This is a genomic window from Bradyrhizobium guangdongense (genome assembly GCF_006483445.1).
Classification (GTDB): domain Bacteria; phylum Pseudomonadota; class Alphaproteobacteria; order Rhizobiales; family Xanthobacteraceae; genus Bradyrhizobium; species Bradyrhizobium guangdongense_A.
This window is the reverse complement of sequence record NZ_PPPT01000003.1, coordinates 1-47,290: the sequence shown is the minus strand read 5'-3', so window position 1 is coordinate 47,290 and position 47,290 is coordinate 1. Positions and strand designations below refer to the sequence as shown.

Sequence of the window (47,290 nt, the reverse complement as noted above, 5' to 3'; positions counted from 1 at the left end):
CCCGCCAGCGGCGGGTCAATATGCGTGATCTCCTGCAGTTTCCCTGGATCAAGCCGCCTCATTCGACGCGGGCGCACCGCAGGCTCGACTCGCTCTTTGTCTCGAACGACCTGCCGCCGCCGAAAAGCGTGCTCGAGAGCGGATCGGTCGCGCTCCAGTTCAACGTTCTCAGACAATCGGACGCCCTGGCCACGACGGTTTCAAAGACGCTCGAGACGCCCGAAGGCGACGGCCTCGTCATGCTGAACGTTCCGGAACTCGCGCTGTCGCGCGATGCCGGCGTCATCACCCGCAAGGGCAGCTGGGTTTCGCCCGCCGCGGCCGAGATCATTGGCGGGCTCAAGATCATCTGCGCCGAGGAGGCCCCGGGTCGCAGGAGAAAGGCATAGCTTTTAGCTATACCTTTGGCATCTGAATCTCTTTGTAAGAATACCAGAATCCTGTTTTGCTCCTGATGCCAAAGAGCCGAAAGCGGCCGAAGCGGGCGGGAGGATGATATGCCGGGACGAAACGGGAGGCGCGGTCTGACGCGCCGTCAGGTCGTTGGTGCAGGTGGCGCGGCAGCGCTCGGGCTGGTCACGCCCTGGCGTTATGCGGTGGCCGCGAAGGTCGCGCCGATGACCATCGTGATCAACCAATCGCCCTGGTTCGACAGCTTCCGCAAGACGGTCGAGCTCTACGAGAAGGAAACCGGCAACCAGGTCGAGCTCGACGTCAATCCGTTCGCGGGGTCGCTGGAGAAGCAGCGCAACTCCGTGCGCGCCGCGAAGGGGCAGTACGATCTCCTGATCATGAACGGCGGTTGGGTCGCCGAAATGTATTTTGGCGGCTTCGTCGAGCCGATCGCGGAGATCGATCCGGCCTTCAAGCTCGATCCCGACGTCTACACGCTCGACAACACCGTCTATTTCGATGCAGCAAAGAAGGCGATGTCGGCGGGCGGCAAGCTGATGTCGGTTCCGATCTCTCCGCTCATTCCCCTGCTCTATTATCGCGGCGATCTCTACAAGGAGGCCGGGCTGAAGGCGCCCGAGACCTTTGCCGAACTCGAGGCGAACGCGAAGAAACTGCACAAGCCGCCCGGCCGCTACGGCATCGTCCAGCGCGGCGCGCGCGGACCCGCATCCGTCAGCTACGACTTCTACCCTTACCTCTACGGCTTCGGCGGTGGGATCTTCAAGAACCAGTCGGCAGGCGACTATACGGTTACGCTCAACAACGAGGCTGGCCGCACTGCGCTCGACTACTACCTGCGGATCGCCAAGGAGGCCGGCCATCCGCAGACCGCTTCCCTCGACCAGGCCGAGGTCATCCAGAACATGCTGACCGGCAAGGCCGCCCATATCATGGTCGTGATATCGGCGTGGTCGCAGGTCGATGATCCCGACAAATCAGCAGTGATTGACAAGGTGGAGTTTGCGGTCCCGCCCCATGCGCAGGGCTTCTCCACCGCTCCCGGTCTTGGCCACTGGCTCGGTGGCATTGCGCGCAACGTGCCCGATGATCGCAAGCGGAGCGCGCTCGAATTCCTGCGCTGGTTCCAGACCAAGGAGGCACAACTCGCCTACGCCAAGAACGGCGGCATTCCGGTCAGCGCGGCGAGCTATCGCGACCCGATCGCGCAGGAGCGCAGATTCCGCTGGATGAAGCCGCTCGGCGATGCCTTGCCGCACGCAGTCAACATCTACCAATTCCCGGAGGCAAGCGAGGTGATCTCGATCCTCGAGCTCGGCCTCAACCAGGCTGTCGCCGGCAGCACCACTTCGGTGCAGGCCCTCAACGGCATGGCCGAGCAGATCTTTGGCGTGATGTCGAAGCGCAACTACAACACCGGCAAACTGCCCGCATTGCCTTGAGGCCGATGATGAAGCCGATCGCGAGCGCTGCCGCTCACGTCGCCGCGGTGGAGGCAGAGCCCTCCGCGACCGTGAGCCAGCCGACCGCAGCCGATTTCGCGCGCGGCCTCGACGAGCGGCTGTGGCGCTGGCTGACGCTGTCTCCCGCCCTGCTCCTGCTGCTCGCGCTCAGCGTGCTGCCGCTGCTCAATCTGTTCGCGACGAGCTTTTTCACCGTGAGCTGGAGCGGCGGGCATTCGAGTTTCACGGCCGCAGGCCTGAACAACTATCGCGAACTCGCCGGCGACACGTTGTTCCGCGCCGGCATCCTCAACACCGTTCTGTTTGCACTGTTTGCCGTCGGCGGCCAAATGCTGTGCGGCTTCGTGCTCGCTTTGCTCTGCACCGGTGTCGCGCGCGGCCGCCTGCTCTATCGCACCATCTTCATCCTGCCGATCCTGGTGCCCGGTATCGTCGTCGGCGCGATCTGGAAGCTATTGCTCAATTACGACTTCGGGCTGGTCAATCAGGCCACCGCCCTGATCGGTTTCGATGCCGTCAACTGGCTCGGCTCGGCCAACACGGCACTCGCCTCGGTGATCTTCGTCGACATCTGGCACTGGACACCGTTCTGCTTCCTGCTGTTCCTCGCCGGCCTGCAATCGCTGCCGCAGGACGTCTATGAAGCCGCCAAGATCGACGGCGCCAGCGGCTGGCAGGAACTCGCCTATGTCACACTGCCGATGATGTTGCCGACCATCATGGTCACCTTCGCCTTCCGCTTGGTGCTCGCCTTCAAGGTCTTTGACGAAGTCTACCTGCTCACCGGAGGCGGCCCGGGGACGGCGACCCAGGTCATGAGCTTTACGCTCTATCAGCGCTTCTTCCGTGAGGACCAGACTGGGTACGGTTCGGCGATGTCGGTCGCGATCATCTTCATGACCTGCCTCCTGCTATCGGCGGCATTCGCGGCGCGCGGACGGATGGGAGCGGCGCGATGAACGGTCCGACAGCGTCGAGAACGCGGCTTCTGGCCACGCATATCCTGCTGATCGCGGCGGCCCTGCTTGTCCTCGTCCCCGTCGTGTGGGTGGTGGCTGCGGGATTCCGTACCCAGATCTCGCTGCTCTCGGGCGCCTTCTGGTTCACACCGGTCCTGAAGAATTTTAACGAAGTACTGTTCTCCAAGACCTCGGACTTCCTCGTCAACTACCGCAATTCTCTGATCGTTGGCTTGCTCAGCACCTTGATCTGTCTCGTCGCCGCTACGCTCGCGGCGTGGTCGCTCAACCGGATGTCATGGCCGCGCTGGTTTGTGCACATCTTCCTGGGTTGGGCGCTGGTGTTTCACATGTTCCCGCCGCTGGCGCTGGCAAGCGCCTGGTTCACCATCATGCGCACCGTCGGCCTCGACAACACGTTGACCGCCGTCGTGCTCGCGCACACCGTGCTCAATCTGCCGATGGCGCTGTGGTTGATGGGCGTCTTCGTCCGCGACGTCCCGATCGAGCTGGAGGAAGCGGCGCGGCTGGACGGCGCCACGACTCCGGTTTTGTTGTGGCGCATTGTCTTGCCGATCATCGCGCCCGGGCTCGCCGCGACCGCGATCCTGACCTTCGTGTTCAGTTGGAACGATTTTGGCGTCGCGCTGACGCTGACCATGAAGCAGACGGCGACCGTGCCGGTCGCGATCGCAAAATTCGCCCAGGATTATGAAATTCTCTACACGCAGATGGCGGCTGCCGCCGCGCTCTCTATCCTGCCGGCGCTCGTGCTGCTCATCATCGGCCAGCGCTACATCGTGGCGGGGCTGACGCAAGGCGCCGTGAAATAAGCCGCGCAGAAAGCGGCCAACGAAGGAAATGCCATGAAGACGGTCTTCGTTCTGTTCGATTCCCTCAACCGCCATCTGCTCGGCGCTTACGGCGGCAGCCGGATTCCGACACCGAATTTCGATCGCCTTGCCGCGAAGACCCTGACCTTCGACCGTCACTATGTCGGCAGCCTGCCCTGCATGCCGGCGCGGCGCGACCTGCTGACCGGCCGCCTCAGCTTCCTGCATCGGAGTTGGGGCCCACTCGAACCCTTCGACAATGCCATGCCGGAACTTCTGCATCACGCCGGCATCTACAGCCACCTCATCACCGATCATTTTCACTATTGGGAGGACGGCGGCGCGACCTATCACAATCGCTACGACAGTTATGAATTCGTGCGCGGCCAGGAGGGCGATCCCTGGAAGGCCATGGTGCAGCCGCACTGGGAGCGGCTGCGCGAGATGTATCATGCCCGCCAGTTCGCTACGGACCGACGCAAGTATCACTCGCAAAACATCATCAACCGAGAGTTCATCAAGGAGGAAAAGGACTTCCCGTCCGTACAGTGCTTTGCGCATGCCTTTGATTTCCTCGACCGCAACCGCGACGCCGACAACTGGCTGCTCCAGCTCGAGACGTTTGATCCGCACGAGCCCTTCCACGCGCCGGCGCGCTTCAAGGCGCCGTTCGACAGCGGCTGGAACGGGCCGATCCGCGACTGGCCACGCTATGGCCGCGTCGACGAATTGCCGGCCGAGTGCGAGGAACTGCGCGCGAACTACTATGCGGTGGTGTCGATGTGCGATTTCCTGCTCGGGCAGTTGCTCGACGATTTCGACCGGCACGACATGTGGAAGGATACGGCTCTCGTCGTCACGACGGATCACGGCTTCCTGCTCGGCGAGCACGATTTCTGGGCCAAGAACCGCATGAACCTGTACGAGGAGATCGTGCACATTCCGCTGTTCGTGCACGATCCGAGGCGTCCACAACCGGGCGGCCGCAGCGCGGTCCTTACCCAGTCGATCGACCTCGCGCCGACATTCCTCGACCTCTTCGGCGTCGCGCCCCCGCGCGAGATGGAGGGACACTCCATCCTGAAGGCCGCGCGCGCAGCCAAACCGCTACGCGACGCGGCGTTGTTTGGATATTTCGGCGGCGCCGTGAACATCACGGACGGCCACTACACCTATCATCGCTTTCCCGCCGACCTGAAGTCGCAGGAGATCTATCAATACACGGTGATGCCGACCCATATTCGGTCGCCCTTCCTCCCCGAGGAGCTCGCCGGCGCCTCGCTCTCGGATGGCTTCCCCTTCACCAAGGGCGCAAAAGTGCTGAAGGTGCCCGTCATCGAGCGATCGCCGATGTATCTCAATTACGGCCCCGGCGCGTTGCTCGAGAACGACACGCGCCTCTACGACCTCGCGCGCGATCCGGGTCAACAGCAGCCGGTGAGCGACCCCGTGCAGGAGGCGCGCCTCACAGCGTTGATGGCCCGCCTGATGGCTGCCAATGAAGCGCCGCCCGAGGCGTTCCAGCGGCTCGATCTACCCGCAACCAGAGTCGGGATGTCGTCGTGACTGAGGAGTTGCGGGCCAAGGTCGGCGACCTCAGGCAGTTCGCCAGCGTTCGTCGCATCATCCTTGACGATGGCGTCGAGCGCGGGGTGCTGTCGCTCGCATTCTCCAATGGCGGCGGCCTCGATTTCTGGGCGCTCGCCGACCGGTCGCTCGACATCGGACCGCTCTGGTGGAAGGGCACGCCCGTCGCCTGGCAGAGCATGGCCGGATTTCGCAGTCCGCATCTCCACCATCCCGAGGAGGACGATGGGCGCGGCTATAGCCGAACCAATTCCGGCTTCCTCGTCACCTGCGGGCTCGATCACTTCCGTCAGCCCGTTCCGGGGCACCCGATGCACGGGCGGCTTCCGTTCACGCCAGCGCGCGTCACGGCCCATGGCGAGGACTGGACGCGTGGAGAGCCCGTGCTGTTCTGCGAGGGCGAAGTGATGCAGTTCCGCTTCGGTGGCGAGGCGCTGCGGCTGCGGCGCCGGATCGAGGTTCCGATCGGCGGCAATACCTTGCGGATACGCGACGTGGTCACGAACCTCGCCAACGATGAGGTACCGCAGGCAAGCCTCTACCATATCAATTTCGGCTATCCGGCTCTCGCGCCGGGATCATCGGTGATGCTGGGCGCTCAAAAGCTCGTCGAGGTGGCGGTGCTGCCCGACCCGACATCAATCTCGGAATCGATCAGCTATCCTGCCGGCACCGGCGGTGAGCCCGCGATCTGCAAGCTCACCACGCCGATGGACGACGGAACGACGCTCGAGATTGCCGTCAGCTTCGACACCGGCACGCTTCCTCACCTTCAGCTCTGGCACGATCTGCGCCCGCATGCCTGCGTGCTCGCGATCGAGCCGTGCACCAGCGCCAAGGTGAATGGAGTCGAGAGACCGTTGGCCCCGGGCCAAAGCCGCAACTACGCGATCGACATCAGATTCGATCGCAGATAGGCGCAACACCTGCTTGAAAGATGTGCGCGGCTCGACACCGCGCGTTCTGTCACTGCTTCGGCGTCGGCGCCATCGCCGGGCCCTTCTTCGGCGCGGCCGGCGGCTTCACTGCGGCGGCCTGCGCGGGCAGATATTTCGCGACGATGGCGGGATCGACCTGCGCGATGTTGGTGTCAGGCAGCCGGTTCCAGGTCTCGTCCTTGCCGAGCAGGGAGATGCCGAGATAGCCGCGCAAGGTCAGCGTCTGGCCGTCCGGGCTGACCTTCATGTTGGCCTTCCAGATCTGGCCGTCGCGCGGGTTGAGCACGTTGCCGCCTTCGTACTTCAAGCCTTCACGCTTCATGTCGCGGACGAAGGAGATTCCGAGCACCGGCGCGTTCTTGCGATCGTCGGTGCACTTGGTGCAGGCCTCGTTGGGGTCGTCGCCCGGCCGCGGAAAGGTCTTTGCGATCACACCTTCGAACACGCCGCCGCGGTCGATGAAGAGGAACCAGCCGACCGGCCTGCCGTCCTCGACCTTCTGCCAGAGTCCCGCGGCCGTCGGCTGCTGTTGAGCGGCCATCTGCTGTTGGGCGGCCGCACCCTGGAGCATCGCGAGCGACAGCGCCGCGAATGTTACGACGGAGAGCAGTCGGAAGCTGGAAAAGATATTCCGCATTATGATCACCTTGCTAACCCACGACTGGAATGGCCGCAGACTAAGGCTATTTCGCGAAGGGTTCCAGCGCCACAAACAGGGGGTATGCGGCCCTCTGTCAGTTGACTCCGAGCTTCTTTTGCAGGCTCGACGACGAGGTCGTGTACTGGAACACAAGCCGCTTGTCCGGATAGACGTAGCGGTGTGCTTTTTGCGACATCAGCGCGCCCTCGTGGAAGCCGCACAGGATCAGTTTGATCTTGCCGGGATAGGTGTTGATGTCGCCGATCGCAAAGATGCCAGGCACGTTGGTCTCGAATGCGCTGGTCTCGACCGGAATGAGATTGTTCTCCAGCGCGATGCCCCAGTTCGCGACGGGGCCGAGCTTCATGGTCAGGCCGAAGAACGGCAGCATCGCGTCGCACGCAATCTCGGAGATGCTGTTGTCATTGCCCTTGACCGTCGCGCCCGAGAGCTGGCCGCTCGCACCTGCTAGCGCGGTGACCTGCCCGAGCCGCAGATCCATCTTGCCGTCGGCGACCAGCGCCCGCATCTGCTCGACGCTGTGGGGCGCGGCGCGAAAATCGTCGCGACGATGCAACAGCGTGATGCGCTTGGCGACCGGATGCAGGTTGAGCGTCCAGTCGAGCGCGGAATCGCCGCCGCCGACGATCAGCACGTTCTTGTCGCGGAATGTTTCCATTTTCCGCACGGCGTAATGCACCGAGGTGCCCTCATAGGCCTCGATGCCCGGCACCGGCGGACGCTTGGGCTGGAACGAGCCGCCACCGGCCGCGATCACCACCACCTTGCACTCGAACACCTTGCCGGCATCGGTGGTGCAGCGAAACAGGGGATCGCCGATCTTCTCCACCGTCTCGATCATCTCGCCGAGATGGAAGGTCGGGTGGAACGGCTTGATCTGCTCCATCAGCGCCTCGGTGAGGCCCTGGCCCGAGACCTGCGGAATGCCGGGAATGTCGTAGATCGGCTTTTCCGGATAGAGCTCGGCGCACTGGCCGCCGACCTTGTCGAGGATGTCGACGAAATGCGCCTTCATGTCGAGAAGGCCGAGCTCGAAGGCGGCGAACAGTCCGCAGGGGCCGGCGCCAATAATCAACACATCGGTTTTGATCGCGTCGCTCATGTCGTCTCTTTATCGCTCTTTATCGGTTTGACGGCGCCCGGCGGGCAGAGAAGGCCCCATCTGTCTAGCCAACGGGAACGGATCAGGGAAGGCAGAAAAGCGGTGGCCGCCTTCCCCGCCGCCCACTTGTCGGACCGGACTAACTGGGCTGTAACGGGTCGAGCAATGAGGGAGATCAATCGGTGAATGCACCAAGCCGTCCGGACACCACGCCGCGCCTGGAGGATTTTCCGTACCGGCTGAGCGACAATGTCCGCTTCGGCGATCTCGATCCCAATCAGCACGTCAACAACGCGATCTACGCCACCTATTTCGAGACCGGCCGCGTCACGCTGATGAAGAGTCCGGAATATGGACTGACGCCGCCGGGGCTGGCGTGGATCATGGTGCGGCTCGACATCCATTTTCGCGCCGAGCTGCATTGGCCGGGAAAGATCGAGCTCGGCCTCGGCGTCGTGAAGTTGGGGCGGACCTCGGTCACCTTCGAGCAGGTGGTGTTTTCCGAAGGCAAATGCGTCGCGTCGGCGATATCGGTCGGTGTGATGATCGACGAGGCGACGCGGCTGCCGACGCCGCTCACGGCTGAGGTCGTGGAGAAACTGAAACCCTGGCACAAGCGCGGCATCGAAGTCGCGCCGCCGAGGGACTGAGCTGCGAAACTTAAGCCTGACGTTCCGGCGTCGACACCACGAGCCCGTCGAGCTCGTCGGACACCTTGATCTGGCAGGACAGGCGCGAGCTCGGGCGCACGTCGAAGCCGAAATCGAGCATGTCTTCTTCCATCGGCGTCGGGCTGCCGACCTTCTCGCGCCAGGCTTCGTCGACATAGACGTGGCAGGTCGCGCAAGCGCAGGCGCCGCCGCATTCAGCCTCGATCCCGGGAATGGCGTTGCGAATAGCGGCTTCCATCACGGTCGCGCCGTTCTCGACTTCTACCGTGCGGGTTTCGCCCTTGTGGTCGACAAAGTGGATTTTGGCCATGTGTGCTCGTGCTGCCGGAAGCTGAGGAATGAAGGAGGGTCCGGCTGTCCTATAACGGGTCGCTCGGCGCGGCGCCATAGCGTTTTCACGCGAAATGGACGCCGGTTCACGCCAAGAAAACCCGTCAAAACAAACGGGTAGGCCGGAATCGGTCGCGGGCCTCAGGTCCGGCGCAGAATCGTCTCGATCGCGCTCTGCGCCTCGGCCACCGCCTCCTTCAGCTCCGCGAAGGCGCGGGACGGATGATCGCCGGTCCGGAGCGAACATTCGAGCTGGGCAGCGGCATCGGCCACCGCAAAGGCGCCGATCCCGCGGGCCGAGCCCTTCAGCTTGTGGGCGAGCGCGGACGCATCCCCCGGTAGCGCCGACATCGCCGCGATCAGCCGGGTCGACTGCTCGGCGAACATGGCGAGCACCTCGTGTTCCAATTCGGCATCGCCGAGCGTCATGCGCGCGAGATGGTCGAGATCGAGGGGATGGTCGAGCGGAGCGAGCGGCGGCGACGGCATCCAGTCCATCCGTTGCAGTTCAGGCATCATCACGCGGGCCCCCCGGCATCGCATCTCGTACCGCCCGGTCCGGCGGAGAGCTTTGGGTCACCCAACCATGGAAATGGTTAATGGAACGTTAGGCCTGTTTTGCCCAATTCCGCCCGCATATTGACGAAAAGTTGCCGCAATCTGGCGAGTCCGGTGGAGAATTTCATTTGATGCTAAGGCGTTACGACGCACTCCTGTTAACGATGATTAAGATTGTCTTAATCGCAGGCATTTCATTCGCGTCGCTTCGCCAATAGGATGTTTGCGGAAATTGGCGGACAAGCCGTCCGGGTGGGGGCGGCTCGCAGATCCGCTCAAGCGGCATGCACCGGTCTGTGGGCTTGCGACGGGGCAAGGCTCGCGGGGGACGTGTATTAGTAACGAGGGCTCAGACTGAACATGGCGAACACTCCCAAAAAGGTCAAAGATCCCACGGAAGTTGCGCTTTCTGCGATCCAGGAAGCCCTGAACATCAGCGATACCGCCGCGGATACCAGCCGCGCGGCCTCGCGTAACGAGGCTTCGGTGGCGCCGCCCGCCCCGCCGGTATTCGATGAACCGACCTTCGAGACGCGCCCTGCCGCGAACGAACGTCCGGTGTTCGAGCCGATCGAGGAGCCGCGCACGTCGCGCCGCGCCGCCAATGACGACCGCGAGACCATCGGCCAGATCCTGCAGGCGCTGCAGAAGGGCCGCCCTGCCCGCAGCGTCTATACGTTCGCAACCGTGTTCGCCGGCATTTGGCTTGCGGCCTGCGCCGCGCTGACCGTCGGCTTCCTGCCCTCGATCCAGTCGGCGATGGGCCAGAGCGGCGGCGTGCTGGTGCTCGCCGGCCTCGTCGCATTGTTCTTCGCGCCCGTGATGCTGTTCTACTTCCTGGCAAGCCTGGTCTGGCGCGGCCAGGAAATGCGCATGATCGCGCAGGCGATGTCGCAGGTTGCGATCCGCTTCTCCGAGCCGGAAGGCTCGGCCGCCGATTCCATGGTCACCGTCGGCCAGGCGATCCGCCGCGAGGTCGCGGCGATGGGCGACGGCATCGAGCGCGCGATCGCGCGCGCCGGCGAGCTCGAAACCCTGGTCGCCAACGAGGTCGCAGCCCTCGAGCGCGCCTATAGCGACAATGAAGTGCGCATCCGCGCACTCCTTCAGGACATCGCGCATCAGCGCGACAATCTGGTCGGCCAGGCCGAGCAGGTCCGCAGCGCCATCTCCGGCGTGCAGATCGATCTCCGTCACGACATCGCGCTGATCTCCGACGCCATCGCCTCGCGCGTCGACGAGGTCGCAAAATCCATCACCGGCGCGCTGGAAGAGCGTGGCGCCCACATCACCGGCGCACTTAGCAATGCCGGCGACAACATGATCCTCGCGCTCGGCGAGCGCGGCGGCGACCTGCTCGACCGCCTCGAGGAAGCCAGCGCCGAGACCACGCGCGCCGTGCTCGACGCCAGCGAGCGGCTGACCACCAGCCTCAACTTCAAGACCGGCCACGTCCACGACGAGTTCGTCGACCTCGCCGACCGCGTCCACGAGATGCTGAACGAGCGCATCGACCGCATCACCGGCGAGTTCGAGCAGCGCTCGTCCGCGATCGTCGACGGCATCTCCGAGCGCACCGAGCAGGTCCACGACAGCCTGAAGAATTCGTCGGACTCGCTGCTGCTCGAGCTCGAGCTGCGCTCCAACGACCTCTCCAGCAAGATCGACGACGCCGGCAACCGCCTGGCGAACCACATCATGACGAGCGGCGACAAGGCGAGCGAAGCGCTCGACGCTACCGTCAACACCCTGGTCGCCAAGGTCGTGAGCCAGACCGAGACCGCGCACGACTCGCTGTCGCTGCAGATGAGCGCGTTCGACGAGCTGGTGAAGAACCAGGGCTCCGAGCTCGTGGAGAAGTTCGCCCGCGACTCCGGCACCCTCGGCGCGCTGATCACCCGCCACATCTCCGAGTTCGACCGCACCGTGAAGACCTTCGGCGGCGAGATCGTCGATCGCATGGGCCAGCGCACCCAGGACATCGCCGAGACGCTGAAGACCTATGTCGACACCTTCGACACCCGCATCACCTCGAACGGCGGCCAGATCACGGCCTCGCTCGACCAGCGCCTGGTGCAGTTCGAGACCACGCTCGGCGAGCGCGTCACCAATCTCGACTCCTCGCTCGACACCAAGATCGCGACGCTCGACTCCGCGGTCGAAGGCCGCATCAAGACCTTCGACGAACAGTTCGGCGGCCGCGTCGCCGCGCTCGAGCAGTCGTTCGACACCCGCGCCAAGTCGGTGACGGAGACCATCGACGGCCGCCTCAACACGCTGGCGACCTCGCTCACCGACGGTGCGTCGCAGGCGATCCAGTCGATCGACTCCCGCCTCACCCACCTCACGACGACGTTGACCGGCGGCGCGGCGCAGGCGATCCACTCGATCGACACCCGCCTCACCCAGCTCTCGACCACGCTCAACGACGGCGCCACCCAGGCGTTGCAGTCGATCGACTCGCGTCTCGGCCTTCTGACCACGACGCTGACCGACGGCACCGCGCAGGCGATCGAGGCTGTCGACCGCCGCATCACCAGCGTCACCGAGACGATCGACACCCGCAGCACGCATCTGGCCGACACGGTCACGGCGCGCTTCCAGGACATCCACCAGGCCATCGAGACCAAGGTCGGCTCGGTTGCCAGCGACATCGACGTGCGCGTCGCCCAGTTCGAGGACCTGCTCGGCTCGCGTGTCGAGGCGGTTGCCGGCCGCATCGAGAGCAGCGGCCGCCAGGCCAGCGACGATTTGATGTCGCGCGCCGAGATCATCTCCACGACGATCCGCTCGCATGTCGAGGATGCCGAGCGTTCGCTCACCAACCTCGTCGTCAACACCAGCGAGACCATCCAGACCGGTGCGCGCACCGCGCAGCAGTCGCTGATGACGGTCTCCTCCGACGTCAATGCGCAGCTCAAGATGACCTCCGCGGAAGTCGAGCGCGCGCTGACCGCGGTCGGTACGGGCGCCGCGAACTCGATCCTGACCAGCGCCCGCGAGGCGCAGTCGACCCTGGTCTCCGCCTCCGGCGAGACCTCCAACCAGATCAAGGCGCTGTCGGCCGACGTCGAACGCACGCTGTCGGCGGCAGGCTCGGCGACCGCGGCCTCGATCCTGGCCGGCGCCCGCGAGGTGCAGACCACGCTGGTCACCGCCTCTTCGGATGCGGCCAACCACGTCAAGGCGCTCACCTCCGATGTGCAGCGCTCGCTCTCGATGGCGGGCACCACGACCGCCGAGGCGATCACCACCGGCGCCCGCGACGCCCAGACCGCGCTGATTGCGGCCTCGACCGAAAGCGCCAACCAGATCAAGGCGCTGTCGGCCGACATGCAGCGTTCGCTGTCGATGGCCGGCACGGCAACCGCCGAGTCGATCACCGCCGGCGCCCGCGAGGCGCAGAACACTCTCGTCAATGCGTCGACCGAAGCGGCAACGCAGGTGAAGTCGCTCGCCGTCGAGGTGCAGCGTTCGCTCTCGACCGCCGGCACCGCCACCGCCGAGACCATCACCGCCGGCGCCCGCGAGGCACACAACACCCTCGCCACCGCGTCCAGCGATGCGGCCGCGCAGGTCAAGTCGCTCACAGCCGAGGTACAACGCACGCTGTCGCAGGCTGGCCTCACGACCGCCGAGACCATCACCACCAGCGCGCGCGATGCGCAGAGCACCCTGCTCGCCGTCTCGGCCGACTCGACCACCCAGGTCAAGTCGCTGGCGGCGGAGATGCAGCGTGCCCTGTCGTCGGCCAGCGGCGCGACGATCGAGAGCATCACTGCAGGCGTCCGCGACGCCCACGGTTCGCTGATCACCGCGTCGTCGGAAGCCGTCAACCACGTCAAGTCGCTCGCGTCAGATATCGAGCGTACCCTGACGGCGGTCGGCGCCGATACCGCATCTGCGATCCTCAACAGCGCGCGCGAGGCCCAGACCTCGCTGACCTCGACCTCCGCCGACACCGCAAGCCAGATCCGCGCGATCTCGGCCGACATCGAGCGCGCGCTCGGCTCCGCGACGACGAACGCGACCAACGACATCCAGACCAGCGCGCTCAATGCGCAGAACGCGCTGATCAACGCCTCGAACGAGGCGAGCTCGCGGGTCAAATCGAGCTCGGCGGACGTCGAACGCTCGGTGCTCGCAGCAAGCGGCAGCTTCGGCACCGCCATGACGGCGAAGACCGACGAGATCGTCACCTACGTCCAGCAGCAGACCGACCGTCTGTCGAACATGATCGACGCCAAGCGCGGCGCGCTCGTCGACTCCATCGGTTCGAAGACCAGCCAGCTCACGATCGACATCGATCGCGTCACCTCCGACGCGCTCAAGGCGATCGAGACGCGCGGCCAGGCGTTCGCACAGTCGATGATGGGCAACGGCAACGACGTCGCCCGCACCATCAATTCGGCGAGTGAGATGGCGACCGGCGCCGTCAACAAGTCGCTCAAGGACCTCGAGCAGGCCTCGCGCGCGGCAATCGACCAGTCGCGCCAGGTCTCGATCGCGGCCGTCACCGAGATGCAGGAGACCAGCAAGATCCTGCGCACCGACACGGTCGCCCTGTTCGAGCGTCTGCGCGAAGGCAACATCCTCCTCCAGGAGGTGCTGACCGGCGCGCACGACAACCTCAACTCGCTCGAGCGTGCGCTCGTCACCCGCGTCGCCGACTTCGTCTCGGCCATGAACGACGTCACCTCGCGCAACGGCGCCGCGACGCAGACGCTGGAAGACCAGCTCAACGTCTTCAACGCCAAGACCACCCGCGCGCTGGAGGATCTCGGCCAGCTCTCGACCCAGTTCGACGCGCACGGCAAGGCGCTCGTCGACGCAGCCCAGGTCGTGGAGCAGAGCAACAAGAACACCACCGCCTCGCTCGCCGAGCGCAAGCAGGCGCTGGAATCGCTCGTCACCACGATCGACCTGCGCACCGCCGATCTCGACCAGCGTCTGTCGCGCTTCACCGGACTGCTCGATGAATCGCTGGCAGCCGCCGAGGAGCGTGCCCGCGACATCGCGCGCGTGGTCGCCGAGACCGCCGGCGCGGGATCTGCCGCCATCACCCGCCAGTTCGAGGCGGTGCGTGCGGCCTCGGAAGAGGAGCACCGGCAGACCCTTGACGCCATGCACGACATCTACCGCCAGACCACCGACGAGGCGGATGCGATGTTCAAGCAGTCGACCGAGAAGTTCGCCAACCTCGTCTCCAGCATGAAGCAGATGGCCTTCGAGATGCACAACGAGCTCGAAGCCACCCGCAACGAGCTGCGCCGCGGCGTGCTCGAGATGCCGCAGGAGGCCGCCGAAAGCACTGCGCAGATGCGCAAGGTGATCGTCGACCAGATCGAGGCCCTCGCCGAGCTCAACCGCATCGTGGCCCAGCACGGCCGTGGCCTCGACGTCACGACCACGGGCCGCGCCTCGGTCGCCCGCCAGGAAGAGCCGATGCTGGCGACCGCCGGCGGCCGTACCGAGACGCGCATGCGCGACACCGGCAGCGCCTCGACCCTGCCGCCGCCGGACCTCGGCATGCCCGCCTCGCGCCGGACGGAAGCCCCGCCGGTTGCGCCCGCGGGCAACGACCAGGGCCGTGACGGCTGGCTGTCGGACCTCCTGAGCCGCACCGACGCAGGCCAGACCCCGCCGACCGCACCGCGCGGCCGCGCACCGCAACCGCAGGCCCCGCAGACCGGTGGCAATCCGCTGGAGTCGCTGTCGCTCGACATCGGCCGGCTGATGGACCGCAACCTCGCCGCCGAGATGTGGGATCGCTATCAGCGCGGCGAGAACAAGGCCTTCACCAAGCGCCTCTACACGCCCGCCGGCCAGAAGGCCTTTGACGAGGTCGCCCGCAAGTATCGCGCCGACCGCAACTTCAAGCAGACCGTCGACCGCTACGTCGCGGAGTTCGAACGCCTGCTCGACGAAGTCGCCCGCGACGGCCGTGGCCCGCAGGAGCTGCGCAGCCACCTCACCTCGGAGACGGGGCTGGTGTACACCCTGCTCGCTCACAGCGCGGGTCGCCTGGGGTAAACGGCGGACAGCAACACCAAATACGGAACGGAGGCCTCGCGGCCTCCGTTTTCGTTTATGCCTCCGGTCATAACGCACTCCTCTTGCACCCGCGTCATTTCTGGATATATTACAGGATATATCCGAGAGGGCTTCGCCATGAAGAACACGGCGCAAAAGCGGGCGCTTCGCAACTATCGAGCACGACTGTCCAAGCGCGGTATGGCCCGTTTCGAAGTCCTTGGCCTCGACGCCGACCGCGACCTGATCCGCTCTCTGGCCAAGCGGTTGGCTGAGGACGATGCCGAGGCCGGCCGTATCAGGACGGTCGTCAGTCAGACGATGGGCGGCGAACCGCCGAGCAAGGGCGGCATCGTTGCAGCCTTGCTGCGCTCGCCATTGGTGGACGCTGATCTCGACCTGACCCGTGCGCGCGACGCCGGCCGGAAAGTCGATCTGTGACGCGCTATCTGCTCGACACCAACATCATCAGCAACGTCACCAGACCGGTTCGGTCGCCGTCCCTCATCGCTTGGCTGACGGAACAGATCGACACCGATCTCTACATATCCACGCTGACTCTCGGAGAAATCCAGCGCGGCATTCTGGAGAAGCCGGCCGGAAAGAAGCGCAACGAGCTTGAAGCTTGGTTTGCCGGGCCGGAGGGACCGCAGGCACTGTTTGCCGGACGCGTGCTTGCCTTCGACGAGCGCGCAAGTCTGATCTGGGCACGCCTCATGGCCGACGGGAAATCAAGCGGGAAGCCACGTAGTGCGTTCGATATGATCATCGCCGCAGTGGCCGAAGCCAATGGCTGCGTTGTCGTCACCGACAACGAGAAGGACTTTGCAGGGCTAGGCTTCATCAATCCATTGAGACAGCCAAGGTCGGATTAGCAATCCTACTGCCGCCGACCACTCGCCGCCGGCGCTGCTGCCGGCTTCGGCGGCTCGGCCGGCGGTGCCGCCTGCTGCTGGCTGTTGCTGGCGCCGAACAGCACGCGGGTGGGGTTGCGGTCGAAATTGTTCACGGCGCGGCTGATGTCGCCGAGGGTGCGGCGGCCGTCGGCCATCAGCGCGCCCGAGCGCTTGTCAAAATCGTCGGCGAGCTCGCGGATCGACTTCACCGCCAGGAACAGCTCGCCACCGTCCTTGCCGCCGGCGAGCGTATTGAGGCCGAGCATGAGGTTGTCGGCCTTGAGCATCACGCCGTCGACCTTGGCCATGACAGCATCGATGCGCTCGGAATTGCGCGCCAGCGAGGTCGTGAAGGTCTCGAGGTTCTTCAGCGAGTTGCTGACCGACTGCTGATTGTCGGCGACGAGCTTGTTGATGTTCTGCAGCGTGCCGCGGATCGCCTCGGTGACGTCCTGGAGCTTGGTCGGATCGGCCATCAGGATCGGGATGCCGTCCTCGTCCAGCGGCGGCGGGGGTGCCGCCTCCTCGCCGCCTTTGAGCGAGATCGCGGCGACGCCGGTCAGCCCCTGGAATTCGAGGCCGACCAGGGTGTCTTTCCGGATCGGCGCCTTGTTCTCGATCATGGCGAGTGCGACAACCCGACGCGGGTTGTCCAGCTTCACCGAGACCACTTCACCTACCCGGATACCGTTGAAATTGACGCTGCCGCCGTTGCGCAGGCCCGCCGCCGGTCCCTCGAACACGACCCGCAGGGGGCTCCTCTGCTTGGTGGTGTGGAGCGACTGAAACCACAGCACGAAGCCGATCGCCGCCGCGATCACCGCCAGCGTGAAGGACCCGATCAGCACGTAGTTCGCCCGCGTTTCCATTGGATACTCCGGCTACATCAGCTCATGACCGCGCGGGCGCGCTTGCCATGGAAATACTGCCTCAACCAGGGATGTTGCGAGGCCTGCATGTCGGCGATCGACCCTGCAGCAATGATCTTACCGTTCCCTAAAACGGCGATGCGGTCGCAAGCTGTATAAAGGCTGTCGAGGTCGTGGGTTACCATGAAAACCGTCAGGCCCAAAGTGCGCTGGAGCGTCCTGACCAGCTCGTCGAAGTCGCCGGCGCCGATCGGATCGAGGCCCGAGGTCGGCTCATCCAGGAAGACGAGATCGGGATCGAGCGCGAGCGCGCGCGCCAGCGCCACGCGCTTGATCATGCCGCCCGAGAGCTCCGAGGGAAATCGCTCGGCCACCTCAGGCTTGAGGCCGACCATCGCGAGCTTGGCCATCGTGATCTCGTCCATCAGGCGCTGTGTGACGTTGAGATATTCACGCATCGGGAACTGGATGTTCTGCCGCACCGTGAGCGAGGAGAACAGCGCGCCCTGCTGAAACAGCACGCCCCAGCGCCGCTCGACGCCACGGCGCTGCGCGGTGTTCGATGCATCGAGGTCGACGCCGAACACCTCGATGCGGCCGGCAACCTTTGGCACGAGCCCGATGATGGTGCGCGTCAGCACGGATTTTCCCGCACCGGACGGGCCGACGAAGCCGAGGATCTCGCCGCGCTTGACGTCGAGATTGAGGCCGTCGAGCACGCGCGTCGCGCCGAATTGCACGGTGATGTCGCGGACGCGAATGATGGGGTTTTGGATCTCGGGCGCGGCCATCGTCACATTCCGATCGACGCGAAGAAGATCGCGAACACGCCATCCATGACGATGACGAAGAAGATGCCCTTCACGACCGAAGACGTCGTGTGCTGGCCAAGCGACTCGGCGCTGCCCTGCACGGCCAGGCCCTCGACGCAGGCAACGATGCCGATCACGGCCGCCATGACCGGGGCTTTGACGATGCCGACGATAAAATGGTCGATCGAGATCGCGTCGCGCAGGCGCAACAAAAAGGCTTCCGGATCGACGCCGCCATAGAGCCAGGCGACGAGCCCGCCGCCATAGAGCGCGGCCATCGCACCGAGGAAGGCGAGGATCGGCAGCGCCAGCACCAGCGCCAGCATGCGCGGCAGCACCAAAACCTCGATCGGGTCAAAGCCCATGGTGCGCAGCGCGTCGATCTCCTCGCGCATCTTCATCGAGCCGAGCTCGGCGGTATAGGCGCTGCCCGAGCGGCCCGCGACCATGATCGCGACCAGCAGCACGCCGATCTCGCGCAGCACCAGCACGCCGAGCATGTCGACCACAAAGATATCGGCGCCGAATTTGCGGAAGTGAAAGATGCCCTGCTGCGAGATGATGCAGCCGATCAGGAAAGTGATGAGCACGATGATCGGCACCGCGCGCCAGCAGACCTGCTCGAGATGATGCACCGTCGAGGTCAGGCGGAACGAGCGCGGATGGATCAGCACGCGTCCGCCGGCCGCCAGCACCGCACCGAGCATGTCGACCAGGCTCGCGATGGTACCGACGACACCCGCAACCGCGCGGCCGATCTGCTCCAGCATGCCTGATATGGTGACAGCGCTGCCGTCGATGACAGGATTGGCTTTCACCCGCCGGACCTCGTCCACGAGGCTCGCATAGTTTGCCGAGAGACCGGCGATCTGCGCCTCGACAGCGCCTTGCGTCAGGCTGCGGCGCAGCCGCTCGATCAGCCAGGCGCCAAACGTATCGAGCTTGGAGACCTCGGAGACGTCGATAAAGATGTTCTGCCGGCTGCCGGCGAGCTTTTCGGCGTCAGCCACGATGCGCTCGAGGCTGGGCGCAAAGCTTGCGGTCCAGGTCCCGGTTGCGCACAACGCAAGCGCATTGCCCTTGGCGATCCGTTCCAGCTTCGGATCGCCGCTCAAGATGCCCGCCCCCCTGAAGAGGCATAAGCAGCGGAAAAGTGATGGTTGCGCACGCGCCCTTACCTTGAAGAAGGTATCCCCAACCCGTCATAGTTAGTTGCAGCAGGCAACTTACCGGTTCGAAATTGCCAGAGTTTTAAATGACTTCGCCCAAACTTCCAACGTTGCTTGCGCGAATCGAGCGCTTCCCGATCGCGGGCAGCTTTACCATCAGCCGGGGCGCCAAGACCGAGGCCGTGACCGTTGTGGCCGAGATCAGCCGCGGCGGGCTCACCGGCCGCGGCGAATGCGTGCCCTATCCGCGCTATGGCGAGACCCCGGAGGCGACGCTAGCAGCGATTCAGGCCATGCAGGAGGCAATAGTGAGCGGACTGGACCGGCAGGCCCTTCAGGCGGCCATGCCGCCGGGCGCGGCCCGTAACGCCCTGGACTGCGCCCTGATCGATCTGGAAGCCAAGCAGGCTGGGTTGCGGGTCTGGAACCTGCTCGACCGCCCCGTGCCGGGCGAGCGGACCACGGCCTACACGATTTCGTTAGGCAGCCCCGAGGCGATGGCGGCAGCCACCGCCAAGGCGTCGCGGCGGCCGCTCCTCAAGATCAAGCTCGGCGGCGACGGCGACGCCGAACGGATCGCAGCCGTACGCGAGGCCGCCCCCGAATCCGAGCTGATCGTCGATGCCAACGAGGCCTGGACCGATGCCAACCTCGAACACAATTTGCACGCCTGCGCCGAGGTCGGTGTCACCCTGGTCGAGCAGCCGCTGCCGGCGGGCCGGGACCAGCGGCTTGCCCGCATCAAGCGCCCGCTCGCCGTCTGTGCCGATGAGAGCGTGCACGACCGCAATTCGCTCGCGCCCTTGCGCGACCGCTACGACGCCGTGAACATCAAGCTCGACAAGACCGGCGGCCTCACCGAGGCGCTCGCCATGGCGGATGCGGCGCAGACGCTCGGCTTCGAGATCATGGTCGGCTGCATGGTGGCGACCTCGCTGTCGATGGCGCCTGCAATGCTGCTGACGCCGCAGGCCCGCTTCGTCGATCTCGACGGCCCGCTGCTGCTGGCGCGCGATCGCGACAATGGCCTTCGTTATGACGACAGTCTCGTCTATCCGCCCGAGGCTACGCTCTGGGGCTGATTAGTTCTTTGTTTGCGCATGATCTCCGCGCAAACGCGTTTCGCGTTTGTCGCGAGGGAAAACCGCTTCGCACTTTTCCGGATCATGCTTGAGCCGGTGCCGCATCGACCACATCACGGCCGCGCCGATGCCGGCCATCGCGGCCATCATGTAGTAGAGCCCCTCGCCATAGCGGGCGTAGATCGCTCCTGAAATGATCGACGTCGTCGAACTCAACAGGCCGGCGGTCGCCGCGTAATAGCCCTGCCCGCGCGCCATCTGATGCGAGGGAACGTGTTGCACCAGGAGACTCATGACGCCGACCTGCGTCAGCCCGAAGGTGAGGCCGTGCCCGACCTGAACGATCGCAAGGATAACAAGCTGCGGCTCATTCGCCGTGACCGACCACCGCACGACCGCACTGACACCGCCGATCACCACAAGCAGCCACGGATGCAGCGACAGCCGTGGCGATACCGCGAACACGATGATCTCGGCGAATACGCCGAGCGACCATAGTATCGCGATCGTCAGCCCACTGACGCCATGCGTCTGCCAGTTGATCGAGGCGAAGGTGTAATAGGCGACGTGGCTGCTTTGGATCAGTGCCGCCGAAACGATGATCGCAACAAAGTTTGCATCGCGCAGCAGGCGCTTGCCGCCCTGCGCGACCACGGTCTTTCGACCGATATCGTCGAGCGGCCGCAGCAGGAGACCGGTGAACGCCGACAGCGTCGCGAGCGATGCAATCACCCAGATCAGTTCGCGCGCCGCGATCACGTCGATCGCGAGCCCGCAGGCGAGCGCGCAGACGATAAAGGCAACCGATCCCCACAGCCGCAGCGGGCCGTAGCTGAGGCCGTAGCTGATGACGCCGCGCAGCGCATAGGCATCCGTCAGCGGCATCAGCGGCGTCCAGAAGCCGCAGGTGACGACATAGAGCAGCAGTACGGCTATCGGCCGATGCTGCGTGCCGAGTAGCGTGAAGCCGATTGCTGCGGCAAAGGCGGAGATGATCATGGCTGCGCGCAGGGCGTGGCGGCGTTCTGCCGTCGCGGTCACGAAGGGCAGCGAGGTGAATCGCGTCACCGCGGGCACGGCGCAGATGATCCCGATCCAGCCGGAATCGATGCCGACGGCCTTCAGCCAGACCGGGAAGAACGGCAGATGGGTACCGAGAAGACCGAACGACGTCGAGTAGAACAGCGCCAGCCGAATCGCGAATCGCCGGCCTTGCGACGCAGATGCTGTGGGGATTTGTGATTCGTTCGGCATCAATTCAATTGCGATTCGGTCGATATCGTGGTGATCGTTACAGTAACGCGCACTGATTTGCGCGACGAGATTGCCATGGCCAATGAAGCATTCGCCCTCTCGCCGATGTCCGCCCGTGCGGCCGAGCCGAACGAGCAGGATTACGACGCGATCCGCGAAGCCTTTATGGAGACCGCGCGCGGCCGCTGGTTCCTCGGCGAATACGCCAAGCGCAACCGCAACGCCGACACGCGCATGGTGCTCGATGCCGTTGCCAAAATCGAGGAAACCCTTGCGGCGCAGCGTCAACCTGTCGTCGAGGATCGCGTGCCCGAGGTGCTGGCCGCGATCCGCCGCGCCGTTCGCGAGGCCGAGACCCTGGCGGTCGCAGCGTTCGATCCCGGCATGATCGAGGCGAGCCTCAGCCCGATCCACCGCGGCGTGCGCATCATCAAGGAGATCTCCTGGCGCTGGCGCGAGATCGGCGCCGACGGGCGAATCTGCGACCTGATTGATTCGCAGCTCACGGCCATCGAGGGCGCCTGCGGCCAGATGGCGACCATCGACCCGCGCACCGAGCTCCGGGTCGCCTTCGACCTGCTCAAGGACCAGATCGAGCAGGCCGGCGGCGGCGCCACGGCCAGGCAGGCCGAGGCAGCACCTCCTCCTCCCGCACCGGCGCAGCAAGCGCCCGAAGTTGCGGAAGCGCCGACTGCCGACATCGCCATGGAGATGGCGGTGAGCGAGCCGCCGGCAGACGTCGCGGAGATGCAGCAAGAGGTCGCCACGGCCCCCGAGCCGGAGCTTGCCGCAGCTACAACTGACATCGCCGAGACGATGGAAGCCGCGGCCGCCGAGCCGATCGGTGAAATCCAGATCGCCGAAGTCCAAATCGCAGAGATCGTGGAGAGCCCGATCGTTAGCGAGCTGGATGTCGCTGAACCCGCCGCACTCGCGGAGGTCATCGACGAGCCGCAGCTCGATGCGGCGGCGGAGGCCGAGGACGAAGCCGTCCTTGCGGCGATCGCGATGGAGATGGCTGCGCCGGATCCGGAGTTCGACGAGATCATCGGCGAGTTCAGCGAGATTGCGGCGGAGGTTCATGCACCGGTTGTGGAAGAGCTCGTTGCTGCGGAGCCGGTCGCGAAAGAACCAGCCGCTGCGGAGCCGATCGCCGCAGAGCCATTCGCGGCGGAGCCTGTCGTCGAAGAGCCCGTTGTCGCAGAGGCCGTGTCGGCCGGGATGGCCGAAACGATCGCGCAACTGCGCGAGGCCATCGCCGAAGCCGCCACTGCGGTGATGGAGCGCCCCGAGCCCGTGGTCGCACAAGCGACGTCGCTTCCGATGCCCTCACCGGTCGCGATGTCGTCATCCGCGCCGATGTCCTCGCCGGCGGCGGAGGCCTCGCTCGGCGCGACCATCCTCGCCAGCGGCATGCTCAAGACGCCGCGCACGGCCGCCAACGATCCCCTGGCCCCGATCCGCCGCATGACCCAGGCCGAGAAGATCGCGTTCTTCTCGTAGCGCAAACTCTCTCAACGCCGTCATTGCGAGCGCCTCCTACTCTCGTGTCCCGGACGCGCCGCAACGACATAAGCGTTGCGGCGCTGAGCCGGGACCCAGACGGCGACGAACTCATCTGTGGCATGGGCCCCGGCTCTGCAGCGCATCGTCGAAGAGACGTTGCGCTGCGTCCGGGGCACGAGGACGCGATCTTGCGCGCGCCTAGATCCCGATCACACCCTTGCGCAGCAGGAAGCAGCCGTAGCCCCTGCTGTCCCCGACCTGCACGACGCCAAAGCTCGACGCAGCCGCGCGATAGAAATCGTTGCGCGAGAGCTTGCCGCATTGCACGGGGCCGCCGGCGGAGCGCTCGATTTCCGCCAGCACCGCGCGCTGCACGTCCGGCACGCGGTCGGGATCGTCGACCGGCGCCATCACGCGCACGGGATCGGGCTCGAAATCGTCGAGCGGATAGAGCGTCATGATCGCGCGGACGGCGGTCTCCATGCTGATGCCGGTCAGATGCACCAGGCGCTGCGACGACGTCGAGCGCGCGATGCGTGCCGCCGGGTGATTGGCATCGACGACCGCGAGGTCGTCGCCATGGCCCATGGAGGCGAGAAGCCAGAGCAGGTCCGGCGTCAGGATCGGATCGATCGATTTCAGCATGTGTCGGACTGCCCCCTTAAGCTCGCAGGCGATGCTGCCCAAAACGCGCCCGTTCGGCAATCGATCGGGGCCCGACCACTTGAAAATTGATCCAAATCATAGCGTCAATCGCACCGGACCTGTTGGCTCGCCGCGCCCCTCATCGATGAGCCCTGCGACCATGCCGACCGCGTCCACCAGCGAAGCCCCGACGACGACGACAACCCCGTACGACCTCATCGGCGGCGAGGCCGCGGTGCGGCGGCTGGCCGACCGCTTCTACGAGATCATGGACACGAACCCCGGCGCGCACCGCATCCGCGCCATGCACGGCGCGGATCTGGCCCCGATCCGCCAGCTTCTGTTCGAGTTCCTGAGCGGCTGGCTCGGCGGGCCGCCGCTTTATTTCAACCGGCCGGAGCACCGCTGCATCATGTCGGCACACCGTCCCTACGCCATCGGCGAGGCCGAGCGCGACGAATGGATGTCATGCATGCGCGCCGCAATGGACGATTGCGCATTGCCGGCCGAGGTGCGCGCTTTGCTGGACCAGGGCTTCTCACGCATGGCTAACGCCGTCCGCAGCCGGTGAATTCGGCTCCCGTGCGTGACCCAGGTCACGCACGGTACGATGGTGACCGGCATCACGTCCCAAAACTCGAACGCGTTCTAGCGTGCAGGGCACCAATCTCGCATCGAGACCAGTGCCAAAGGAGCACGCCATGTTCCGCCTAAAATCCCTTCTGTTGACCGCCAGCGTCCTGGGAAGCCTGTACGGCGTCGCCTGCGACCCGGCTTTCGCGCAGGTCGCCCCCGCGCAAGCCGCCCCCGTCGCACCGGCCCTCCCGGCCGCGCAGCAGAGCCCCGAGCAACGCGTGGCGCTGGTGATCGGCAATTCCAACTACCAGAACGCGCCGCAGCTCGCGAACCCCGACAACGACGCCGAGTCGATGGCAAAATTCCTCAACTCCGCCGGCTTCGAGGTGATCTCCGCGACCGACCTCACCCAGAGCGACATGCTCAAGGTAGTGCAGGACTTCTCCGCCAAGGTCGCCTCGCGCGGCACCAACACGGTGGCGATGGTCTACTATGCCGGTCACGGCGTGCAGCTCGCCGGCGAGAACTATCTCGTGCCTGTCGATGCGAAGGTCGGCAGCCCCGACGAGCTCGTCAGCAGATCGATTCGTCTCGTCGACGTGATGTCGACGCTGGAGACGATTCCGAGCCGCATGCGCATCGTCATTCTCGATGCCTGCCGCAACAACCCCTTCCCGAGCGTCAACGACGCCGGCCGTGGCCTAGCGATCGTCGATGCGCCGAACGGCTCGATCGTCGGTTACTCCACCGCGCCGGGCTCGGAAGCGCAGGATGGTCAGGGCGGCCACAGCCCCTATACGCAGGCCTTCCTCAACATCGCGCGTGAGCCGAACCTGCCGATCGAGCAGCTCTTCAAGCGCGTCCGCCTGGAAGTGAACCAGACCACCGACGGCGCGCAGGTGCCGTGGGAGAGCTCCTCGCTGACCTCCGATTTCACCTTCTTCGGTGACACCGCCGTTGCCGCCAACCGCGCGCCGGTCAAGGCCCCGGTCGTGCAGATGGCGTCGAACCTGCCGAGCCGTTCGGCTCGCCAGGCTTATGACTACGTGCTCTCGGAAGGCCAGCCGCAGTACTATCAGGAGTTCATCCAGATGTACCCGCACGACCCGCTGTGCGACCGCATCCGCTGGCTGCTCGCCAACCTCCTGATCGCGAATGCCTGGCACAAGACCGTGCTTGCCAACTCGCCGGTCGCCTACAAGACCTTCTACGACAGCTACTCCAACAGCCCGTATGCGCAGTCGGCCCTGAAGCTGCAGTTGCAGCCGAAGGAGATCCCGCTGATGCAGGCGACCCACTTCCTGGCGCCGCAGAACATCGCGCCGCTCAAGGTCACCAATCTCGGCCCGAACAAGTACCTGCCGATCGTTGCGCAGGGTGGCGGGCTCGGCAATGGCAACCTGCCTGTCGGCCAGAACAATGGCGGCCAGAACAAGCCGATCCCGATCGACAGCAATGTCATCGGCAAGCTCGGCAATAACGGTCAGAATGGTGGTCAGGTCACGACGCTGCCGGCCGGCAACAATTTGCCGAAGCAGCCAATCGAGACGCCCGCCCAGGTTCCTGGCAAGGTCGTCACGCTGCCGGCGCCGACCAACACCAATACTGGTACGCCGTCCAACACCGGTGTCGTCGGCAAGATCGTGACGCTGCCCGCGGGCAACACCACGACCGGCAACACTGGCATCAACCCGGGCAAGATCGTGACCCTGCCGGCCACGAATGTCGGCAAGGACGGACCGAAGGTCGACGTCAAGAACATCGACGTGAAGACCTCTGGCCCCGCAACCACCGGTCAGAACCAGCCGCCGGTCCGCGTGACCACCGGCAATACCGGTATTGTGAAGCAACTGAACAACAACCCGTCGAACTCGGTGCAGGTCAACAACCGTCCGCAGCTCAATACCACGCCGAACCGGATCAACAACGTCACCGTGAACAACAACTTCAAGCAGTCGATGAACCAGGCGCCGCAGAACAATGGCGGCAATAATGGTGGCATGAACCGCCGCGGCGGGTTCATGCACTGATCACGGCTTCAAGACACGACAAAGGGGCGGAGCAGCAATGCTCCGCCCCTTCGCTGTTGGTCTATTCGGCCTTTAGGCCACGAGCTCCGCAAACAGGTCGGCATCGACATTGCCGCCGGAGAGCACGATGACGACGTTCTTGCCGGCGACGTCGAGACGGCCGGCGAGCAGTGCAGCGAGGCCGACGGCACCGCCGGGCTCGACCACCAGCTTCAGCTCGCGATAGGCAAACGCCACGGCCGCGCCGACCTCCTTGTCGGATGCAGTCACGCCGCGGGACAGTAGCTTGCTGTTGATCGCAAACGTCATCTCGCCCGGGATCAGCGCCATCAGCGCGTCGCAGATGGTCCGACCCGCCGGCGCGTGCGGCTCGCGATGGCCCATAGCGAGCGAGAGGGTGTGATCGTCAAACGCCTCGGGCTCGGCGACGATGATCTGTGCCTGCGGGTAGCGCGCCTTCACTGCGGTCGCGACGCCCGCGATCAGGCCGCCGCCGGAGGCCGGCGCCACCACGATGTCGGGAACAATGCCGCGGGCGGCCATATCTTCCGCGATCTCGCGCCCCGCGGTACCCTGCCCTGCGATGACGAAGGGATCGTCATAGGGCCGAACCAGCGTCGCGCCGCGCTTCTCGGCGATGCCGCGGGAGATCGCTTCGCGATCGTCTCGGTCGCGATCGTAAAGAACGACATCGGCGCCGTAGGATTTCGTGCGCTCGCGCTTGGTCAGCGGCGCATCCGACGGCATCACGATGGTCGCGTGCATGTCGAGCAGCTTTGCCGCCGCGGCCACGCCCTGGGCATGGTTGCCCGAGGAGAACGCGACCACGCCGCCGGCGCGCTTATCCTGCGGGATCGAGGCCACCTTGTTGAAGGCGCCGCGGAACTTGAAGGAGCCGGTGCGCTGAAGCATCTCCGGCTTCAGGAACACCTTTGCGCCGACGCGCTCGTCGAGCACCGGGAATGACAACAGCGGCGTGCGGATGGCGAAGGGCGCAATCACGCGCGCTGCGGCATCAATGTCGGCGGGGCCGATCGGGAGAGCTGGTTCCGTCATGCACAATGTGTACCGCGCCGGCTGACGGCTGGAAAGACACCCAAGCGTGACAGGCTTGGATATCAGGCTTGGATATCAGGCCACGAAACGCGGCTGTTCCACCCCGCCCGCACGGGGCAGCACCGCGCCCGCACGGGGCAGCACCGCGCCGACGGCCAAAATCCGGTCGATAAAGGCGCGCGCTGACGCCTCCCAGGTATGAGAGGCGGCGAATTCGACGCAGTCCTGACGGGAAATGTCGAGCGCTGCCAAGCAGGCGCCGCGCAGATCCTCGTCCAGCACGCCGACAGGCGCTTCGCCGATCACGTCCCGAGGTCCTCTCACGGGGAAGGCCGCGACCGGCAGGCCGCTCGCCAACGCCTCCAGTAGCACCAGGCCAAACGTGTCGGTCCGGCTCGGGAACACGAAGACGTCGGCGGCTGCATAGATTTCAGCCAGCGCCTCGCCATGGCGCTCGCCGAGGAAGATGGCATCGGGATAGGCCTGCTCCAGCGAGGCCCGCGCCGGGCCGTCACCGACGATCACCTTGGTCCCGGGCAAGTCGAGATCGAGGAAAGCTTCCAGGTTCTTCTCCACCGCGACGCGGCCGACGCACAAGAACACGGGTGCCGGCAGGCAAAGGTCGATGGCGCGGGGATGGAACAGTTTTGTATCGACGCCGCGCGGCCACAGCACGACGTTCTCGAAGCCGCGCTCGGCAAGCTCGCGCGCCAGTGCCGGCGTTGCCGCCATCACGGCACGGCTCGCGCCATGGAAACGGCGCAGGGCCCGCCAGATCAGAGACTCCGGAACGGGCACCCTCGCCCGCACATACTCGGGAAAGCGGGTGTGAAAGCTGGTCGTGAACGGCAGCGCGCGCTGCAGGCAATAGCGGCGCACCATCAACCCGATCGGCCCTTCGGTCGCGATATGAATGCTGTCGGGCCGCGCTTCCTCGATCAGCTTTGCGATCCGCTTCGGCCGCGGCATGGCGAGGCGCACATCGCGATAGCTCGGCATCGCAAAGGTGCGGAATGATTGCGGCGTCAGGAACGAGAACTCGACGTCGAACGATCTTGCCGCGTCAGCGAGCTTGGTCAGCGTCCGAACCACCCCGTTGACCTGGGGATGCCATGCGTCGGTCGCGACCAGGATCCTCATTATGCCGCCCGTGCCGGCACCGCGACGATGGGTGCTGCCTTCTGCAACTGGTCGGCCCAGGTGATGATCTCGAAACGTCCGTCGTCGTGCTCGACCAGCGCCGTGCAGCTCTCCACCCAGTCGCCGCAATTCATGTAGCGGATATCGCCTTCATCGCGGATCGTGGCGTAGTGGATGTGGCCGCAGATCACGCCGTCGGCGTCGTGACGCCGCGCCTCGGCCGCAAGCGCCTGCTCGAACGCGCCGATATAATTGACCGCGTTCTTCACTTTCAGTTTCGCCCATTGCGACAGCGACCAATAGGGCACGCCGAACAGTCGCCGGAAGAAGTTGACGAAGCGATTCATCTGGATCGCGAAGTCATAGGCCTTGTCGCCGAGATGGGCGAGCCAGCGCGCGTTTTGCACCACGAGGTCGAAAATGTCGCCGTGGATGACGAGATAGCGCCGGCCGTCCGCGCCGGTGTGCACGGTGTTCTCGACCACGTCGATGCCGCCGAAATGCGTGCCGTAATAGTTGCGCAGGAACTCGTCGTGATTGCCGGGCACGTAGATGACTTTTGCGCCCTTGCGCGCCTTGCGCAAAAGCTTCTGCACGAGGTCATTGTGCGATTGCGGCCAGTGCCAGCTCGATTTCAACGCCCAGCCGTCGACGATGTCGCCGACGAGGTAGATGGTGTCGGCATCGTGGTAGCGCAGGAAGTCGAGGAGAAGATCGGCTTGCGAACCGCGGGCCCCGAGATGGACGTCGGAGATGAACAAGGTCCGAAAGCGCCGCTCGGGACTCTCGTCACTCATATCGTAACTTCCCATACATCAGCCTGTAACAATGTCCCGTGACAGGGGGATGACGTTGAACCGGCGAAGCGCTCGTGGATACGAATCATGCCCCGCCTCGTGTGTTCAGCGGATAGCAGGGCCATGCGACAATCTGGCGACATGGCCGGGCCGCCGCGGTCCGCAAAAGCCTGGAGGTCGCAACGCGCGACTGGTTAACGGCGAACCGTGCGGAAGCGAGGTTTAGTAGAATTTGTGGAAGTGATGCACCGGCCCGTGGCCGTGACCGACGGCAAATCGATCGGCCTGTGCAATCGCCGCGCTGATCCAGCTCTTGGCATTGCGCACGGCCTGCTCAAAGCCCTCGCCCTTGGCAAGCCCCGCCGCGACTGCCGACGACAGCGAGCAGCCGGTGCCGTGGGTGTTCTTCGTAGCCACACGCGGCGCCGACAACGCAATCACACCTTCATCACTGACGAGATAATCGATGCTCTCGGCGCCCTGCCCGTGCCCGCCCTTGATCAGTACGGCGCGACAGCCAAAGGCGAGCAGGCGCCGTCCCTGCCCTTCGATCTCGGCCTCGCTGGTCGCGATCGGCGTATCGAGCAGCGCCGCCGCCTCGGGCAGGTTCGGCGTGATCACCGAGGCCATCGGAACGAGTTTTGTGCGCAAGGCCTCGACGGCCTCGGCGGCGAGCAGCCGGTCACCGGAGGTCGCGACCATCACCGGGTCGAGCACGACATGCCGCGGCGACCAGCGAGTCAGGCCAGCCGCAATCGCGTCGATGCTGTCGGGCTGCGCCACCATGCCGATCTTGACCGCGCCGACCGCAAGATCGGAGAACACCGCATCGATCTGCGCGGTCACGAAATCAGCCGGTACGGCGTGAATGCCGGTGACGCCAGTCGTGTTCTGCGCGGTCAGCGCCGTGATGACGGAGGCGCCGTAGACGCCGAGCGCGGCAAAGGTCTTGAGGTCGGCCTGGATGCCCGCGCCACCGCTCGAATCCGAGCCTGCAATGGTCAGCGCTATCGGTGTCGTCATCGCCGGGCGCTCGCTTGGCATGAACGGGAGTGATCTTTTGTCCTAGCGCGAGCGCCCGTGGCCGGCAAGCGAATCACCTGCCTGCAGCCCTCCGATGCGAATTTGTCGTCCCCCAACCGTGCGCAAGGCGCAAAAAATTGGGGTTGGCACTTGGCGCCCGCATCGATGAATGAGACGTTGAAGGCGTGCGGAACCGCCCCGCGGACCGAAGGGCTGGCCGCCTCCGAGCTACAGCCTGTCAGGATCAATCATGTGGGCCTATCTGCAACGTCTGCTCGATTCCTCGATGTTCTCGCCGCACGGGATCTGCCTGTTGTGGGAGCCTGAGCTGATCTGGCTTCACGTCGTGTCGGACGCGCTGATCGCCGCGGCCTATTTCTCGATCCCCTTCGCGCTGGCGATCCTGGTCACCAAGCGGCGCGATCTCAAATTCGGTTGGGTCTACTGGGCGTTTGCGATCTTCATCATGGCCTGCGGGCTGACCCACATCCTGTCGATCTATACGCTGTGGGTGCCGGTCTATGGCATCGAGGGGCTGGTCAAGGCCCTGACCGCGGCAGCCTCCGTCTTCACGGCCGGCGCGCTCTGGCCGCTGCTGCCAAAGATCCTGACCATCCCCTCCGCGTTCGAGCTCCATAAGGTCCAGGCCGCGCTCGTCGAGGAGGAGACCCGGAGCCGCGACACCGCCATGCTGCTTCAGCAGGTGAGCGAAGCCCAGCGCGCGCTGCGCGAGAGCGTGGCGCGGCTCAGCGCCGTGGTCGAGACCGCCGTCGACGGCGTCATGTTGTTCGACGCGGACGATCGCATCCTGCTGTTCAACCCGGCCTGCGAACGCCTGTTCGGCTATCGCGCCGACGAAGTCCTCGACCAGAACGTCAAGCTGCTGATGCCCGCCGACCAGAACGCTCTCAACAAGCGCTACATCCGCGACGGCGGCGAGGGCCTCGGCGTTCGCAAGGACGGATCGACATTCCCGGTGGACCTGTCCGTCGGCGGCGCGCTCCAGGACGGCGAGCCGATCTTCGTCGGCATCGTTCACGACCTGACCGCGCGCAAGCTGACCGAGCAGCAGCTTCATCAGGCTCAGAAGATGGAGACCGTCGGCCAGCTCTCCGGCGGCATCGCCCACGACTTCAACAATCTGCTCACCGTCATCGTCGGCAATGCCGAGCACCTGAGCGAGCAGCTCAAGGCCCGGCCCGACCTGCAGCGTTTCGCCGAGGATATCTGCCAGTCCGGCGAGCGCGGCGCGGAGCTGACCCAGAGATTGCTGGCGTTCAGCCGCCGGCAGTTTCTGCAACCGCAGGCGATCGATTGCCGGCAGTTGCTCGATTCCATGCAGAAGCTGCTGAAGCGCACCTTGCGCGAGAGCATCGAGATCAGGACCGCCTTCGGTCCCGGCACCATCCTCGCCTATGCGGACCGGGCCCAGCTCGAATCCGCGGTGCTGAACCTCGCCCTCAACGCGCAGGACGCGATGCCCGGCGGCGGACATCTGACGCTGAGCGCGGAGATCTCGTCGATCGACGACCACTACCGCGCGCTGCATCCCGAGGTCATGTCCGGCAACTACGCCCTGATATCAGTCACCGATGACGGCGAAGGCATGACCGCCGAGGTGATCGAGCATGCCTTCGAGCCGTTCTTCACCACCAAGGAGGTCGGCAAGGGTTCTGGCCTCGGCCTCAGCATGGTGTACGGCTTTGCAAAACAGTCCAACGGACATGTCTCGATCTACAGCGAGCGCGGACTGGGGACGACGGTGCGGATCTATCTGCCGTATGCCGGCGCCGAGCATGTGCGTGCCACCGCCCCCGACATCGAGGCCGCGGCGCCCCGCGGTCACGAGACGGTCCTGATCGCGGAGGACGATCCGTTCGTTCGCTCCTCCGTCATCCAGCGGGTCGAAGCGCTCGGCTATCGCGTGATCGCCGCCGTCAACGGCCGCGAGGCCCTGGATCTTCTGCGCACCAATCCGGACATTGACCTGCTGTTCACCGATATCATCATGCCCGGCGGCATGAGCGGCTGGGAGCTCGGCGACCAGGCCCGCCTGATCCGCCCGGGCCTGCCCGTGCTGTTCTCCTCCGGCTACGCCCTGGAGACACTGGTCGACCAGGGCCGTGCGCACGCGCAATCGATCGTATTGACCAAGCCCTACCGGACGGCCGAACTGGCGCAGCGGCTCAGGGAGGCCTTGGCGGCACCCGTGACGACGCCCTAGCGCAGGCCCCGGGCGTGACAGGCTCGGCTTGCGAACCGGCAAGGTCGCTTGCTAAAGCCACGCGACTTTGGCCTATTAGCCGCCAGAACATGCTTTCGGAGCAACCGCGATGGTTCCTTTCTTCGTCCAGATCAAATGCAAGCTCGGCCAGTCCTACACGGTCGCCAACGCGCTCGCCGAAGCCGAGATCGCCTCGGAGATTTATTCCACGGCGGGCAATTACGATCTGCTGGTGAAGTTCTACGTCGACAAGGACACCGATATCGGCCACTTCATCAATGAGAAGGTGCAGGTGCTGCCGGGGATCCAGGACACCCTCACCATCATCACCTTCAAGGCCTTTGGCGGGGGCTAAAGCGTTTTCGAGCGAAGTGGGCACCGGTTCGCGTCACGAAAACGCGTCAAAACAAGAAGGCTAACTTCCGGGCTGTTTCCGCGGCGGCGGCTTCGGGCCTTCGACCGGCGGCAGCGATTTCAGATAGGCGGCCATCGCGGCGCGGTCTTCGCTAGTCAACTGCGCGAGGTTCTTGATCACCGGCCGCATCGCGCCCGAGGCGCTGTCGCCCTCGGGCATGTCGCCGGTCTCGAGGAAATCCGCGATGTCCTTTTCGCTCCACTCCCCGATGCCCTTTTGCGTGATGTTGGGCACCCAGCCCTCGCCTTCCGGGTTTGGCCCGCCGGCAAAGCGCTGCGCCGTGACGAGACCGCCCAGGAAGTTGCGCGGGCTGTGGCATTCGGCGCAATGGCCAAACCCGTTCACGAGATAGGCGCCGCGATTCCATTGCGCGGATCGCGCGGCATCCGCCATGAACGGCTTGTCGTCCATGAACAGCAATTTCCAGATGCCGACATTGCGGCGGATGTTGAACGGGAACGGCAGATCGTGATCGCGCACCCGGCCCGACACGGCCGGCAGCGTCTTCAGATAAGCAAAGAGGTCGCGCACGTCGTCGATTTTCGCGCGATGATACGATGTATAGGGAAACGCCGGAAAATATTGCGCTCCGTCAGGCGAGACGCCGTTCAGCACGGCGTTGACGAATTGGACCTCGCTCCAGCGCCCGATCCCGTCGGCCGCGTCAGGAGAAATGTTCGGCGCATAGAAGGTGCCGAACGGCGAGCCGATCGCCAGGCCGCCGCCCAGCCGCAAACGATCCGGTTGGTTCGGCACGGCGTGGCATGACGCGCAGCCACCGGCGTTAAAGACCTGCTGCCCGCTGACGAGATCGGGCGCGCGGGAGGCCGCCGGCAATGCGAACGCCGCAGGTGTGGTGAGCCACCAATAGAAACCGAGCGCCGCGGCAGCGGCCAGCAGAACGGCAAGGAGCATTCGTCGCATTCATACGACCTTCATCGAACCCAGGCGAACATAGGGGGCATGCCGCGATCGCTCCAGCCACGAATAATTTAGATGGCTCGGCTGTAAGGCGGGAATAAATTCCGGATCTCACTGTTTGGAAATTGTCACCATTGGCGTCAACCGGGAGAGAACCATGAAAAAAGCCCTTTTTGCCACTTTCGCCTTCGCAGCCGCCGTTGCGTTCGCCGGCCAGGCCGGCGCAGCCGACGCGCTGAAGGCTACGCTGGACGGCAAATCCGAAGTGCCGGCGACGACCACCGGCGGCACCGGATCGGCAGAGCTGTCGTTCGACCCCGCCAGCAAGAAGCTGACCTGGACCGTGACCTATTCCGGCCTGTCGGGCCCGGCGACCGCGGCCCATTTCCACGGGCCGGCCGAGGCCGGCAAGAATGCCGGCGTCGCAGTTGCGATCCCGAATGCCGGAACGAGCCCGGTCAAGGGCGAGGCGACTCTGACCGACGCGCAGGTCGCCGACCTCATGTCCGGCAAGTACTACATCAACATCCACACCGCGGCGAACCCGGGCGGCGAGATCCGCGGCCAGGTCATGAAGTAAGTGATGCAGTAAGCGCTGCGGCGCACGTCCAGAACAAGAAGCCGGACGCTCGCAAGGAGCGGCCGGCTTTTTCATGTTCGGCCGAAACTCAGCACAAATGCGGATTGCTCGTGCGTCCCTTGTAGCCCGGATGGAGCGTCAGCGTAATCCGGGGTGCGGCGCTTCGGGCACGATCCCGGATTACGCTGACGCTTCATCCGGGCTACGTGGCGTCCCGCTGGGCTCGCTTGCCGCCGCGAGGCGCGAGCGTATATTGGCGCGATGGCTGTCAGCTCGCCCGATCTGAAAGCATTTTTGCTCGCCACGCCCTTCTTTGGCGGGCTTGCGGATGCGAGCCTCGAACTGCTCGTCTCCATGCTGGTCGAGCGCCGCTTCGATGAAGGCGCCACCGTCGTCGCGGAAGGCGATCCCGGCCGCTCGATGTTCATCGTACACTCAGGCGAGCTCGTGGTGAGCAAGCGCGGCGACCCGGAACACGCCATTCGCATCTCGTCGCTCGCACCGGGCGATTTTTTCGGCGAGATGACGCTGATCGAGATGCAGAACCGCTCGGCCACGGTGGTCGCCCAAAGCCCGACCGTGCTCTATGAGCTCACGGCCCGCGAGCTCTACGCCTGCTACAAGAAAGACATTCAGGCCTATGTGATGGTGCTGCAGAACATCAACCGCGAGCTTTGCCGGCGGCTGCGCCGCGCCGACAATCGCATCGCGGAGCTGCTGCTCAGCGACAACCGATGAGGCGGGTTGGCGCGTCTCCGCCGTGTCATTCTGTCGGCTTTTCGTCCCTTTCCAGATGAGGCTTTTCGTACAGGACGGCGTTCAACAGGGAGCGATGCACCTCGATCTTTCCGTTGTAGCTGATCAGTCCCAGCCGGCGAAATTTATTGAGGAAGAAGCTCACGCGGGACCGGGTCGTTCCGATCATCTCCGCCAGCGTTGCCTGATTGATCGAACCGTCGATCGGTGTCGGCCTTCCGTTCTTGCCGAAATTTGCCAGCAGGAGCAGAAGGCGTGCGAGCCGCTTCTCGCTCGAATTGAACAACTGGTCGATCAGATCTTCTTCGATACGGTTGCTCCGGGTGACCAGGTAGGCCACGAAAAGCTCCGAAAACTTCGGCTCCCTGCGGAGCGCCGCCAGCATCGCTTTCCGCGTGATCGAGGTGATCACGCACTCCTCGATCGCCTTCGCCGTTCCAATACGGACCGCCTGGCCGTTCAGACATCCCTCGCCAAAAAACTGCGCCGGCTCCAGGATGCCGACGACGGCTTCCTTGCCCTGCTCGGAAACGACGGTCACCTTGACCTTGCCCGACTGGATATAGAATAGCCGGTCCGCTTCATCGCCTTGCGAGTAGATGATCCGGCCCTTGCGATATTTAGATATCGTTTTTCCGTTCCCGACCTTGGCTAGAAAGGCTTGAGGGTTGAACGGCCGCTTTGCAGGCTTCACGAGCCCCTCCTTTGGACTAGCGATGCCTAGATATTAAATCTGGTATGTGGTGGTCAATATTGACCAGCCGGCCAACTTCCACGGTGTGAAAATCAGAGCTCAGCGACCGACGTTCAGCAGTGCGTTGTGCGCCCGCCTGGTCAAATGAGAGGGCTGACATGCCCAGGTCTCAAGCATTCACAACCGGCCCGCCCCTGAGCGCGATAGAGCGCCCGCGCTGTCAGCAATGCCATACCCGCACCAACCTGGTGTGCATTGCAGCGGGCCCCGCGGGCTACGAACTTCGCACCTTCGAGTGCTCCAGATGTGACTACGTCCATCGAACCCTGGTGGTCAGCGATCCCATGAGCGGCGACGCGAAAGGGTGGCTCCGCGGCGAGCTCAAGTCCCCCGACTAGTTTTTGCCATGGGAGATCAAGATGCAATATACCTCCCCCCTGTCCCCGTTATCGCCGCACGCGAGATGCGACCGTTGCTGCGGCGTGGCCGTTGTCCAGCCGATCGCGCCTTCGCGACCGGGAGACGAGCATTGGACGCTGCGCTGTCGAAGCTGCGGCCACATCCAGGACATGCAAATCGAAACCGGCTCCTCGCAATCCGAACCGGTCGTTTGGTTCGGCCGCGATTTGCATTGAACAAGGTAAGGCCAATCGTGCGCAACAAGGCGAAGGTCGCCCATCTGACGGCGGACCATCTGGACCAGCAGGCCGATGCGCGGGCCAGCGAGGCAAAGCAACTGCCTGAGGGAGAGGCGCGGCAGAATGCACTTCGTAACGCCGCGCAGTTGAGGATCTACGCCGCGATGAAACGCGCGCTCGCGCCACGGGCCGCAAAATCAAAATAGCGGGGCCGATCGAAGCGTGCTGCATCTTCATGGGAGTGCAGCGGCAGCAGGCGTAGACAGCTTTCACGCCGCGACGATTGCAGAAGCTTCCGGCCTGGACTCCGCCTGAGATGCATCCGTCACACCCGTGGCCTCGATGCACAGCTTGACCGCATCGCCGAGGCTCGCGGCAACGAGATCGGCTTTCGCATTCTCCCGCAACGCTTCCAGCGCAGCGGGGTCGATGTCCCGGATCCAGCAGCCCAGGATGATGATCGCCTTCGGCAGCTTGCGCCTGAGACGCCGGACGGAATAGCGCATGTGCGCCGGTCCACTCGAATCGAGATAGACGAGGCAGACGACCGCAACGCCGGTGGTCTCGAGCCGGAAGACGTTCGTGGTGGAGAGCGCTTCCGCACCTTCGATCCGCGCCGCGAGACCATGGGCCGTCGAAAGCTGGGCCAGCATGATCGCGGCCGCTTCATCGACGAGACCGCGTCCGGCCATGCAGAGAACGGGATGCTCACCCTGCCAATCCGCCGGCAAGCTTTCCTTGCCGAGAACCGGCAAGTTTTCAAACGCCGCATTTTCCGCGACACTTTCCACCGCGGACGAGGCTTCTGCGTCGGTGGTGGGATGGATTTTGGTCGGCGGCCGGTCATCCTGGTCGGCGAGGTCGCTGGCGAATTCCCTGACGGCGTCCCTGATCTTGGCAAGGCGCACCTGATCGAGCGCGCCGCGCTCGGCATCCAGTTGCGCGAGCTGCAAGCCCTTCAAGGCAACCTCGTCGTAGTATGAAGCGAGAGAGCGTTCCTTCAAAAACTCCTCGGCCTTTTCGGCAGCTTCCGCCGGGTCCCCCGCCAGCATGCGCTGGTAGAAGATTTCGGGCGGAGACAACGCCGGTCGGTCCCCGAACATGACGTCGAGGAATTCCAGGCGCTCCACATGACGCCCGAGCACGACAAGGCACACCGTCAGAGGCGTCGCGAGGACGAGCCCGATCGGCCCCCAAAGTGCGGTCCAGAATGTCGCCGCCGCAACCACGGCGACCGGGGAAAGCCCGGTGCTGTGCCCGTAGACCATCGGCTCTACAACATGGCCGACGATCGGCTCCACCGTCAGAAACAGCGCGAGCGTCCACAGCAGCATCGACCAGCCGGGATCGACGGCGACGGCGAGCGCAAGCGGGAACGCGGCCGCGATGACGGCACCGATATAGGGGACGAAGCGGAGCACCGTCGCCAAAATGCCCCACAGGATCGCGCTCGGTGTGCCGATCAACCACAGGCCTAATCCGATGACGATGCCGAAGGCGCTGTTCAGAATGAGCTGGGTCAGGAACAGCCGGCTGAGGCGCCCCGCCGCGTCGTCGAGCGCCGCCGTGGTGCGCTGGAGGTCGTAGGAGCCGGCCAGCCGGATGAGCCTGTTCCGGAGATCCTCGCGTTGCAGCAGAATGAAGATGACGAAAATGATGATGATGAAGGTTGTCGCGAGCGGATGAACCAGCGGGGCGATCAAGGTCCGCAGGCTCTCCAGCGCGCCCGGGTCGGGCTGGCGCACTTCCACCGGAACGGGCGCCTGTGGTCCCGCGGCATTGGAATTGAGGATCGCGTTCGGCGCACGCGCGGGCGCGGCCTCTTTCGGCTTGTCGATTTCCTTGCCGAGATCCTTCAACATGTCGGAGGCGCGCTCGAGCGTCCCCCTCCCGGCCTTCGTATCCCGGATCGACTGGATCTTTTCGCTGATCGTCGATTGATAGCGCGGGAGATCCCCGGCGAGTTGGGTCAATTGCGTGGCGAGAAGACTGCCCATCGCAAAAATGAACGCGAATGCGAGGATGGCGACGCTGACGACCGCCAGCACGCGTGGCACCCGGATACGCTGCAGGATCACGACGAGTGGTGCCAGCACGAAGCTGAGCAGGATCGCCAATGCAATCGGCACGAAGATTTCGCGACCGAAATAGAGCATTGCAATGATGATCACTGCAAGGATCGCGGTCGCGACCGCGCTGAGCAGTGCCATGAGCTCTTCGGTGGAGCGCGCCTTGAACGGTTGCCCGATTGCAGGCCTCATCTGATGTCCATCACCCCGGGGAACAAGCCCTATGAAAAAGCCGCCCGGGCATGACTCCGCGCGGCCTTTGTAACGACTGCCGGTTTCCCGGTTCCGCCGCTGGATACACAACAGGTGAGTGAGCCGAAGGTTGCCGGCTGAGGCAAAGAAATAAATGACGGTCGGCAAATCGCGGCCTATTCGCGCACAGCCCGGGCGCGATCGCGATCCTGCCGTGCGGAGTGCCCGCAACGGGCAGTCCCGGCCGGCTGACAAAACCCGCGCTGAAGGCCGCCTACTTCAGCTTCAGCCGATACGTCTCGTGGCAGTCGTTGCAGCGGTCATTGATCGTGGTGTAGGCCGCCTTCAGGGTTGCGACGTCCTTGATCTTGCCCTTGACGTCGGCGAGCGCCTTCTGCACCGGCGGGATCTTGGAGTCGAAATCGGCCTTGTTCTGCCACACCTTCGGCGACGAGCCGTAGGTCGCGTTGACGACGTCCTGCTTCGGATTGATATCGAAAGTCTTGGCGATCTTGGCGACGCTCTCCTCCAGCTCGGCGAGCGCCTGGTCGGCCGCCTTCTGATCGTAGGGGATGTCGCCCTTGGTCATCTTGAGGATGACGCCATACATGGCCTTGGCTTGCGCGCGCATCAGATTGTCCTGCTGAACGGCAATCTCCTGCTGCGCCATCACGGCGCCCGCACCCAGCAACAGGGTGCCCATGACCACAATCGTCCGCTTCATTGAAAGTCTCTCCGGCTCGCAGGTGTTGACGATGCGGGCCTCACCCGCGCGGAGTTCGGCCTTCGCTGAATAGAACCCCGCGGCGGGATTTTATTCCCGCGCGGAGATCGAGATTTAAAGGCTGTGACGGCGATGATGCTCGTGGATGGCGACCCACACCCGCTCCGGCGTCGCCGGCATGTCGATATGGTCGATCTTGTACTCGCGCCAGAGGCCGTCGACGATGGCGTTGACCACGGCCGGACAGGAGCCGATCGCGCCGGCCTCGCCCGCCCCCTTCACGCCAAGCGGATTGGTCTTGCAGGGAACGTTGTGGGTCTCGAACACGAAGTCCGGCCCGTCGGCCGCCCGCGGCAGCGCGTAGTCCATATAGGTCGCCGTGATGAGCTGGCCGTCGCTGGCGCCGTACACCACCTGCTCCATCAGCGCCTGCCCGATGCCCTGCATGGCACCGCCATGCACTTGCCCAGCGAGCAGCAGCGGATTGAGCGTCTTGCCAAAGTCGTCGACGATGACGTAGTTGACGATCTTGATGATGCCCGTGGCAGGATCGATCTCGACCTCAGCCAGATGCGTGCCGTTGGGATAGGTGCCGTCGGCGCTGGCAAAGGTCGCGCTGCCGTTCATCTTCGAGGGATCAGCGCCGGGCCGCTTGGCGAGATCGGCAAAGCTGATCGAGCGGTCGGTGCCGGCGATCCTGATCATGCCGTCCGTGATTTCGAGGTCTCCGGCGCTGGCTTCCAGCGCCTGCGCCGCGATCTCCTTCAGCTTCTGGCCGAGCTCGGCCGTGGCTCGCTGCACGCTGACGCCGCCCGAAGGGATCGAGGCCGAGCCGCCGGTGCCCAGCCCCGTCGCGATCTCGTCGGTGTCGCCCTGGTGCATATGCACGCGCTCCGGCGCGAGACCAAACTGCTCGGCGACGATCTGCGCATAGGCCGTCGCGTGGCCCTGCCCGCTCGATTGCGTGCCGATCAGAATCGTGACGTCGCCATTGGGATCGAGCCGCACGTTGGCGGTCTCCTCACCCATCACGCCGCAGATCTCGACATAGCTCGCAAGGCCGATGCCGCGAACCAGCCCCTGCTTCTTGGCGGCCTTGGCGCGCTTCGGAAACTCCTTCCAGTTGCCGATCTCCATCGCGCGCTTGAGATGCGCGGCGAAGTCGCCGGAGTCATACACCTTGCCGGTGGCGGTCTTGTAGGGCAGCGCCTTCGGCTGGATGAAGTTCTTGCGGCGGATGGCGTCGGGCGTCATGTCGAGTTTGCGCGCGCAGGCATCGACCAGACGTTCGATGACGTAAGCGGCTTCCGGCCGGCCCGCACCACGATAGGCGTCAACAGGTACGCTGTGCGTGAACACCGTGCGCACCCGGCAGTGGAACGCCTGAATGTCGTAGAGGCCCGGCAGCATGCCGGCGCCGCCATGCGGGATGTAGGGCCCGAAGGTCGAGAGATACGCGCCCATGTCGCCCATGAGGTCGCAATCCATCGCCAGGAATTTTCCGTCCTCCGCCAGCGCCATTTTTGCCGTGGTGACGTTGTCGCGGCCCTGCGCATCGCCCATGAAATGCTCGGAGCGGTCGGCGGCCCATTTCACAGCCTTCTTCAGCTTTCGGGCCGCGACCGCCATCAGCGCATATTCGCGGTACGGGAACAGCTTTGTGCCAAAGCCGCCGCCGACGTCGGGGCAGATCACCCGCATCTTGTCGGTGGGGATATTGAGCACGTTCTGGCAGAGGATGTCGCGCAGGCGGTGGCTGCCCTGGCTGCCGACGGTAAGCGTGAGATGATCGCGCTTGGCGTCGTATTCGCAGACGGCTGCGCGGGTCTCCATGAAGCTCGCGACCACGCGCGGATTGACGATTGCGATCTCGGCCACCGCATGCGCCTTGGCAAAAGCGACTTCGGTCGCCTTCTTGTCGCCGATCGAGACGTCGAACAGCACATTGCCGGGCTTGTCGGGCCAGACCTGCGGCGCGCCCTTCTTGACGGCATTGACGACGCCGGTCACGGCCGGCAGCGGCGACCACTTGACCTCAACAGCCTCGATGGCGTCGCGCGCCTGGTCGATGGTCTCGGCCACCACGAAGGCGACGGCATCGCCGACATGGCGCACCTCATCCTTGGCCAGGATCGGGTATGGCGGGCCTTTGAACGGGTCGGTTTCGAGATTGAACAGGCACGGCAGGTCGCCGAGATCCCCGACCTCAGCGGCGGTCAGGACCAGCGCGACGCCGGGCAGCGCGCGGGCACGGCTCGCATCGATGGTGAACTTGGCATGCGCATGCGGCGAGCGCAGTACCAGGCAGCGCAAAGCGGCCGGCGGCGCATAGTCGTCGGTGTAGCGGCCCTTGCCGCGGATCAGCGCGTCGTCCTCCTTGCGAAGCACGCTTTGACCGACGCCGAACTTGATGGGAGCAGCCATCTTGTCTCCGTTTCCTATTGGTTGTTTTGCCGCCATATTGCAGCGGAAAAACGGATAGCGCAAACGGCTTTCCCCATACCCATTGGTCGCAGGGCAAGGGAAAGCGTCGCCCCGCGCGCATGGCGGGGCGAGACCTGGTGTCACGAAGCCGGCAAGTGGCGGCTTGTCGATCACATCACGCCACGGCTCCAAAAATACGCCGTACTGTCTCTGAGCGTATCGATGGCTCGTTGAGGTGTGAGGTAGTCGATCTCGGCGCGCGTCAAGCCGATATCCATCAGCTCCCTGTCGCTCAGCTGATGAAGGGCAGTGTTCAAGCGCTGGCGCCGGCGCCGCTCTAGAAACGCAAGCCAATATCGCCCAAGCAGGCCCAGGACGTTTCGCGTCGATGCGGCGCCTGGTCGAGCTGCCTCCGTTTCCGAAATCGCCATCGACGCATTGAGGCGTGCAGCCTCGCGCATCACGCCCTTCGGCAATGCGCTGGAGGGCTTGATGCGGAACGCTGCGGCATCGCGCCCGGCCTCGGACGCGATGGTCGTCTGTTGGGGTGGCATGGGATGCTCCTGCTGTTGTGCCGGCAGGGAGCGTGGCCAAACAAAAGGCCCCGTCCGATGCCGGCGGGGCCTGGTGAAAAGGTGTCGTCGTCAAATCCCTAGCGCGCGACTCCTCCCACCGCCCAGCCGAAGCGGGTCACATGGTTGCAGTTGAGGGTGCGCCACGATTTGATCATGCGGCGCCGATTACCACGGCAATCGAGCAAAATCAAGGGATGTGCGGAATTTCCTTGCATCCTGGAGGCGAATAACCCGTTGAGGTTCGGCCTAGCCGCGCACCAGCGAGACCAGCCAGCGACGACCGAACAGGACGAGGATCGCGAGCGCATAGACGATCGTGCCGCCGACTGCGAGCAGCGCCAACGTCAATTCGTCCCGGAACGGCTGCGTGGGAGCGAGATGGGTCGCGCTGAGGCGCGCGATCAGCCAGAAGGCCGCGGCGAGCACGACACCGGTCAACAGGAATTTGGCAAGCGACATCAGCCAGGCGCGATCGAGCACAAGGAAGCCGCGCCGCACGGCGAAGAAGAGCACCAGCAGCAGATTGGTCCAGACGCCGACGGCAGTCGCCAGCGCGAGGCCGATCTGGGCGAGCGATCCCATCAGGGCCACCTTCAGGGCGACGTTGACCGCGATGCCGGTCAGCGACGCCCGCACCGGCGTTGCCGTATCCTTGCGCGCATAGAAGGTCGCGACTGCGCTGCGGATCAGCACGAACGGGATCAGCCCGATCGCATAGGCCGCGAGTGTCGCGCCGGCGGCGGCGGCATCGGCCTTCGAAAACGCGCCGCGGGCAAACAGCGCGCGCATGATCGCGTCGGGCACGGTGATGAAGGCCGCCACGAACGGGATCGAGAACAACAGCGTGAAATCGAAGGCGCGGCGCTGCGCCGTCATTGCGCCGTCGTGGTCGTTTGCCGTGATCCGCCGCGACATCTCGGGCAGCAGCACCGTCCCGATGGCGATGCCGATCACGCCGATCGGCAATTGATTGAGGCGGTCGGCATAATACAGCGCCGACAGCGCGCCTGCGGGCAGGAAGGTCGCGATGATGGTGTCGGCGAACAGCGCAACTTGCGTTCCCATCGATCCCAGCGTCGCCGGTCCCAGCGCCTTGAAGAAGCTGCGGACGTCCTCGTCGAGCTTGAGCGGCGCAAAGCGCGGCAGGCCGCCGTGGCGGGCGAGATCGCCGGCGAGCAGGAAATATTGCAGGAAGCCGGAGATCAGCACGCCCCAGGCCGCGGCGTGCCCCGCCGTCGGAAACCAGGCGGCGACCGCCAGCGTCATCATCATCGCGATGTTGAGGAAGATCGACGCTGCCGCGGCGCTGGCAAAGCGCTGCATCACGTTGAGCATGCCGCCGTAGAGCGTCACCAGTGTGATCAGCAGCAGATAGGGAAAGGTGATCCGCGTCAGCTCGATCGCGAGCTTGCGCTGCTCGGCATCATCACCAAAACCCGGCGCGAGGATGCTCATGGCCTGCGGCATGAACAGCCAGGCGAGGATCAGCAGCACCACCTGCGAGGCCAGCAGCAGCGTGAAGATGCGATCGGCGAACAAATGTGCGGCCGCCTCCCCCTTCTCGCCATGGACATGGGCATAGGCCGGCACCCAGGCCGCGTTGAACGCACCCTCGGCAAAGATCGCGCGAAAATGATTGGGCAGGCGCAGCGCGACAAAGAAGGCGTCCGCCACAGGCCCCGCGCCCAGGATCGCCGCGAGCATGATGTCGCGGGCAAATCCCGTCAGCCGCGAGAGCAGCGTGTAACCACCGACCGTGAAGATGCGTCCGAGCATCCATCTCTTCTAGAGGAAGAGAGGGCGCGGCAAAACGGCGAAATCAGGTTGAAATCGCGCCGCGCACAGCGGCGATGATTCGTTCCTGGGCGGCCTCGTCGAGATAGGCGTGCATCGGCAGGCTGATGACGTCCTGCGACAGGCTTTCGCAGCCCGGCAACCCGCCGTCGGCGACCGGATACTGCTTGTAGGCGGTCTGCTGGTGCATCGACTTGCCGTAGTAGATCGCGGTCGGCACGCCCTGAGCCTTCAACGCCGCGGCAAAACTGTCGCGGTCGGTGCCCTCAGGCAGGCGGATCGTATACTGCGCCCAGACCGAGGTATTGCCCGGTGCCAGACGCGGCACGGTGACCAGGTTGGACAAGCCGCGCGCATAGCGCTCGGCGACCTTGTTGCGGGCGGCGATCTCGTCATCAAAAATCTTCAACTTCTCGAGCAGGATCGCGGCCTGCATGGTGTCGATACGGCCGGTCAGCCCGAGGCGGACATTGTCGTATTTGTCCACGCCCTGCCCGTGCACGCGGATGCTGCGCAGCGTTGCGGCGAGTTCGTCGTCCTCGGTGAAGATCGCGCCGCCGTCGCCGAAGCAGCCGAGCGGCTTTGCCGGGAAAAAGCTGGTCGTGGTCGCAAGCGCCAGCGTGCCGAGCTTGCGGCCCTTGTAGCTCGCGCCAAAACCTTGCGCGGCGTCGTCGATCACGAACAGGCCTTCGTCCCTGGCGATCTCGGCGATGGCGTCGTGGTCGGCGGGCTGTCCGAACAGATCGACCGGAATGATGGCGGCCGGCTTCAGGCCCGCCTTCCGCGCGGTCGCGATGCCGCGCTTCAGCGACTCCGGGCTCATGTTGAAGGTCGCTTCGTCGACGTCGACATAAACTGGCGTCGCGCCGGTCCGCGCCGCCGGCGAGGCGGTCGCGATGAAGGTGAAGGACGGACAGAACACGGCGTCGCCGGGGCCGATATTCTTCGCCATCAGCACCATGAGCAGCGCATCGGTGCCGCTGGCGCAGCCGATCACGTGCCTGGCACCGCAATAGGCCGCGAGTTGCTTCTCGAGCTCGGCGACTTCAGGGCCGTTGACGAACTGGCAATGGTCGAGAACGCGCTTGACGGCCGCATCGAGCGAGGCGCCGAGCCGGCTGCGCTGCGTGGCGAGGTCGATGAAGGGAATGGGATCGGAACGCAAATGCTGGTTCATGGCGCCTTGCACGTTGTCTTGCACGGTTGGAGCGTTCGACATGGATACGGATCAGCCGGCGACGCGGCGCGGTCCCTTGCGGGTCGCGGATGCCGCAGCCGGCCGGCTCGGCGTCTCCAGGCAGCGCGTGGCGATTTCGAGGCTGGCGACGCCCTCGTCGCCGGTCACCGCCGGCGTCTCGCCGTGGCGGACGGCGTTGAGGAACGAGATCAGTTCGGCCCGCAGCGGCTCGTCATGGCCGACCGGCAGATGCCGCATCGAATAGCTGCCGTCGGGCTTGAAGCCGAAGCATTCGGTGACCTGGCGCGTCAACAGATCGCCCATGACATATTTGCCGCGGGTCGCAACCGTCACGCTGCGCGCCTTGAACGGCGTCAGCCAGTTGGTGTTGATGTGGGCGAGCACGCCGTTGGCGGTGCGGAACTGCAACAGCGCGATGTCCTCGCGCTCGGCGACCGCGCTCGACAATTGCGGCTGCACCTCGACGATGTCTGATTCGGTGAACCAGCGGATCAGGTCGATGTCGTGCACGGCGAGGTCGATGACCACGCCGACATTCGACATGCGCGGCGGGAACGGGCCGACGCGGGTGATCGCGATGGAAAGAATGTCCTCGCCCGCGATCGCGTGCTTGACGGCGGCCACGGCCGGATTGAAGCGCTCGACATGGCCGACCATCAGCGTGACGCCGGCGGCCTGCGCCGCGGTCACGATCTCGCGGCCCTCCTCGACCGTGGAGGCGATCGGCTTCTCGACGAGCACGTGCACCTTCTTGGCGATGCAGGCGAGCGAGATCTCGTGATGCAGATGGGTGGGCGCTGCGATGGTGACGGCATCGACGCCTTCGGCAAAGAGCTGGTCGAGCGTCTCGAAGCACACGCAATTAGCGAGCTCGGTCGCGCGCGCGCGGTGCGCCGGCGACGGATCGACGACGCCGACCAGGCTGACGCCCGGCAGGCCTGCGAGCACGCGGGCATGGTTGCTGCCCATGACGCCCGCGCCGATGACGCCGACGCGCAAGGCCGCCTTGACGGCTGCTGACGCTTTGGAACTCATGTGTTCGAACCCCGATTCAACGCAAATCCCCGGCCACCCTCCTAGCACGTCGCCACAAATGTGGCGAATGCCGAGATACCCTGGCGGACACGATTTGATTCAAAAAGTTACACGTTCCCCGGGCCTTAGCAGCAGCTTTTGGCGCCGAAAACAGGGCCCGGATGGCGTGATTCGGAGTGCTGGTTACGACCTTTGATAGTCGTCTTCAATCCGGATGATGTCGTCTTCCCCGAGATAGGAGCCGGTCTGGACCTCGATCAGCTCCAGCACGATTTTACCGGGGTTCTCCATCCGGTGCACCGCGCCCATCGGGATGTAGATCGACTCGTTCTCATGCACCGTCTTGACCGTTTCATTGACGGTGACGCGCGCAGCACCGCGGACCACGATCCAGTGCTCGGCGCGATGATGGTGCTTTTGCAGCGACAGCCGCCCGCCCGGCTTCACCACGATGCGCTTGACCTGGTGGCGCTCGCCATTGTCGACCGACTGATAGCTGCCCCAGGGGCGATGCACCCTAAGATGCTCTTCGGTCACCTTCGGCGCGACCGCCTTCAACTTCGTGACGAGGCGCTTCAGCCCGTTGGCATCCTTCTGGCGCGAGACCAGGATCGCGTCGGCGGTCGCGACCACGACGAGATCGTCGA

Annotated in this window: 42 protein-coding genes; 19 read left to right on the top strand and 23 right to left on the bottom strand. The window is 64.8% G+C overall.

Going from position 1 to position 47,290, the window contains the following annotated elements; genetic code table 11:
• From C2U70_RS00445 to C2U70_RS00420, 6 genes are all read left to right on the top strand, one after another.
• The coding region (locus C2U70_RS00445) for a LysR substrate-binding domain-containing protein (RefSeq protein ID WP_140975890.1) at window positions 1-389 on the top strand (389 nt) is incomplete at its 5' end.
• 108 nt (window positions 390-497) lie between these two features.
• Window positions 498-1,856, top strand: coding sequence for an extracellular solute-binding protein (locus C2U70_RS00440; RefSeq protein WP_140975889.1), 1,359 nt, complete (start codon window positions 498-500; stop codon window positions 1,854-1,856).
• Between the two features lie 8 nt (window positions 1,857-1,864).
• On the top strand, window positions 1,865-2,836 hold the full coding sequence (locus C2U70_RS00435; protein WP_186293975.1) for a carbohydrate ABC transporter permease: 972 nt from the start codon (window positions 1,865-1,867) through the stop codon (window positions 2,834-2,836).
• Complete coding sequence (locus C2U70_RS00430; protein ID WP_140975887.1) at window positions 2,833-3,669, top strand: carbohydrate ABC transporter permease; 837 nt, start codon at window positions 2,833-2,835, stop codon at window positions 3,667-3,669. The genes C2U70_RS00435 and C2U70_RS00430 overlap by 4 nt, the downstream gene beginning before the upstream one ends.
• Window positions 3,670-3,702: 33 nt before the next feature.
• Window positions 3,703-5,235 (top strand): sulfatase-like hydrolase/transferase, encoded by a 1,533-nt coding sequence (locus C2U70_RS00425; RefSeq protein WP_140975886.1) that lies wholly within the window; start codon window positions 3,703-3,705, stop codon window positions 5,233-5,235.
• Entirely contained in the window at window positions 5,232-6,173 is a 942-nt protein-coding gene (locus C2U70_RS00420) for a DUF4432 family protein (protein ID WP_140975885.1), read from the top strand. The genes C2U70_RS00425 and C2U70_RS00420 overlap by 4 nt, the downstream gene beginning before the upstream one ends.
• 49 nt (window positions 6,174-6,222) lie before the next feature.
• Here C2U70_RS00420 and C2U70_RS00415 read toward each other — a convergent pair whose 3' ends face one another.
• Both C2U70_RS00415 and C2U70_RS00410 read right to left on the bottom strand, forming a co-directional pair.
• Window positions 6,223-6,831: a DUF2147 domain-containing protein gene (locus C2U70_RS00415; RefSeq protein ID WP_186293974.1), complete on the bottom strand. Its 609-nt coding sequence runs from the start codon at window positions 6,829-6,831 to the stop codon at window positions 6,223-6,225.
• Window positions 6,832-6,928: 97 nt separating this feature from the next.
• Window positions 6,929-7,957: an NAD(P)/FAD-dependent oxidoreductase gene (locus C2U70_RS00410; RefSeq protein WP_140975883.1), complete on the bottom strand. Its 1,029-nt coding sequence runs from the start codon at window positions 7,955-7,957 to the stop codon at window positions 6,929-6,931.
• A 182-nt stretch (window positions 7,958-8,139) separates the two neighbouring features.
• Here C2U70_RS00410 and C2U70_RS00405 point away from each other — a divergent pair, with 182 nt between their 5' ends.
• The gene (locus C2U70_RS00405) at window positions 8,140-8,607 is read left to right on the top strand and encodes an acyl-CoA thioesterase (RefSeq protein WP_140975882.1); all 468 of its coding nucleotides are present in this window, start codon (window positions 8,140-8,142) and stop codon (window positions 8,605-8,607) included.
• 10 nt (window positions 8,608-8,617) lie between these two features.
• Here C2U70_RS00405 and C2U70_RS00400 read toward each other — a convergent pair whose 3' ends face one another.
• Both C2U70_RS00400 and C2U70_RS00395 read right to left on the bottom strand, forming a co-directional pair.
• Complete coding sequence (locus C2U70_RS00400; RefSeq protein WP_140975881.1) at window positions 8,618-8,938, bottom strand: 2Fe-2S iron-sulfur cluster-binding protein; 321 nt, start codon at window positions 8,936-8,938, stop codon at window positions 8,618-8,620.
• Window positions 8,939-9,099: 161 nt separating this feature from the next.
• Window positions 9,100-9,477, bottom strand: coding sequence for an Hpt domain-containing protein (locus C2U70_RS00395; protein WP_140975893.1), 378 nt, complete (start codon window positions 9,475-9,477; stop codon window positions 9,100-9,102).
• Window positions 9,478-9,876: 399 nt separating this feature from the next.
• Between C2U70_RS00395 and C2U70_RS00390 the strand changes: the two genes are divergently transcribed.
• The 3 genes from C2U70_RS00390 (at window position 9,877) to C2U70_RS00380 (ending at window position 16,424) form a co-directional block, all read left to right on the top strand.
• Window positions 9,877-15,549 carry a negative regulator of septation ring formation gene (locus C2U70_RS00390; RefSeq protein ID WP_140975880.1) on the top strand — a complete coding sequence of 1,891 codons (5,673 nt, stop codon included), beginning with the start codon at window positions 9,877-9,879 and terminating at the stop codon, window positions 15,547-15,549.
• Between the two features lie 138 nt (window positions 15,550-15,687).
• A complete protein-coding gene (locus tag C2U70_RS00385; protein ID WP_140975879.1) occupies window positions 15,688-15,990 on the top strand; it encodes a hypothetical protein in 303 nt (100 codons plus the stop codon).
• Window positions 15,987-16,424 carry a type II toxin-antitoxin system VapC family toxin gene (locus tag C2U70_RS00380; RefSeq protein WP_140975878.1) on the top strand — a complete coding sequence of 146 codons (438 nt, stop codon included), beginning with the start codon at window positions 15,987-15,989 and terminating at the stop codon, window positions 16,422-16,424. The genes C2U70_RS00385 and C2U70_RS00380 overlap by 4 nt, the downstream gene beginning before the upstream one ends.
• 5 nt (window positions 16,425-16,429) lie before the next feature.
• Here the strand turns inward: C2U70_RS00380 and C2U70_RS00375 are convergent, their stop codons facing one another.
• Genes C2U70_RS00375 through C2U70_RS00365 form a run of 3 tightly spaced genes read right to left on the bottom strand, consistent with a single transcriptional unit; the run spans window position 16,430 to window position 19,241 of the window.
• Window positions 16,430-17,314, bottom strand: coding sequence for an MlaD family protein (locus tag C2U70_RS00375; protein WP_140975877.1), 885 nt, complete (start codon window positions 17,312-17,314; stop codon window positions 16,430-16,432).
• A 17-nt stretch (window positions 17,315-17,331) separates the two neighbouring features.
• A complete protein-coding gene (locus C2U70_RS00370; protein WP_140975876.1) occupies window positions 17,332-18,105 on the bottom strand; it encodes an ABC transporter ATP-binding protein in 774 nt (257 codons plus the stop codon).
• A gap of 2 nt (window positions 18,106-18,107) precedes the next feature.
• Complete coding sequence (locus tag C2U70_RS00365) at window positions 18,108-19,241, bottom strand: MlaE family ABC transporter permease (protein WP_140975875.1); 1,134 nt, start codon at window positions 19,239-19,241, stop codon at window positions 18,108-18,110.
• Between the two features lie 140 nt (window positions 19,242-19,381).
• On the opposite strand from C2U70_RS00365, the gene dgcA reads away from it, so the two are divergent.
• Window positions 19,382-20,377, top strand: coding sequence for an N-acetyl-D-Glu racemase DgcA (dgcA, locus tag C2U70_RS00360; protein WP_140975874.1), 996 nt, complete (start codon window positions 19,382-19,384; stop codon window positions 20,375-20,377).
• Here dgcA and C2U70_RS00355 read toward each other — a convergent pair whose 3' ends face one another.
• Complete coding sequence (locus C2U70_RS00355) at window positions 20,378-21,631, bottom strand: MFS transporter (protein ID WP_140975873.1); 1,254 nt, start codon at window positions 21,629-21,631, stop codon at window positions 20,378-20,380.
• A 75-nt stretch (window positions 21,632-21,706) separates the two neighbouring features.
• On the opposite strand from C2U70_RS00355, the gene C2U70_RS00350 reads away from it, so the two are divergent.
• Window positions 21,707-23,134 (top strand): hypothetical protein, encoded by a 1,428-nt coding sequence (locus C2U70_RS00350; protein ID WP_140975872.1) that lies wholly within the window; start codon window positions 21,707-21,709, stop codon window positions 23,132-23,134.
• Window positions 23,135-23,335: 201 nt separating this feature from the next.
• On the opposite strand, the gene C2U70_RS00340 is transcribed toward C2U70_RS00350, so the two are convergent.
• Window positions 23,336-23,782, bottom strand: coding sequence for an RbsD/FucU family protein (locus C2U70_RS00340; protein WP_140975871.1), 447 nt, complete (start codon window positions 23,780-23,782; stop codon window positions 23,336-23,338).
• A 160-nt stretch (window positions 23,783-23,942) separates the two neighbouring features.
• On the opposite strand from C2U70_RS00340, the gene C2U70_RS00335 reads away from it, so the two are divergent.
• Both C2U70_RS00335 and C2U70_RS00330 read left to right on the top strand, forming a co-directional pair.
• Complete coding sequence (locus C2U70_RS00335) at window positions 23,943-24,353, top strand: group II truncated hemoglobin (RefSeq protein ID WP_246666625.1); 411 nt, start codon at window positions 23,943-23,945, stop codon at window positions 24,351-24,353.
• Between the two features lie 130 nt (window positions 24,354-24,483).
• Complete coding sequence (locus C2U70_RS00330) at window positions 24,484-26,388, top strand: caspase family protein (protein ID WP_186293973.1); 1,905 nt, start codon at window positions 24,484-24,486, stop codon at window positions 26,386-26,388.
• A 72-nt stretch (window positions 26,389-26,460) separates the two neighbouring features.
• Here the strand turns inward: C2U70_RS00330 and C2U70_RS00325 are convergent, their stop codons facing one another.
• The 4 genes from C2U70_RS00325 to thiD all read right to left on the bottom strand — a co-directional run bounded on the left by C2U70_RS00325 (window position 26,461) and on the right by thiD (window position 30,404).
• Complete coding sequence (locus C2U70_RS00325; protein WP_140975869.1) at window positions 26,461-27,444, bottom strand: threonine/serine dehydratase; 984 nt, start codon at window positions 27,442-27,444, stop codon at window positions 26,461-26,463.
• A gap of 75 nt (window positions 27,445-27,519) precedes the next feature.
• Entirely contained in the window at window positions 27,520-28,584 is a 1,065-nt protein-coding gene (locus C2U70_RS00320; protein ID WP_140975868.1) for a glycosyltransferase family 4 protein, read from the bottom strand.
• The gene (locus C2U70_RS00315; protein WP_140975867.1) at window positions 28,584-29,396 is read right to left on the bottom strand and encodes a UDP-2,3-diacylglucosamine diphosphatase; all 813 of its coding nucleotides are present in this window, start codon (window positions 29,394-29,396) and stop codon (window positions 28,584-28,586) included. Before C2U70_RS00315 ends, C2U70_RS00320 begins: the two co-directional genes overlap by 1 nt.
• A 207-nt stretch (window positions 29,397-29,603) precedes the next feature.
• Entirely contained in the window at window positions 29,604-30,404 is an 801-nt protein-coding gene (thiD, locus tag C2U70_RS00310; protein WP_140975866.1) for a bifunctional hydroxymethylpyrimidine kinase/phosphomethylpyrimidine kinase, read from the bottom strand.
• Between the two features lie 250 nt (window positions 30,405-30,654).
• On the opposite strand from thiD, the gene C2U70_RS00305 reads away from it, so the two are divergent.
• A complete protein-coding gene (locus C2U70_RS00305; RefSeq protein WP_140975865.1) occupies window positions 30,655-32,628 on the top strand; it encodes a PAS domain S-box protein in 1,974 nt (657 codons plus the stop codon).
• Window positions 32,629-32,737: 109 nt separating this feature from the next.
• Window positions 32,738-32,983, top strand: coding sequence for an Lrp/AsnC ligand binding domain-containing protein (locus C2U70_RS00300; RefSeq protein WP_140975864.1), 246 nt, complete (start codon window positions 32,738-32,740; stop codon window positions 32,981-32,983).
• 60 nt (window positions 32,984-33,043) lie between these two features.
• Here C2U70_RS00300 and C2U70_RS00295 read toward each other — a convergent pair whose 3' ends face one another.
• A complete protein-coding gene (locus C2U70_RS00295; RefSeq protein ID WP_140975863.1) occupies window positions 33,044-33,967 on the bottom strand; it encodes a c-type cytochrome in 924 nt (307 codons plus the stop codon).
• Between the two features lie 154 nt (window positions 33,968-34,121).
• Here C2U70_RS00295 and C2U70_RS00290 point away from each other — a divergent pair, with 154 nt between their 5' ends.
• Complete coding sequence (locus tag C2U70_RS00290) at window positions 34,122-34,544, top strand: CHRD domain-containing protein (RefSeq protein ID WP_140975862.1); 423 nt, start codon at window positions 34,122-34,124, stop codon at window positions 34,542-34,544.
• A 261-nt stretch (window positions 34,545-34,805) separates the two neighbouring features.
• A complete protein-coding gene (locus tag C2U70_RS00285; protein WP_140975861.1) occupies window positions 34,806-35,282 on the top strand; it encodes a Crp/Fnr family transcriptional regulator in 477 nt (158 codons plus the stop codon).
• Between the two features lie 25 nt (window positions 35,283-35,307).
• On the opposite strand, the gene C2U70_RS00280 is transcribed toward C2U70_RS00285, so the two are convergent.
• Entirely contained in the window at window positions 35,308-35,994 is a 687-nt protein-coding gene (locus C2U70_RS00280) for a Crp/Fnr family transcriptional regulator (RefSeq protein WP_246666624.1), read from the bottom strand.
• 529 nt (window positions 35,995-36,523) lie between these two features.
• Here C2U70_RS00280 and C2U70_RS00275 point away from each other — a divergent pair.
• Entirely contained in the window at window positions 36,524-36,838 is a 315-nt protein-coding gene (locus tag C2U70_RS00275; RefSeq protein WP_140975859.1) for a hypothetical protein, read from the top strand.
• A gap of 63 nt (window positions 36,839-36,901) precedes the next feature.
• Here C2U70_RS00275 and C2U70_RS00270 read toward each other — a convergent pair whose 3' ends face one another.
• The 8 genes from C2U70_RS00270 to C2U70_RS00235 form a co-directional block, all read right to left on the bottom strand.
• Window positions 36,902-38,893 carry an AI-2E family transporter gene (locus tag C2U70_RS00270; RefSeq protein ID WP_246666623.1) on the bottom strand — a complete coding sequence of 664 codons (1,992 nt, stop codon included), beginning with the start codon at window positions 38,891-38,893 and terminating at the stop codon, window positions 36,902-36,904.
• Window positions 38,894-39,167: 274 nt separating this feature from the next.
• Window positions 39,168-39,617: a cytochrome c gene (locus C2U70_RS00265; RefSeq protein ID WP_140975858.1), complete on the bottom strand. Its 450-nt coding sequence runs from the start codon at window positions 39,615-39,617 to the stop codon at window positions 39,168-39,170.
• A gap of 114 nt (window positions 39,618-39,731) precedes the next feature.
• Window positions 39,732-42,041 (bottom strand): xanthine dehydrogenase family protein molybdopterin-binding subunit, encoded by a 2,310-nt coding sequence (locus tag C2U70_RS00260; RefSeq protein ID WP_140975857.1) that lies wholly within the window; start codon window positions 42,039-42,041, stop codon window positions 39,732-39,734.
• Between the two features lie 170 nt (window positions 42,042-42,211).
• A complete protein-coding gene (locus tag C2U70_RS00255; protein ID WP_140975856.1) occupies window positions 42,212-42,595 on the bottom strand; it encodes a DUF1127 domain-containing protein in 384 nt (127 codons plus the stop codon).
• 267 nt (window positions 42,596-42,862) lie between these two features.
• Window positions 42,863-44,392, bottom strand: a complete 1,530-nt coding sequence (gene murJ, locus C2U70_RS00250) for a murein biosynthesis integral membrane protein MurJ (RefSeq protein WP_140975855.1) — start codon at window positions 44,390-44,392, stop codon at window positions 42,863-42,865.
• A gap of 43 nt (window positions 44,393-44,435) precedes the next feature.
• On the bottom strand, window positions 44,436-45,587 hold the full coding sequence (locus C2U70_RS00245) for a DegT/DnrJ/EryC1/StrS family aminotransferase (RefSeq protein ID WP_186293976.1): 1,152 nt from the start codon (window positions 45,585-45,587) through the stop codon (window positions 44,436-44,438).
• A 51-nt stretch (window positions 45,588-45,638) separates the two neighbouring features.
• On the bottom strand, window positions 45,639-46,643 hold the full coding sequence (locus C2U70_RS00240) for a Gfo/Idh/MocA family protein (protein WP_140975853.1): 1,005 nt from the start codon (window positions 46,641-46,643) through the stop codon (window positions 45,639-45,641).
• A gap of 183 nt (window positions 46,644-46,826) precedes the next feature.
• Window positions 46,827-47,290, bottom strand: a 464-nt coding sequence (locus C2U70_RS00235; RefSeq protein WP_140975852.1) for a cupin domain-containing protein, incomplete at its 5' end; no start/stop codon positions are given.

Bases quoted from the DNA above. Each gene is read 5' to 3' on its own strand.
- C2U70_RS00440 (WP_140975889.1), top strand. From the start codon at position 498: ATGCCGGGACGAAACGGGAGGCGCGGTCTGACGCGCCGTCAGGTCGTT.
- C2U70_RS00435 (WP_186293975.1), top strand. From the start codon at position 1,865: ATGAAGCCGATCGCGAGCGCTGCCGCTCACGTCGCCGCGGTGGAGGCA.
- C2U70_RS00430 (WP_140975887.1), top strand. From the start codon at position 2,833: ATGAACGGTCCGACAGCGTCGAGAACGCGGCTTCTGGCCACGCATATC.
- C2U70_RS00425 (WP_140975886.1), top strand. From the start codon at position 3,703: ATGAAGACGGTCTTCGTTCTGTTCGATTCCCTCAACCGCCATCTGCTC.
- C2U70_RS00415 (WP_186293974.1), bottom strand. From the start codon at position 6,831: ATGCGGAATATCTTTTCCAGCTTCCGACTGCTCTCCGTCGTAACATTC.
- C2U70_RS00410 (WP_140975883.1), bottom strand. From the start codon at position 7,957: ATGAGCGACGCGATCAAAACCGATGTGTTGATTATTGGCGCCGGCCCC.
- C2U70_RS00400 (WP_140975881.1), bottom strand. From the start codon at position 8,938: ATGGCCAAAATCCACTTTGTCGACCACAAGGGCGAAACCCGCACGGTA.
- C2U70_RS00395 (WP_140975893.1), bottom strand. From the start codon at position 9,477: ATGATGCCTGAACTGCAACGGATGGACTGGATGCCGTCGCCGCCGCTC.
- C2U70_RS00390 (WP_140975880.1), top strand. From the start codon at position 9,877: ATGGCGAACACTCCCAAAAAGGTCAAAGATCCCACGGAAGTTGCGCTT.
- C2U70_RS00385 (WP_140975879.1), top strand. From the start codon at position 15,688: ATGAAGAACACGGCGCAAAAGCGGGCGCTTCGCAACTATCGAGCACGA.
- C2U70_RS00375 (WP_140975877.1), bottom strand. From the start codon at position 17,314: ATGGAAACGCGGGCGAACTACGTGCTGATCGGGTCCTTCACGCTGGCG.
- C2U70_RS00370 (WP_140975876.1), bottom strand. From the start codon at position 18,105: ATGGCCGCGCCCGAGATCCAAAACCCCATCATTCGCGTCCGCGACATC.
- dgcA (WP_140975874.1), top strand. From the start codon at position 19,382: ATGACTTCGCCCAAACTTCCAACGTTGCTTGCGCGAATCGAGCGCTTC.
- C2U70_RS00355 (WP_140975873.1), bottom strand. From the start codon at position 21,631: ATGCCGAACGAATCACAAATCCCCACAGCATCTGCGTCGCAAGGCCGG.
- C2U70_RS00350 (WP_140975872.1), top strand. From the start codon at position 21,707: ATGGCCAATGAAGCATTCGCCCTCTCGCCGATGTCCGCCCGTGCGGCC.
- C2U70_RS00340 (WP_140975871.1), bottom strand. From the start codon at position 23,782: ATGCTGAAATCGATCGATCCGATCCTGACGCCGGACCTGCTCTGGCTT.
- C2U70_RS00335 (WP_246666625.1), top strand. From the start codon at position 23,943: ATGCCGACCGCGTCCACCAGCGAAGCCCCGACGACGACGACAACCCCG.
- C2U70_RS00330 (WP_186293973.1), top strand. From the start codon at position 24,484: ATGTTCCGCCTAAAATCCCTTCTGTTGACCGCCAGCGTCCTGGGAAGC.
- C2U70_RS00325 (WP_140975869.1), bottom strand. From the start codon at position 27,444: ATGACGGAACCAGCTCTCCCGATCGGCCCCGCCGACATTGATGCCGCA.
- C2U70_RS00320 (WP_140975868.1), bottom strand. From the start codon at position 28,584: ATGAGGATCCTGGTCGCGACCGACGCATGGCATCCCCAGGTCAACGGG.
- C2U70_RS00315 (WP_140975867.1), bottom strand. From the start codon at position 29,396: ATGGGAAGTTACGATATGAGTGACGAGAGTCCCGAGCGGCGCTTTCGG.
- thiD (WP_140975866.1), bottom strand. From the start codon at position 30,404: ATGACGACACCGATAGCGCTGACCATTGCAGGCTCGGATTCGAGCGGT.
- C2U70_RS00305 (WP_140975865.1), top strand. From the start codon at position 30,655: ATGTGGGCCTATCTGCAACGTCTGCTCGATTCCTCGATGTTCTCGCCG.
- C2U70_RS00300 (WP_140975864.1), top strand. From the start codon at position 32,738: ATGGTTCCTTTCTTCGTCCAGATCAAATGCAAGCTCGGCCAGTCCTAC.
- C2U70_RS00295 (WP_140975863.1), bottom strand. From the start codon at position 33,967: ATGCGACGAATGCTCCTTGCCGTTCTGCTGGCCGCTGCCGCGGCGCTC.
- C2U70_RS00290 (WP_140975862.1), top strand. From the start codon at position 34,122: ATGAAAAAAGCCCTTTTTGCCACTTTCGCCTTCGCAGCCGCCGTTGCG.
- C2U70_RS00285 (WP_140975861.1), top strand. From the start codon at position 34,806: ATGGCTGTCAGCTCGCCCGATCTGAAAGCATTTTTGCTCGCCACGCCC.
- C2U70_RS00270 (WP_246666623.1), bottom strand. From the start codon at position 38,893: ATGAGGCCTGCAATCGGGCAACCGTTCAAGGCGCGCTCCACCGAAGAG.
- C2U70_RS00265 (WP_140975858.1), bottom strand. From the start codon at position 39,617: ATGAAGCGGACGATTGTGGTCATGGGCACCCTGTTGCTGGGTGCGGGC.
- C2U70_RS00260 (WP_140975857.1), bottom strand. From the start codon at position 42,041: ATGGCTGCTCCCATCAAGTTCGGCGTCGGTCAAAGCGTGCTTCGCAAG.
- C2U70_RS00255 (WP_140975856.1), bottom strand. From the start codon at position 42,595: ATGCCACCCCAACAGACGACCATCGCGTCCGAGGCCGGGCGCGATGCC.
- murJ (WP_140975855.1), bottom strand. From the start codon at position 44,392: ATGCTCGGACGCATCTTCACGGTCGGTGGTTACACGCTGCTCTCGCGG.
- C2U70_RS00245 (WP_186293976.1), bottom strand. From the start codon at position 45,587: ATGAACCAGCATTTGCGTTCCGATCCCATTCCCTTCATCGACCTCGCC.
- C2U70_RS00240 (WP_140975853.1), bottom strand. From the start codon at position 46,643: ATGAGTTCCAAAGCGTCAGCAGCCGTCAAGGCGGCCTTGCGCGTCGGC.